Source organism: Cellvibrionales bacterium (assembly GCA_016713115.1).
GTDB lineage: Bacteria > Pseudomonadota > Gammaproteobacteria > Pseudomonadales > UBA7239 > UBA7239.
Genome location: JADJPU010000001.1, coordinates 1,957,630 through 2,015,300, shown reverse-complemented (window position 1 = coordinate 2,015,300; position 57,671 = coordinate 1,957,630). Strand labels below are relative to the sequence as shown.

Sequence of the window (57,671 nt, the reverse complement as noted above, 5' to 3'; positions counted from 1 at the left end):
GAGTTCTATTTCGAGCTTGCGCAAACAACTCTCTATACCCCTGCAAGAAGCACTGACATTAGAACAGGAATGGCAAGAACTGATTGACCAGTGTGATGACGCACAAGCATCACTGAAGAATGATGAAATCTATTTGCAAAGCAATCTGCTCAACAACATCCAACCACCCATCTGGAAAATTGCGCTAGATGACTTTCAAATTGACGATAGTGCAAAACATTCTTTCCAAATACAAACAAAACTACTAAGCCACTACAGCGTTCGCTATTTATTTCATTTGCAGTTTATTGTCGGCGCAGTCTTTGGAATTATCTTCTTTATAAAAAAACTACGCCAGCTCAACAATAAAAACCAAAAGGATCATATTGGCATTGGGCTTAAACTCCCACTTTTGGAAAGCCTATTTCTACGGTCACAGCCTTTGCTATTTTTTCCGCATTATTTATTCTTCCAAATCCACCTCAACCTCTAAAATACATATTACTCCTGCTATTAATCTTTCCAATTTTGCATCTTGGCATACCAAGGCTAGCCACCTCCGTCAAACCAATGGCATGGCTGGTATCGCTGTTTTTTGTTGTAAATAAATTAGGCGAATTGGCTATCGCCATACCCGCGCTGCACAGACTATGGATTTTTGGCTGTGCCATCGTTGGATTTTTTGGCTGCATTTATGTTTTACGACGCACATCATTTGCGCATGAGAAGAAGCGTACGATCTGGCGGGTACTGCAAGCATCTCTTTGGCTATCTTTATTTGCCGTACTGATTGCCATGATTGGCAACATCCTAGGTGCAGTAACGCTATCGCAATTTATTTTAACTGGCATGGCACATGCCACTTACGCCGCACTCTGCCTAGCTGTGCTAGCCGGTATTCTCAATGATATTGCGGTTGCTGCTGTTTATATGCCGGCCAGTGAATTCAGTCATTTAATTAGCAGCAATCGCTCATTACTCATTCGCTATTTCAGCAAATTTATCACCTTTGTTTTTTTACTAACATGGATTCACTTTTCCCTGTCACAATTTGCGCTTTGGGATAGCATCGTTAGTGTCTTTTCTTCTTTTCTTACAAAAAGCTTTACCGCTGGCAGCTTATCTATTTCGGTAGGTGACTTTCTCTCTGTCGCTATTACGATTTGGCTATCCTTCAAATTATCGCAATTGCTGCGCTTTATTTTGACGGAAGATATTGCCCCTAGAACCAACATGGCGCGCGGTGTTCCAGAGGCAATCGGCACACTAATGCAATACTTCATCGTGCTGATTGGTTTTTTCACTGCAATTAGCATGACGGGATTAGATTTATCTAAACTCGCGATCATGGCCGGCGCCTTGGGTGTTGGTATCGGCATTGGCCTGCAAGATGTCGTCAGCAATTTTACTTCCGGTCTCATTCTGCTGTTCGAACAAAACATCAAACAAGCAGACACCGTTCAGTGCGGCACAGTTAACGGGCAAGTCATGCACATAGGCATGCGCTGCAGCATTATTCGCACCTCAGATGGCGCAGAAGTGATTGTGCCTAACGGCAAGCTGACATCAGATCAAGTTATTAACTGGACGCGCTCCAGCCAAGAGCGTCGCATTACCGTGCCACTCTCCACCACACAAAATGTCGACCCCAACAAAGTCATTGAAACGCTACTAACTGTTGCCAAAAATGACAGGGACATTATTGACATGCCGCCCACAGCGGCACTGCTCTTAGGGTTTGGGGCGGGTACGATGAATTTTGAACTGCGCGCTTGGGTGAATAACAGCGAATCGCTTGGTGAAGTGAACAGCAGACTCTGTGCTGCTATTGCTCATGCCTTTGCAGAAGCCGGTATCATCATCCCCTTCCAACAACAGGATGTTTATATCAGACACACCCCTGCCACAATCAAATAAAACTTCAGGGTGCTGATATCAAAACACGGGCTTCAGCTAAGCCAGATTGCTTTTCTTGCTTAACAATTTCTAATTGATTCAGTTTGATATTTTGCTCGTCTAGCACCGCCAACCAGCGCATCAACATATCGAACTCAGCGCCTTCAATCCACAACCGCAGTCCGTTTTCGTCCTGCGGTTGAAAGCGTTTAAATGCAATACCAAAAGGTTTAGCGGATACTGTAGCTTGATTGATCAGTGAAGAACCCTCTTCATCACTGCCTTTTTCTAACAGTTTTTTTCTGGCAGCCGCCAATTCAAGTAATTTAGCCTGATTAGCGTCTACCCAACGACTGTCTTGCTGCGCATACGCATAACGCTTAACTGCCGCCTGTTGATAACCACCCGACAACAATAATGACAAATAAATCACTGCCAAAAAAATAGCAGCCAGCATAATCAGCAGCGCTCGCTGATCACTAGCTGGCATTTGATCAAACTTTTGTCTCAGCGGAGCCATCCAAATTTCCAACATTATCAACTCCTCATTGCGCCTTGTTGATTTGCATACGACCTTCTACGCCACTTCCACCGTCATTGGCCGATGATATTTTTGCCGTGAGCCCAGACTTTCCTAAAACTTGCTTATATTTATCTAGCTGATCAATGCTTTTGGCTTTTACTTCTAATTCCACCTGCCCCTGCTGATCGTCATAGCGCAATTCAATGATTTCAAAACCATCATGATCAGGCATTGCATTGAGCACTTGAATACTGCTGCTAAACAGCATCGCAAAGGATCCTCCTTCTCCATTGCTGGCGCCAGCTAACAACTGCGACTCAATTTGTTTTCGCACACCGCCGACACGCCGCATATCAGGAAACACCTTCCTAAACTGCGCATCCATTTTTTCTTCCATTGCATTGGCAGCGTGATTGAAATACCAGCCACTGGCTAATTGCAATGCGCATTGAGCCAACCAGAAACAGACAGCTATAACAGCTAGCCATTTCCACCAAGACGCTTTTCCATCTGGTTGCCGTACAAAGAACTTGCCCTGTAGCAAGTTAATAGCCGACACATCCACAGCATCCAACAAGACTCCATTCAACACTTGAATTTTTGAGTCCATTTCAACACGCGTTTCACCGAGCGCTGAAAACTCTGTCGCCAACTGCTGTGCGAGCAAATCTTGCCCTTCATCTTCTGCCGAATAGTAGATTTTTACCTCTGCAGGTGTAGCGTCACCCAGAAAAAAATGAATCATTTCAGCGGCATTTTCCCGCTCAAAAGCTGCCATTTCTTTTTCCGTGCGCAACAACACACGATTACCCTGCATAGCTACGGTTAAACCCGCGCTAGCAACAGGCAGCAACTGCGCATCCACATAGACAGCGCGCAATCTCAGCTTGGCTTGCTCACAACATGCCAACAATGCTGACATCAATGCCATATCAATCACGACAACAGACCATAAGCCACTTGATTGGCGAGCTCCAACGGCTATATGCACTTTTTCAATATCTGCAGCCAACTGCTCTTCAACGATAAACGGAAGCGCCTGCATTGCTTGTCGCAAATTTTTGGAAGGCAAACTGACACTCTGTAGCGTGGCCAATTCTGCTGGCAGAACCACATCCACACAGACACCTTCATCAGAAGCCTGTAGTGCCGCTGCTGCATGACATGCTTGCAATAAAGTGGCGCACTCCTGCTCGCTCTTCAGAATATCACCGTACTCACATTGCCAATCAACAGCCGAAAAACCTGGCTGCAACGAGAGCACAGAAATGACAATACTCCGTTTACTTGAATCACTATTTATAGGTTGCTGCATCTTCGTAACCAATTAAGGATCAACTATTATTCACCAATAAAACCAGTGCTTTCTGATTCACTATTTTTCGATTTTTTTGTATCGCTTTTACTGTCTTTTGCTTTCTCACCCAGCAAAAACCTTTGACTCATATCACGAGCCAGCAGGCGTATCTCACCCGTCTGCTCATCACGAAACAGCGTAGTCACCAGCCATTGCTTATTTTTTCCATATTCCGCAATAACTCGAACTTCAAAATATTCACTATTAACGCCCAGCACAGACTTTCCGCTATCACCATTATCGGCGCCGCCCTCATCCTCTGCGTCTTCACCACCGATCACATCTTCACTATCTCCTGCATCTTCACCATCCGTCTCATCGTCGCCACTGTCATCGACATCCAACAAATTGGCAAATACATCTGGCGAGGTATATCCGCCTTCCTGTTGCTGGCGCTGAGCAACAAAACTCTTAACCGATGCCACACTCTGTTCAGAGCCATCCGTCAACGCAAGCAATATCGCCTCAGGAGCCGTGTTGATATTGATGCGCACCGGCACGGGCAATGCCGACAAAAATGGTGATATCCGCCTATATTCCTCCGCACGAAAATCCTTCAATAAACGCAACTCAGAAACACCGCCGAATTGGGTATCTGCAGCGCGATACCCCGTCTTATCTGAATCGTATAAATCACCAGTGTCATTATCATAACTCGCCCAGCGTGTTGCCAAATCGGCATAGCTAGATTGAATACCAAAGAAAGTCATCAAACGCTGCAGCACACCAACTTGCTGCGCCTGAATTTCACCTTCTGCATTAATGAGATTGTTCAAGTTAAACCGCGATTGCACATCGTAGATTTCAACTTCGACAGAGCCACCGACCACCTTCAACTTAGGCAATGGTTGCGCCCATTTTTCATGCAAATGGTCTGATTTCGCCGATGACAACTTATCTTTTTCAAAGTCAGCAGCGAGCATCTCTCGCGCCATCGTTTCACCGCCCAGCGCATACTCCAACGCTTGTTGCGTATTGAGATAATTTTCTGAGCGCTTCATGCTGGCATATACGCGAGAAATCACTTCTGAGCACACTAACACCGCTATTGCCAACGCCAACAATACGGTGATAACGGCAATTCCTTGCTGAGCATGCTTGGACATTACTGCACGCTCTCAACTGGAACTTTTTCTTTCTTTACAATATCCCCCACTTGAAAGACTTGTTCTAGCACACCGTATTGCGCTGTTTTCAATGTCAACTTAATGGCAACTGGCAGTGTGCGCGCATGCTCTTTACCATCGGATTTTTTCTCTGGCCACTCTTTCTTCCAATCTCCTTTAGGATTCATGAACTCTAAACTTGCATCATCTACATCATCGAACAGCACTTGTATGTTTTCTTTCGCACTAGCGCGTCGATCAACCGCTCCCCATGTATGACGCAACAAGCTCTTCCCCTTCCTGCGTTTTTTCTGTATCTGATTAGTGGAGTCATGCGGCGGGGCACCCACTGAATAGGCAACACGCTCCAAATCACTGCGTGTTTCCAGCAGGGGATTGCGCAGACCTTGCCGCGTAAATTGCAACAGATAGTCGTCACTGTCCGATACCAACGCCGGCGAGCGTTTATCGTCCGGCATCCGCACATCGCGCATCACCAACTGATTCATATCCATGGCAATAAACCGCAATGAACGCTGCAATTCACGCAACGCATTGACATGTGTCGTGATGCGATCTTGACTATCGACCATGGTCGATAACACGCGATATACACCAGCAGCCACCACAGCAAACACAGCAATAGCAACCATCACCTCTATCAAGGTAAAGCCCTTGCTGTTTATACGCTTGCCTCTGATCGACATCACGCTCATCAGTGTTTCCCGATAAAGCCTGTCAAAAAATAGCTACCGCCTTTTTTGTTTTTGGTATCCACAACACGAACATCAACCTGTCTCAGATTTTCTATTCCTGTTTCATTGACGGTAGTGCTGACATCCCATTTCTTTCCCGCCATTTCCACGGTGGATTTGCTTGCATATACGGATGACCAATCCTTCTTAATACGCAATTCAGACAACACATTCTCCGCCACTACGCTGGCTAGTGTTTTTTCCTCTAACAGTTGCTGGCTGCGAATATCTCCACCCAACCGCGTCAAAAGAGTGATCGATAGAACGGCAAAGATAACCAAAGCCACCATGATTTCTATCAAGGTAAATCCATTTTGATTACGATGCGATGAACTTCTTTTCATTTGGCATCACTCTTTTTTTTACTGGTTTTCTTTCTCCCTGTCTCGGCATTACTGATACGCACACCAGAAAACCCATCCCCTTCGATAGAGAACACCGTGTCTTTTAGTAGCTTATTGCCTACTTGCAAGCGAAAGGGCGTGTAATGCCCATCTGAAAAGAAAATTAATGAGGGTGTATTTTTACTTCGCTTGGCTGATTTCTTATCACCTGTTGTCAGCCAATTCTCTAAAGGCTCAGACTTTCCTAGTGCGTCTTTGTATATTTTTTTCAAATCAATAGGCGCTCCATCAACATCGAGGTTTACCTGTATACCTTCCGGCAATTTGCGTTGATTAAATGTATCTTTTTCCAAGGCTTGCCACGCCAAAGTCTTTTCATCAAAGTACAAAAAACCGTATGCCTTTTGTTGCTCGTCAATGAAAAACCCAATCTCCTCCCCAGAGAACTCTGCTTCATCCTGCGCCATCACCAACAGCTGCTGCATGCGTGTTGCGTCTTTTTTTAATTCACGGCTCGTATTGCCGCCAACTGTCATGACCACCAAGCCCGCCATGATGCCGACCACAAAAATCACCATCATCAACTCAACCAGTGTAAATCCGGCCTCTCTGCTGACGATGGCATTTTTCATCACAATGACATTGCGCGCTTTTAAAGTTCTAAGCTGCTCAGGTCTTGATCTTCACTTTCACCGCCATCGCGCCCATCTGCACCCAGTGTGCGTATCTCATAAGGCGCACCTTGCGCTGGGCTGATATACAAATACGCCCTGCGCCACGGATCTTCTGGCAGTTTTTTCAAATAACCACTGGGGTTCCAATTGCGCGGCTCTGGGTTGCCTGAAGGCTTCGTCACCAACGCCTCTAAACCTTGATCGGTTGTCGGATATGTCGAGTTATCTAATTTGTACATATCCAAGGCTTGCCCGATAGCCGCTAAATCACTCTTTGCCGCAGCCACGCGTGCATCAGCAGCTTTGTGCAACACATTCGGAACAACCAGCGCACTCAGAATACCGAGAATAACGATAACAACCATGACTTCGATCAGCGTAAAACCGACCTGTCTTTTTGATGTAGCACTACGCATATTTTTTTGATTTGTTTTTAATGTTTCCATTTTCTTGTCACTCACGGTTTTGTTAATCGACAGCATGAACACTCATGCCACTAAGTTATTCATTTGTATGATAGGCAACAAAATTGCCAGCACGATAGTCAGTACAACACCAGCCATCATCACCAACAACAACGGCGGCAGAATGCTGATCGTAATGGCGATAAAAGCCTGCAAGTCTTGCTCTTGACTGGCTGCAACACGGGACAACATCGTATCCAATTCACCCGTTGATTCACCGCTGGCAATCATGTGCAACATCATCGGTGGAAAATAGCCCGCGTGCTGCAAGGCATTGCGCAAACTGGTGCCTTCGCTCACTTTTTGCGTCGCTTCTCTTACTCGCGTTTGCAACCAACGATTGGCCATAACTTCACCGGCGATGTGCATTGCTTCCACCAAGGGCACACCAGAGCTAGTAAGAATACTCAGCGTACTGGCAAAGCGCGAAGTGTTGATATTGCATGCCAGCTTCCCAAACAGCGGCAGTGAAAGAATTTTTTTATGCCATGCCAACGCCATTGCAGGTCTTTGTAATAGCGATTTTACTGCCACCACGAGCACTACAATTAAACAGAGCACTAACCACCACCAGTTGACAAAAAAATCACTGGTTGATATCAACGCTTGCGTGATGCCTGGCAACTCTTGTCCGGTACCGCTAAATACTTCAACAACATTTGGTACAACTTTGATCATCAATAAAGTGACAATCAATACAGAAAACACCACCAGAAAAATTGGATACCCCATTGCACCTTGAATTTTCTGCTTGGTTTCTTTGCTGGTTTCGGTGTAATCCGCCAAGCGATTCAACACTAGATCTAAGTGACCAGAATGCTCCCCCGCCGCCACCGTTGCACGATACAAATCAGGGAAGGCGCGCGGAAATTCGCCCAAACTGTTTGCCAGCGTATAGCCTTCCAATACTTTTGAACGCACCGCCATCATCATGCTTTGTATGCGCGGCTTTTCTGTTTGCTGTGCGACAGCCGTTAACACATCGCCGATTGGCAAGCCCGCCTGCACTAGCGTTGCCATCTGGCGCGTTAACAACGCGAGATCACGCGCACTGATGCTCTGACCAAGCTTAAAACTAAAAGTTAAACTTTTGTGTGTGCCTGATGACTTTGTTGCGGCATCGACTGATAACGGCACCAAACCTTTATCACGCAGAAATTGTCGAACTTGGCGCTGACTATCCCCCTCCAGTACACCCTTGGTTTGCTTGCCGTTAGTATCTAGCGCGACATAATTAAAGGCAGCCATGCGTCACTCTTCCTGCGTCACGCGCAACACTTCTTCTACTGTTGTTTCACCAGCAAGAATACGCGCGCGACCATCGTCGCGAATGCTAGGTCCTTTTGTTCGTGCGTAGGCTGTCAGTTCGGCTTCTGATACACGACTGTGAATCAGTTCGCGCATTTTGTCATCAACTGCGATTAATTCATAAACACCGGTTCGACCCAAATAGCCCAACTGTTTGCAGTGAGCGCAACCAATGGCGTGATAAATGGTAGGTGGATTTTTTTTGTCTACTTGCAACAATTCGCATTCAGCTTCATCAGGTTGGTGCGCTTCTTTGCAATGCGGACACAATACACGCACCAGTCGCTGCGCTAATAAACCAACCAAACTAGATGACAGCAAAAATGGCTCAACACCCATATCCACCAAACGCGTTACCGCACCAATGGCTGTATTGGTATGCAAAGTAGATAACACTAGGTGCCCAGTCAAACTTGCCTGCACTGCAATTTCTGCCGTTTCCAAATCACGAATTTCACCAACCATTACCACATCGGGATCTTGTCGCAGCATGGCTCTCAATCCACGCGCAAATGTCATATCCGCCTTGGTATTGACCTGTGTCTGACCGATACCTTCCAAGTTGTATTCGATAGGGTCTTCCACCGTCAAAATATTTTTGGTGGCATCATTGATGCTGCTAAGACCCGCATACAACGAAGTGGTTTTCCCCGAACCCGTTGGGCCGGTTACCAAAATAATGCCGTGCGGTTTTCTCAACAACTCTGAGAAAAGCGCAAGATCACGCGGCTGCATACCCAACACATTGAGATCCAAGCGTCCAGCGCGTTTATCCAATAAACGCAGTACCACGCGCTCACCATTGCTGGACGGCATAGTAGAAACACGAATATCGACTTCACGCCCTGCCACACGCAGTGAAATACGCCCGTCCTGCGGCACGCGTTTCTCTGCGATATCCAACTTCGCCATAACTTTAATACGAGAAACCAGTAGCGGCGCCAAAGCGCGTTTGGGCTGCACCACTTCGCGCAAAATACCGTCAGTGCGCAAACGCACGATCAAACGCTTTTCAAAGGTTTCAATATGAATATCGGACGCATTTTGTTTCACCGCCTCTGTCAATAAGGCGTTGATCAAGCGAATAATTGGAGCATCATCTTCTTGCTCTAATAAATCGCTGGTATCTGGTACGGAATCCGCAAGACTGGTGAGATCTAACTCGTCACCCAAATCCTCAACCATCTGCATCGCTTCGCCGCTGTTATTTTCGTGTGCGCGTGCGAGTTGGGCGTTAAAGCTTTCTACATCCGTTTTTTGAATGCAACTGGCTGCGCCACCACACGACGCGCCTCCAGCAGTGATTGCATGCTGGCATCTTCGCGATATAACAATTCCACCGGATTGGATGTACCGGGAACAACCAGCACACCAAAACGCTTAGAAAAGCCAAAGGGCAAGCGGCGAACAACAGACTCCGCATCTGACACTTGGTCAGCTGCGTTGTCTTGTGCCACATCATTTTGATCCAAAGTGTCTTGCATACAAACTTACTGCCCCTGTGGCGGCTCTTCGAGCTGACGCGCACCGGTTGTACCTGGGCGTGGCGGCTGCCAAGGCGTCAATTCAGACAAAGTACGATTAATTTTCATCGAATCGTCCATTTCATTTTTATTAAACCGCTTTTGTACGCCGCGAATATTGTTGTAGTAATACCCCGTATCATCAGAAACATCAGCATCGTCATATAAAATCTTAGGATGAATAAAGACCATCAAATTCTTCTTCACCACCTGCTTAGATGTACCTTTAAAAAGCCGGCCAAGGTAAGGGATTTCACTCAGGAATGGCACGCCGTTTTCAGATGCCAAAACCTCATCACGAATCAAACCACCTAAAACCAAAACATTGTTATCTTTCACCAATGCTTTGGTCTTGATTTTGCGCTTGTTGGTAATAATGTCAGCGGCACCAGACTCACCACCCACATTGGCAGACTCATTGATACTTTCTACTTTCTGCTCAACATCCAGCGTTAAAATGCCTTCCTGATTGATACGCGGCGTCACTTTGAGTTCAACACCAATATCTTTGCGTTCGATCTGTACGAAGTCGTTGTTATAAACAGAATCATTGTTGTTGTTATTGTTGTTGCCAACAACCGATGTACTGTTAACGCGTTCCGATCCCGTTTTAAACGGCACACTTTCCCCCACCAAGATAGTCGCCTCTTCGTTATCCAGTGCAATGACCGTTGGTGTAGACAACACATTGGCATTGGTATTTTTTTCCAAGGCACGAATCAAACTCACCAAATCACCGCCAGCGAAAAACCCTAAACTCAAACCACCTAGATTCAAACCTGTTTTGCCAGAGGCGTCATCACTCGTGATGGTGGCATTTCTTGTTCCAAACAAACCCGATGTTTTGACATTGTCGCCATCGCTTGACCAAAAAATACCAATGTCGCGCCCTACATCTTCACTCACTTCCACAATTAAGGCCTCAACCAGCACTTGCTGTCGACGCACATCCAGCTTAGCAATCACGCCTTTCATGGTGTTCATCATCGACGGCGGCGCTGTAATAACCACGGCATTGGTTTGCTCCAAGGCCTGCACATTTACGGAGACCTCTTGTGCGCCGCCACCCTCTTTGCCAGCACCACCTTTGGCGTTATTACCTACACCTTCCAAAATGGGCAACATGTCCTTCGCAGTAATGTAATTGAGATAAACCACTTGTGTATTGCCTTCACCAGACAGCGGCAAATCCAAGCGCTGAATCAATTTACGCATTTGCGAACGCATTACAGGATCGCCCGTCATCAAAATACTGTTAGAGCGTTCATCTGCCGTAATATTCAACTCACGCCCTGGTGCCGCAGCAGCACCAGTTTTTGCAGCACCTGTTTTCTGCACCAAATCCAACACCGTTTTTGCCACATCTTTTGCACTAGCAAACTCTAACTTAATAATTTCAATATCGACTGTTCCCGCTTGATCAATACGATTAATGATATCGACGATTTGAGCGATATTTCCTGCACGATCAGCAATCACTAACGAGTTATTTTCTGGATACGCCGCCAGATGCGCGCTATTAGGAGTCAACGGCTTTAACAAAGAAATCAACTGCTGTGCAGCCAAGTTTTTAACTTTTATAATTCGAACAACAATATCTTCGCCACCCGTTTTTTTCTCGCCATCAACAACAGGCACTTTCTCTGTTTTAGCTTCTGGCTCTGGCAACACTTTCACCGTGTCACCGTTTTCAACCACAGCCAAACCATTCACTTGCAAGGCTGACAGGAACACTTGCCACGCTTCTTCGTGCGTCATGGGCTCGCCCGCCACAATCGTAATTTTCTTACCGGCCACACCAGGGTGCACGATGAGATTTTTAGTGGTGAGATCCGATGCCCAACGAATCACATCTTTCACATCTGCATTATCAAATGCCACTGAAACTTTTTGTTCCTGATCGCCAGCCGCCGGCTGTACAGGTGCGGTAGTTTGCGCATATCCCTGCGTTGAAAATGCCGCCACCAATAAAGCCACCGCCAACGGATTCAAGCGACAAGCCATGTTTTTCTTTTGATAAATTTTGGTCACTAGAAAACCCTTTCTGTTTATTAGCTAAAAATTATGGAGTGTCTATATTCACCGGGCGCACTGGCAACTTGTCCGTAGGAGCAAGATTGGCGCGAGGATTACCGCGTGAAAAACGATCCGCAGGTGTATTCAGTGGACGATTAGTCGGTGCAACGGCTGTCTGAGGTTGGCGCACAAAGCCACGATCCAAACCAGCACTTCTACGCGGCGCGCTCGGTGCGGATTCATCCGCGCGTGGAAATGACAGCGTTTCCAATTTTCCGTTGCGTTTGAGTACCACCGCATCGGCACGCACTTCTTGCAACACCACACCAGTGGCCACACTGTCACCCACAAAAAAACGATTGGTTTGTTTGTCCGTTGCAATTAGCGCGCTGGCTTTCGCCGCATCGCTGTTTGTCATGGCTCCCACCAAAACAAACTTCAAATTCGTTTGAGGTATATCGGTCTGCACCGGCTCAACCACAGGCGCGATATTTTTTCACCGAACAGATGCAACTTGGCTACCTGCTCTAAACCGATACCGCTGCCCGCGCTACCTGCACTGCGTATCGCCAACCTTGCATTGGACACTTCTTCGCCGCGCCAAGTCGCAAACAAACCCACGCCCTGCCACGCAAAAACTGCTGCAATAACAACAGTAGCCACCGCAAAGACCAATTGCGGTGGCAAAGACTGCAAGCGTGCCGCCATGGGTGAATTAAGCACGGACGACTTCCAGCGGTGACTGCATACAGAACACGAAGGGATGACAATTTTTCACAACAATGGACTCAGCCTCAATTCCCATGCGACCAAGGCACAGCGATAAAGTTCATTCAGAAGCGGAAAATTATGAATAAAAACAAGGAAGATGGATAGCCTTTGGCAAGGCGTTACACAGCAAACAGACGGCGGAAATTCTGCCAGACCGCTGCCGCTAGTTGTTCGACAGGTTCTTGCCGCAATTCAGCCAAGTAGTGGTAAACATCCACCACAAAACGCGGTTCGTTGGGCTTACCGCGATGTGGCATAGGCGCCAGCCAAGGAGAATCCGTTTCCACTAGCAGACGATCCAAGGGCAGCTGACGCGCTACTTCGCGCACATTGTCTGCATTTTTGAAAGTCACGATGCCGGAGATGGAAATGCAATAGCCCATATCCATCGCGGCGCTGGCCATATCCCAGTCTTCAGTAAAGCAGTGCAATACGCCTGCGTGCGGGGAATCTGCTGCTTTGATGGCATCCAAAGTCATCTGTTTGGCATTGCGGGTGTGCACGACTACAGGCAACTGCAAAGTTTTTGCCAGCGCCAAATGTGCCTCAAAACTCTGAAGCTGAGCCTGCTGAGCGACAGGCTCTTCATGTCCGTCGTGATAAAAATCCAGCCCGGTTTCACCGATGGCAATGACTTTCGGATGAGCTGCCAAGGCGCGCAAACGCGCTATCACGCCCTGAGTATCGGCCAGTAGCCGTGGATCTGAGCTACGGTATTCCGACTCCACAAACTCACTGGGGTGGATACCTACAGACGCGTAAACATCAGGAAACGCCTCGGCAATTTCGACCACGCGTTCGAGATTGCCCAAGCCTATGCCTATACACAAAAACCGTTGCACCTCGCGCATGCGTGCCGCCGCAATAGCAGAAGCAAGCCCGCCGGCTGCGCCGTCGAGCTTGAGTTTATCGAGGTGACAATGGGAATCGAGAAACAAGGAGCTTACATGGTGTAAGTGGCGCGATCGGATTCCAGTGAACCGGCCAGATAAGTTTCAATTTTGCGCTGCACGGTATTGTCGGGGTCATTGAACTGCACACCAATCCCCGCCGCGCGGTTGCCCTGCGCGCCTTTCGGCGTAATCCAAACTACTTTGCCCGCCACCGGCAACTTCTCCGGTTCATCCATCAGCGCCAGCAACATAAATACATCGTCGCCCAATTTGTACGCTTTGGTGGAGGGAATAAACAAACCACCGCCCTGCAGGAAAGGCATATACGCCGCGTAGAGTACTGCTTTGTCTTTCATGACCGGCGACAAAATGCCGCCACCTACACCCGCCATATACCACCTCTCCGTCAGTTCGTTGTTATCGGCTCAGACTAGCGACCCAATTGGACGCCGTCAAACCTCACAGCGCTGCAAGAATCGCTTCCGCGCTGGTTTTTTCCAAACCCTGCGCGTCAATATTCAACAACTCCACGGTGCCGTTATTGACAATCATGGCAAAACGCTTGCTGCGCGTACCCATACCAAAGCCCGTGCCGTCCAACTCCAAACCCAGCGCGCGCGTCAGGTCCGCATTGCCATCCGCCAGCATCAACAAATGCTCCGCATTTTGGCTTTTGCGCCACGCACCCAGCACGAACGCATCGTTGACCGACATGGACACAACCGTGTCCACGCCTTTCGCTTTGATGGCGTCGACATTGACGACGAAGCCTGGCAAATGTGCATTCGAGCAAGTGGGCGTAAACGCACCCGGTACAGCAAACAACACCACTTTTTTACCGGCAAAAATTTCGTCGGTAGTGATATCCGCAGGCCCTTTTTCTGAAGCGTATTTCAATTTTACGGAAGGGATTTTTTGGCCGACTGCAATGCTCATAATGATTTCCTTTTATCCATGATGATTCAAAAAAAACGCCGAACTGTGTCGGCGTTTATCTTCACTCGTCACACACCGCTGGACAGCAGCATGTTGCGAATATGACCAATGGCGCGTGTTGGATTCAAACCTTTCGGGCAGACATCTACACAGTTCTGGATACCGTGGCAGCGGAACACACTGAACGGATCATCCAATTTTGACAGACGCTCTTCACGCGCAGTGTCGCGACTATCCACCAAGAAACGGTACGCATGAATCAAGCCTGACGGACCGATGAACTTGTCCGGATTCCACCAGAAAGATGGGCAAGCCGTTGAGCAGCAGGCGCACATGATGCACTCGTACAGACCGTCAATTTTTTCGCGATCTTCTGGCGACTGTTTGCGCTCTTTAGCGGGTGGCGGCGTGTTGTTGATCAAGTACGGCTGCACTTTTTCGTACTGACGGTAGAACATGCTCATATCCACAACCAAGTCGCGAATAACAGGCAAACCGGGCAATGGACGAACAATAATTTTTTGCGGCAGGCTGCTCAGGCTCACCAAACACGCCAAACCGTTTTTGCCGTTGATGTTCATGCCGTCCGAACCGCAAATACCTTCACGGCAAGAACGGCGAAAAGTCAGTGATTCATCCAACTTTTTTAGTTTGATCAACGCGTCCAACAACATGCGCTCAGAGCCGTCCAACTCCAGCTCATAGCGCTGCATGTACGGTTCTTTGTCTTTGTCTGGATCGTAACGGTAAACTTCAAAAATTCTCTTGCTGCTCATTTCAATGCTCTCTCGAATTCAGAAATAGGTTGAATATTCGTTAGAACGTACGCGCAACTGGCGGTACAGAATCCACAGACAACGGCTTCAGTTGTACAGGCTTGTACGCTAAACGATTATCTTGTTTGTACCACAAGGTGTGTTTCATCCAGTTCTGATCGTCGCGCGCTGGGTAATCATTGTGTGCGTGAGCACCGCGAGATTCTTTGCGTGCCGCTGCAGAAATAATGGTTGCCTTGGCCACTTCGATGAGATTTTCCAACTCCAAGGCTTCAATGCGCGCGGTGTTAAACACTTGTGATTTGTCATTGAGGTGAATATTCGGAATGCGCTTTTCAATTTCAAGCACTTTCTGTACACCCTCTTCCAACAAAGCCTGCGTGCGGAATACACCGGCGTGAGCCTGCATGTCGCGGCGCAAATCGTTGGCAATATCTTGTGCATACTCGCCAGATTTAGAGTTATTCAAGCGCTCAATACGCGCCACAGTTGCGTCCAGCGCATTATCTGGCAGCGGTTTGTGAGCTGGGGCATTACGCACGGTTTCGATGATGTGATTGCCGGCTGATTTGCCGAAGACAATCAAATCCAACAGTGAGTTGGTACCCAAGCGGTTAGCACCGTGCACAGAAACACAAGCGCATTCGCCGATGGCGTAAAAACCTTTCACCACACTGCGATCGTCGCCATCTTTCGGCACCACAACTTGGCCGTGCATATTGGTGGGAATACCGCCCATTTGATAATGGATGGTTGGCACCACGGGAATCGGTTCTTTGGTGACATCAACATTGGCAAAATTGAGGCCGATTTCGTGCACCGAAGGCAGGCGTTTCATGATGGTGTCCACACCCAAGTGCGTGAGATCCAACACCACATAGTCCTTGTTCGGGCCGCAACCGCGACCTTCTTTAATCTCTTGGTCCATGGAGCGTGAAACGAAATCGCGCGGCGCCAAATCTTTCAGGTTCGGTGCGTAGCGCTCCATGAAACGCTCGCCTGCGGCGTTGCGCAAAATACCGCCTTCACCACGGCAACCTTCGGTCAGCAATACACCGGCACCAGCAACACCAGTTGGGTGGAATTGCCAGAACTCCATGTCTTGCAAAGGAATGCCCGCACGCGCAGCAATACCCAAACCGTCACCGGTATTGATATAGGCGTTGGTAGAAGCGGCGTAAATGCGTCCAGCACCGCCGGTTGCAAACAAGGTGCACTTGGCGTGGAAAACGGAAATTTCACCCGTTTCCAATTCCATCGCGACAACACCCAGCACATCGCCATCGGCATCGCGCACCAAATCCAGCGCAATCCACTCGACAAAAAACTGCGTGTTGGCTTCAAGGTTCTTTTGATACAGCGTGTGCAACAGCGCGTGACCGGTGCGGTCAGCCGCTGCGCAAGCGCGCTGCACGGGTTTTTCGCCGTAGTTCGATGTGTGACCACCGAAAGGACGCTGATAAATAGTGCCATCTGGGTTGCGGTCGAACGGCATGCCCATGTGTTCCAGTTCATACACCACTTTTGGTGCTTCACGACACATGAACTCAATGGCGTCCTGATCACCCAACCAATCCGAACCCTTAACGGTGTCATAAAAATGGTAGTGCCAGTTATCTTCACTCATGTTGCCCAGTGAAGCACCGATGCCACCCTGCGCCGCGACGGTGTGCGAGCGCGTGGGGAATACTTTGGTCAACACCGCAACTTTCAGACCAGCCTGCGCCAGTTGCAAAGAAGCGCGCATACCGGAACCACCGCCGCCGACGATAACGGCGTCGAAAGTCAGCGTACGAATATTGTCGATACGAGAAGCTGCAGCCATCTCTTATACCCTCCACACAATAGCAAGACCCCAGAGGGTATAAGCAACTAGAACGCCAATGGCGATGATTTCGAAAGTCAGGCGCAAAGCGGTCGCCTTTTCACCCAATAAACGCACCGTGACATAGTCCGTCAACACCACCCAAATGCCGATCCAAGCGTGTACAACCACCGACAACAAACTCGCGGTGTTAAAGATTTTCATGCTGGTGAGTTGGTGCAAGCTCAACCATGTGGGGTAATCCACACCCTTGTGCGTCAACAACCAACCGACAATAAAGAAGAAGTACGCGGCAATAACCACGCCTGAAATACGCTGCAGCAGAAAATCCGACAGGCCACTGCGACCAAAACTGGTAACTGTTCTTACCATAACCACACCCCCGCCAACACAACGCCAATAACAGTCACAGCAATCACTGCAGCCGCACTTTTTCTGCCGCCTTCCAGCGATTCACCAAAACCAAACTCCATTACCAAGTGCCGAATACCGGCCATCAAGTGGTAAATAAACGCCGCCAAAACTGCCAGCAGCAGCAGCTTCATCGGCACGGAGTCCAAACAGGCAACGGCAGCGGCAAAATCTTCCGCCGAGCGCAAGGAGTAATCCAGTAGACCCAGTAAAATGGCGATCGCGCCAATCAGAGCCACACCGGAAACACGGTGCAAAATAGAAACCAGAGCGGAAATTGGTAACTTAATCGTGCCTATATCTAGGTTCACGGGACGCTTGTCTATCACAGGAAGTCCTCAAATTTAGGATCTAAAAGGAGGGAGGGGTACCTAAGTACGGCGCGCATTATATGACCACAGCTTTTACATGACAAACCCCCAAAATCTGCGCAAATACGCAGAAATACAGGCCGCACAAGCCTCGGAAAGCTTTTGTAATTTATTGACAAAATGCGGAATCGCCCTATAGTTGCGAGGGTTCTGCACGCACCCTTCCCGCATGCATTTTTTTTGCAGGTCTTTGAGTTTTATATTTCACCTGCCTGTTCTCGCCTAGTTGTACTTCCTACTACAGGAGCCTCTCATGTCTGAAAAGAAAGCCACCCTCACCATCGACGGTCGCGACCCCATCACTCTGCCCATCCACTCTGGCTCTGTCGGTCCTGATGTCATTGATGTACAAGCTATTCTTGCGCAAGGCGGCCACTTCACTTATGACCCAGGTTTCATGGCTACGGCTGCTTGCGAGTCAAAAATCACTTTTATTGATGGCGATAAAGGCATCCTGCTGCACCGCGGCTACCCGATTGAGCAACTGGCTGAAGAATCGGACTATCTTGAAACTTGCTACCTGTTGCTGAAGGGCGAATTGCCCAGCGCACAACAGAAAAAAGATTTTGATGCACGCGTGACGCAACACACGATGGTGCACGACCAAATCCACAAATTCTTTGAAGGCTTTCGCCGCGACGCGCACCCAATGGCCGTTATGTGCGGCGTAGTCGGTGCACTGTCTGCTTTCTACCATGACACACTGGATGTAACCAATGCCGAACACCGTGAGTCTGTTGCGATTCGTTTGATTGCCAAAATGCCAACAATTGCAGCCATGTGCTACAAATACAATGTCGGTCAGCCTTTTGTGTATCCACAAAATGATATGGATTACGCGGCTAACTTTCTCAACATGATGTTCGCCGTGCCGGCGGGCGATTACGAAGTGAATCCAATTCTGGCCAAAGCCATGGATCGCATTTTTATTCTGCACGCCGATCACGAGCAAAATGCTTCCACTTCCACCGTGCGCTTGGCGGGTTCTACGGGCGCCAACCCTTACGCCTGTATCGCTTCCGGCATTGCTGCGCTGTGGGGACCTGCACACGGCGGCGCCAACGAAGCTGTACTGCAAATGTTGGGTGAAATTGGCTCGGTCAAAAATGTAGATAAATACATTGCCAAAGCCAAAGATAAAAACGACAACTTTAAGTTGATGGGTTTTGGTCACCGCGTTTACAAAAACTTTGACCCACGCGCCAAAGTGATGAAAAAAACCTGCGATGAAGTGTTAGCCGCTCTGGGTATCAATGATCCGCAACTGGAACTGGCAATGAAGTTGGAAGAAATCGCCCGCTCCGACAGCTATTTCATTGAGAAAAAACTGTATCCGAATGTCGATTTCTATTCAGGCATTATCCTGAAAGCCATCGGCATTCCCACCAGCATGTTCGCGGTAATTTTTGCCTTGGCGCGCACTGTGGGCTGGATCTCGCATTGGAACGAAATGCTGTGTTCACCGTACAAAATTGGTCGTCCGCGCCAGTTGTATACCGGCAGCCCACAGCGCGATTTTGTTCCCGTCAGCAAGCGTTAATCTCAAAACACCTTCAGCACCAGTGCCGACGGCTCGGCACTGGCTGCCTGACGGCGATGCCCCACGCGCAATAATTCAAAACCATTTTTTTGCCAAAAGCGCAGCACATCCGGTGCCGCACTAAAGCTGCTGCCCACCGCACAAACGCCACACTTTTTCTGCTCCTGCAATATCGCTTGTAACAACTGCGAACCTAAACCCTGTGACTGATATTGCGTGTGTACGGCAATGCGCACTACACGACTCACGCGCTGCTGCAAAAACTGTGGCTGCTGCAAATGCACTGCCAAACTCTGCACCAACAAATGCCCGCGCGGACGACGACGACCTGCTGCTATTTCTTCTGCCATTTCAGCATCCAAGCTACCCTCTTCTATCAACAGCGCAACGGCCAGCGTCTGTGCATGCCGCACCAAGCGATAAAGTGAAACAGTCGGCGCATCCAACAAAAACCGCAAATCATCTGGCGTAGTGCGGTAGTGGGCAGAACGCAATAAACCGTAAATCTCTCTTAATAAAATTTTATTTTGCGACAAGCATTGCTGTGAGACTAATTCAAAAGTCAGCGGGAGATCATTGTCTCGTTCAGCAAACACAGGCTCTTTTGCATCCAATAACAATGTTGCATACAGCCAGTGTGACAGCGGATCGTCTGCCGCCCAACGCATCGGGGCATCCAGCACCAAACGCTGCCACGATAAAAAACGACGATCAAGCTCGCGCAAAAAACGCAGCACAAAACCCTGCCCCGTGCCTTCGTAACCATCGGTCGTGGTCGCCAAAACCACATGCGGAAAGCGCGCTAACAAAGCAAATAACATCGACAGAGGAATAGCCGCCGCCTCGTCGATCAACAACATATCAGCGGTGATCGTTGCATCTGCCAATAAATAATCTGGCGCGCAAAACGGCAAATCACTTTCCGCATAACGAAACACACTGCGTGCAGCAGTGCGCGACGGCGCAACCAGCAATACGGATTTCCCTTTTTTCTTCCACGCTGCTGCAGCAAAACCCAGCGTCGCCGACTTGCCGCAACCACGATCGGCAAATAACACCGAAATACCAGAATGCAGCATCAACTGTTCAAGGCAACGCTGCTGTGCAACCGTTGGCGTATCTGTTTTTTTAACGGCATCCAGTGCAGAAAAATCAAATGCATGCGATAGATGCAACAGCGCGTCATCACGCTCGCAGCCTTGCCGCCAATGAAAAACCACCGTGCTGTTTTCAGAAAACTCAGCCACGGATTTTTTGATGTGCAGCAGAAAATAAGATGACAAACTGCTCACTTCATGTGGATAGCTTGCCAAGCGCACATAATCCAAATCTGGCACCGTCCCCCACTGATCCCAAACCGGCGTTAGCAAAACCAGCACGCCACCAGCAACAACTGTGCCACTCACCGCAGCGAGGCAATCCGGCGACAAGCCTGCGTGCGCATCCAGCACTGCCAACGAATATTCACTTCCTAATACTTGTTTGGCTTTTGCCGCAGAAATGGCATCTATATATTTCGAAGTGTCACCTATCCACACGCGTTGCTTTGCAGCGGCATACCAAGCATCTGCTATTTTTTTGCACCAAACGCGTGATCCAGACAGCACGATCAATATACGGTGATGATTGTGACGCGCTTCACGCAAAGCATCAGAAAAACACGCTGTATTTTTTGATTTCACGCCAATGGTTGCCCCTCTGCCATCGCCGTGCATAATGACCAGATGCCCATCGAGAGACAAGCGCCGTGCTCGACAGAATTCGCACCGGATACCACGCCGCCCGCCGCATCGGCCAAACCAGTTTTGCCCTGCAAAAAAGTGGCTGGCGCTGGTTGCGCCACCGCGACACGCCACTGCCAGAATTGGCGCGCGACACTGCAGAAGCACTCGGCTCTACTTACATCAAACTCGGTCAGTTGATTGCCAGCTCGCCTTCGCTGTTTCCGCACGATTATGTGGAAGCGTTTCAAAGCTGTTTAGATCAAACCACTCCACTGCCTTTTGCAACTATTGAAAAAGTACTCAAACAAGAATTAGGCACGCGACTCTCGCGCCACTTCCGCGATATTGACCCAACGCCGCTGGCCTCCGCTTCTATTGCGCAAGTACACGCGGCGCGTTTAGCCAGCGGCGAAGAGATTGTCATCAAAGTACAAAAACCTGGCGTGGAAGATATTCTCGCCACTGATTTTCAATTCATGCACTTATCAGCTGCGCTCTTGGAAAAACTTAGCAAACACATTCCAGAATCTTCTATCACTGATATGGTGGATGAAATTCGCAACGGCATGTTGGAAGAATGTGATTTCAAACGCGAAGCGGAGAACATTGCGCTATACCGCCGTTTTTTAGACAGCAACAACATCACACAAGTTACCGTGCCTACGGTGTATCCCAGCGCCTCCAGCAAACGCGTATTAAGCATGGAGCGTTTCTACGGCACAGCTTTGTCCAACACCGCGGCCGTGCATCAGCTATCCGCCAATCCGGAACAGGCACTCATTGATGCGCTGAATACTTGGTTTTTAAGTTTGACGCAGTGTCAGATTTATCACGCTGATTTACACGCTGGCAATGTCATGATGCTGAACGACGGTCGCATCGGCTTTATTGATTTTGGCATTGTTGGTCGTATCTCACCCGAAACATGGGCCTCCTTACTCGCTCTGATCGCTTCAGTGCCCGCCAAAGACTTTCATGCCATTGCTACCGCCATGGCTGGCATTGGCGCTACCAATCGCGTTGTCAATATTTCCGCGCTAGCTAAAGACTTGGAACAGCTGTACCAACAATTTGAAAACGACGACAGCAACAACGATTTTTTAAACACCATCACACTGCAAATTTCCAATATCGGTAGAAAATACGGCATCCGTTTTCCGAGAGAGTTCACGCTGCTGCTAAAACAGTTTCTCTATTTTGATCGCTACATCAAATTGTTATCGCCTGATTTAGATATTTTTGATGACGAACGAATTTTCCTGCACAAGACATAACAGCACCATGAAGCAAATACTCAAGAACATAGGCATTAACGCCGTGCTGCTGGTGTTTTTTACCGCGCTCTCCCTGCTCATCCTTGAGCAAGGGTTTCGCTGTTGGCTGTTCGGCTGGAAAGCATTTGACTACCGCGCCATGAAAAATAATGCGCCGATTAGCAATACTGATTTTATGAGGCAATCCCCCTTTGATGATATTTACTGGGCACTAAAACCCAACTTAGATACTTCATTCAAATTGGCGCGCCTCACCACTAACAGCTACGGTTTGGCAGACAAAGAATATTCACTAGAAAAACCTGCCAATAACTATCGTATTGCTGTGCTGGGGGACTCTTATAGCATGGCCTCTGGCGTAGATACCGATAAAAGTTTTCATGCCGTGCTAGAAAACAACTTGAATACAAACAGCACTCAAGCTTACGAACTGATTAATTTTGCGGTGGGCGGTTTTGGTTTAGAGCGTTACAACGCTACGCTAGAACACCTAGTTCCCGCGTGGCAGCCCGATGCTATTTTATTGGGGTTTTGCGCTTTTAACGATCAAGTTGCACTACCCCCAAAAACCGGCAGTGTGCCGCCATTCAATCCTCATATCGTCAACGGCTTTTTCAGCTCCTATGTGCGCGAGTACTACCGACTTCAAAGCGCAGAAAAAAAAGCCTTTCAAATTCGCGCAACAACAACTTATCGCCCCAAAGATATTGCGTTCATCGACCAGCAGCTAGGCGAGATGCGCCGCCTCGCCAACACGATCAAGCCTGATATGCCAATTCTTTTGGCATATCTTGATAACCGCGAACACGCTGCCAGCGACATCAGTAATCTCAGTCATATCACCCAAAAATACGGCATACAATTCGTTGACACGACACAGCCCTTCCACGGCACCAATATCGACGACTACAGCATTTATTTATTGGATAGTCATCCCAATGCCACGGCGCATGCAATGTTTGCCCAGAGTTTGTTTACTGCTATTCAGCGCGACCATGTTTTTGGTTTCGGTGCCGGAATAACCACGCCGTGAACCCCTTATCGCGCCGCCGATTTTTGCAAGCTTCCTTGGCAACAATGGCCGCTGGCATTTCTATAAAAGGCATTGGCAACACTGCCACGAAACCGCCTAATATTTTGTTTATCGCCTTTGATGATTTGAATGACTGGGTCGGCTGCTTGGGCGGCTACCCAGGAAAAGTGCATACACCCAATATCGATGCACTCGCCGCCAGCGGCACCCTGTTTACCAATGCACACTGTGCCGTACCATTGTGCAACGCGTCGCGCACCAGCACGCTCACCGGCTTATCACCACTGCGAACCGGTGCGTTTTACAACAACACCCAATGGCGCGAACTACCGCAAACTAAAAATGCTGTGCCTATTCCACAGTTATTTCGCAATCACGGTTATCGCGCAGTAGGCTCCGGAAAAATTTTCCACTTTCACGACCCACAATCTTGGGATTATTTTTGGCCGAATAATTCTCATGGCGAGCCTGAAGATCCCATTAAGCCGAGCTACGAAACTCCACGCAAAGGCGCGCCCTATTCCTACAAAACAGATTTGCAATTTGATTGGGGCGTCGTCGATACCGCGCTAGAAAATACGCCTGACTACCAAACTGCCAATCAAATTATTCAACAGATTCAGACTCCACAAAAACAACCGTTATTTCTCGGCTTAGGCATCGGCAAACCGCACTTACCTTGGTACTTACCCCAAGCGTATTTCGATCGCTACCCGCTGGATAAAGTGCAACTACCCGCTGTACTGCAAAGTGATCTCGATGACATCCCTGCCGCGGGGCGTGAGATGATCAACGGATATCTACACTCAGACATCATCCGCGATGGCTTGTGGAAAAAGGCCATACAGGCTTATCTCGCTTCTATCACCTACGCTGACGAACAACTGGGGCGTGTGCTGCAAACACTGCGCGCTTCACCCCTAGCTGACAACACCATCATTGTGCTGTGGTCTGATCACGGCTGGCACCTCGGTGAAAAAATGCAGTGGCGCAAACTCACGCTGTGGCAAGAAGCAACGCATATTCCGCTGATATTTAGCGGCCTAGGCATTGCTGCCGGAAAGCGCTGTCATGCACCGGTCAGCCTGCTCGATATTTACCCAACGCTGGCCGACCTTATCCACCAACCATTACCCTACCCTGTAGACGGCCACAGCCTCAGCCCTCTGTTGCGCAATACCAATGCCGCATGGCCGTATAAAGCCTTTACTGTTTGGCAAATGCACAACAAGGATCATGTCGCTGTAGTCGATCAGCGCTTTCGCCTGATACGCTATGCGGACGGAACAGAAGAACTCTACGACCATGAACAGGACCCTCATGAATGGCACAACCAAGTCGACCAAGAGTCATACCAAACCGTACGCAAAAATCTTTCGGCGGCTATTAATGATTACTTGCGAAAAACAGCACCAAGCACCTAAACACACACCACAACGCAGTCAAACCATGCCTGTGTTGCTATATTTATCGGCGCTTTTGTTCACAGTGCTAATAAATACAACATTGAGCCAATCAGTTTTTGCTGAAAGCGCCGCTGCTCAACAAAACACACCTAAAGCGTTACAACTCAGCAGCCTCACGGCCGGACAGCTATTTCCAAAACCATTCACAACCTTTTACGACCCTGGCGCGCAAAACCCCACCATCTCAGATGTCATTCACATGCCCGATCAACATTGGGCAGCGCTCTCAACCAGAACAGCGTCTATCGTGCTGCACCCAAGACATGAGGTGTGGTATCGCATCCCCATTCACAACAACCTTAGCGAAGATCAAGTGCTGTATCTACGCGACAACAGCCCAGTAACCGACGATGTATCAAGTTATCTTTGCTTACGAGAAAACGATGCCAGCTCCTGCACAAAAAACACCGACCTAACTCACAACAAAAACATTCAGCAAATAGACTTGGCAGCCGGACAATCAGCCACACTGATCATAAAATCTAAAGGTTTTCACTCGTATATTTACACCATATCGATTCAAACACCAACAGCCTTTTCTGCGCAGCAATACAAAACCCGCATCTGGTTTGGCATTCTCAATGGAATACTGTCTGGCCTTGGCATCTACGCTCTATTGATCGCGGCATACACCAAACAAAAGTCTTATTTTTTCTACTACATTTTTACTTTTTTTCTTGTTGCAACATTTTTCTTCCATCAAGATTTTTTTCGTATATTTTCAGGTATTGCACCAAAAACATTACTCACAAACTTCTCAATAATACTACCTTTGTTTGACAGCGCATCCCTCGCTTGCTTTTTGGCATACTTCACATTCAACGAAACACCACCAACCAGAGTAAAAACCACGCTAAAAATATATTTAGCAGCATTGTGTTATGTCGCTATAGCCTTCACGCTCAACGCACCGACAGTTTTTTTATTTCCAATTTACGGCATGGCAACACTAGCCGTATTCATATACTTCTTTTATCTGTACTTAATAGACAAAAAGATTCCCACGACCAGCAAACTGTTACTACTTCTTGGCACCGCACTGCCATTTTATAACTTCTCCTCAACCCTGCTGGCAGCCATGGGCATCGTTAACGCCCCCAATAGTTTTTTACTGATATCACAAAGCTTAGAAACCCTCTCCATCTTCCTGCTCTCCGTAGTGACTTTATTGAGTATTAAACGACTGCAACTTGAAAATATAGAGCATGCTAGAGCAGCCTCCCAAGCCAATATCACCAGCGATGCCCACAATCAGCTACTGTCTCACCTAAATCATGAGCTGAGAACACCACTCAACGGTATTCTTGGCGCGGCAGAAATCCTTATGCACAAATCGCACCTGCCGAAAGATCGCCGCGTATTTAGCATGATTTATCACACCGCCTTGCCGCTAAAGTATCTGATTGAAGACATTGTCAACATCAAGTCCATCACCAAAAATCAGAAAGACCTACAGAACACCCGCCTTGATTTGCACAGCCTTCTGCAAGAGTGTGTTGATATATTCTTATTAACGGCACATGACAAAAAAATTCGCCTGTATTTCCAGATAGACAATAATGTGACAAGCGATATCACGACCGACATCAATCGCCTGCGACAAATACTCATCAATCTCTTAGGCAATGCCTGTAAGTTTACTAGCGACGGTATTGTCGGCTTGCATGTCAGCCAAGAATCTACACCTGCCGCCAATCAGCATCTCTACTGCTTTGAAGTAATTGATAGCGGGATTGGCGTTAAGGAAGAAGACGAGAAAAAGTTATTTACCTTTTTTGAGTCCATGAATCCAGAAGTAAACCCCAAAGGTACAGGAGTCGGTCTAAGCGTAGTACGAGAACTGAGCCAGATGATGGGGGGGCACTGCGGATATAGAAAAAATCCAAGCGGAGGAAGCACATTCTGGTTCAGCATAAAAGTCACAACACACCACAACACAACCCGAAAAACACACTGTGCTTTTGATGGCTTAAATCTTTTGCTAGCGGACAAAGACACCTATTTAGTGAACAGCATTTATGAAAAAATCTCAGATGCCGTGAATACACTCATCACCACCAATACAGAACAACAAATTATTGATGCACTAAGAGAAACAACGCCAAATGAAAATAATCACGGAACGACCGTTATCGATGCAGCCCTTATTTACAGCGAGCTAGCCAACGAGAAAACCATTAACGCCATTCTGACAACAGGAATACCACTATTTGTTTACAAGGACTACGATGAGATCACTAGCTCTGAAGAAATTATGGGAAACGAAAAAGGTTATGAAGTCATCCTTAGAAAACCCTCTGTAGAGACTTTCTCACTAAACATTGCTGAAGCCATTCTCAGAAAAAACAGCATTATTCACAAAGTGTCGCCAAAAGTTGATAGGCCACATAAGTCTGTATTGATTGTCGATGACATTCCAACAAACCAACTGATCATAGAAGAAATTATCACTTCCATTGGCCTAAAACCCATTACCAGCTGCAATGGCAAACAAGCCTTTGAGGCATTCATCCAACACCATAAGGATGGCTCTGCATTCAAAGTCATTATCATGGATTGCGAGATGCCCATAATGGATGGCTTCGAATCAACAGAAATGATCCGCGAGTATGAAAAATCACACGGACTTAAACCGGCACTAATCATTGCGCTATCCGCCCATGCCGAGCAGGAATATCGTTTGCGCAGCAAACAAGCAGGCATGGATATCTATCTCACCAAACCTGTTCATACGGCCACTCTGATACAACACATAGAAAATCAATACAGGAGTCTGGCATGAAACATTACCAGACCATGCTGCACTATTTCCTGCAAACATTAATATTGCTAATGTTGACAGGAATATCTTCTCTATCACTAGCAACAGCAGAAAACTGCCAAACCACTTATATATCCAATAAAAACAGCACACTCTTCAGCACAAAGCTAAAAACAGAGAACGAATCGCTGCGTAATTTATTGGAGGCAACTGACACCCCATACGAACATCAAGGCCAAGCGTGTATCACTATTGTCAACCAAGACGCCACCGCTAAATCCATTAGTATTTACTTAGAAAACACACGCGTCCGACACATAGAAGTTTTAAACATCACCAACGACACCCATCAACTGATTGGCATTAGCGGCATGGAGTATCCGTTAGCAAACTGGGAGAACCTAGGCTCAGAAATTATTTTTGACATTAAAATCCCACCCAATACAAGCGAAACACTCCGTATAAATGCAGGGTCTATTTTCCCCTACCACAGCGTCGTCTTGATCCGTGATACCGAGCGGATGCTTCACCTCCTTACTCTACAGCAATCTGTTGCCGGGCTACTGATAGGCTTTGTACTCTCACTGATTTTGTATTCACTACTCATTGGCCTCGCCACCAAAGAAAAAGCTTATCTACTGCTCTTTGGCTCAACTTTTTGTGTGACGCTTCTTCAAATAAATGACATTGGGCTACTTTATCTATTTTGGCCGAGCGCTTCCTATTGGAACAATATCAGTTCAGGGGTGTTTGCCATCGCTAGCACAATTTTTGGAATTGCCCTAGCACGAAACTATTTGCTCACCAAGGAAAATGCCCCTCGATCTGATATGTGGCTGCGTTTTCTTTTTTGGTACACACTTATTGTCGCACTACCACTACCACTCATTCAAAACGACCCTGTGTTTTTTGCGCTGTATGCACTTCCAACAACAATTATCACGCTACCTTCTTTAGTAATAATTTCCATCGTACGCATTCGACAAGGCTACCCTTTAGCCAAGTTCTACCTGATGGCACTGGCAGCGCCAGTCGTTGCCGGCATGATGATTTTTCTGATGTATGCAGGCTTCATCCCCTCCTCACAAATAACGCGCGCACTACCCCTGATAGGCACCACGGTGCAATTAATTTTATTTGGCTTTGCTATCGGCAAGCGCATCAGCTGGTTGAACAACCAGAAAGATCAAGCAGTCAATGCCGTTCTGCACGCCAAAGCCGAGACAGAAGCAAAAAAGAATTTTCTCACCCATGTCTCACACGAATTGAGAACACCATTAGCCGGCATTATTGGCCTATCAGAAATTGCAAGAAAAAATCCAATTTACAAAGAAAACAAGCAGCTAGTTGAAGGAATTCTGGAATCCGCAGAAACGCTATTATCATCCGTCAACATGCTACTCGACTATGCGCGTGTTAACTCAGGAAAATGGAAAACCAGCAATACCGTCTTTAATGTTCGTCTATTACTTGATGGCATTGCCAGTAATTTAGAGAAACAACTTGCAAAAAAAGACATCACCTTGAATTACCAAATTGAAAAAAACACCCCAACCATGGTAGAGGGAGAAAAAAATATCACAGAGAAAATCCTAGGCTGCGTACTAGAATATTCTATTAACAACATGAACAAAGGACATATTCTTCTCAAAGTAGAGCCGGAGAGCTACAACAACCAATACGCCATCCGCTTTGACATCATAGACACTGGTGCTGGCATTGCCGAAGACCACAAACCAGAAATTTTTGAAATCTTTGAGCAACCTGACAAATCTACAACCCGCACCCAACGCGGCATCGGCATCAGTCTATCGCTCAGTAAAAAACTGTGTCTCTTATTGGGTGGCGATATCAATTTTGAATCCAACCCTCTGCACGGCACGGCATTCTGGTGTCACATCCCCTGCCGCCCCGTAGCCGATACTGACAATCCTCTTCTTGCAAATACCGTCACCGTGCAACCCACTGCACCCAACAGCTCTGCAGCCAACAATGCAATGCGAGGCGCCATCTTGGTTGCCGAGGACGATGAAACACTGCAACTTGTAGTTGCTTCGCAACTTGAAAAGCTAGAAAAAGCTTTTCGCATCTACCCCAATGGCAAGCCGCTGGTAGAAGACTACATCAAAAATCACGATACAATCTCTGCAGTTCTTTTGGACTGGAATATGCCAATATGCAATGCCAGCGCTGCAACGCTATTGATACGAGATTTTGAGAAAAAAATGAAACTACCGCCCATTCCTATCGTCATAATGACAGCACACGACAAAGCCAGTACCAATGAACTTGGTCTACCACACGGCATTCATGTACTGCACAAACCCGTCACCATCTCTGACCTAGAGCAGCTATTCATATCCCTGCAAAAACCATGAACCCCCACTTTTACAACATCCAAGCACTGCGTGGCATCGCGGTGTTATTGGTAATTTTCTATCATCTGGCTGGCGTGCAAAGCAAATCCAGCACGGCGTATGCACTGCCAGATGTCTTACATTTTGGCGCCGTCGGCGTAGATATTTTTTTCCTCATCAGCGGATTTCTGATGATGGCGATTACACGAGGCATGCAAGCTAGCTTTAGCACGGCATTGCAATTTATGAAACGCCGCCTGCTGCGCATCTATCCGATTTATTGGCTGGTGAGCATTCCAATCACTTATCTATTGTTTTTTAGCAGTCGCGATTTACTCAACAACCTCAATCTCAACCCAGATGCCGCTCGATACATCCCTGATCTATCAATTTATTTACTAAAATCTGCCCTGTTATTTCCGCAAGTAAACCTGCCGCCACTCACGATTAGCTGGACTTTAATCCATGAAGTGTATTTTTACTGCGTATTTGGCTTATTGCTGTTATTGCCACAACGCACACACGGCTGGCTGCTGCTGGCGTGGTCTGCTGTAACGCTGGTTTTCTGGTGGATACTCAAACCCACGCAATACCAACCTATCAGCTATTTATTGTGCAATCCATTAACACTGGAATTCACCGTTGGCTGCTGGTTAGCGATGTTTTTAACCAAGAAAAAACATATCACTAAACCATATATCTTTCTTTTGTTGGGTTGCGCTGCGTTTGCCGTTAGCTGGCTGGCATGGGTCGCAAATAACGGTTATGAATTTCCGATTGCTGATGATCGCGTGCTGTATTTACTACTGCCCTGCGCCTTAATCTTGGCAGCCGTAGCGTCCATGGAGCAGCAAAAACAATACTTGTCGCAACTACTCCAAAAAATTGGCGATGCTTCGTATTCTCTCTACCTTACGCATATTATTTTTCTTTCTATCGGCAGAAAAATATGGAAGCTACAAGGTTTTGAAGACTCGCTATTCAATAACCTGTGGTTTTGGCCGAGCTTGTTTGCTGTAACATTAGTTGCCGGCACGCTGTGTTATCAACTGCTGGAAAAACCTCTGCTGCGCGCCGGCAAGAAATATTTGGCGTAAGCAATTAACGACGCGGTCTGTGTGACGAGGAACGCCCGCCACCTTTATTGGCAGAAGCTGCACGACGCTCACGGCGACTTTCTCGTTCTGCTTTTTCTGCTCGGAACTGCATATCTTCCGACAGTTTTTTCATCAATTCGACAGGGGCCATTGCACACTGCAATTTCTGCCCTAGTAATTGCTCAATAGCCGGCAACAAAAAGCTGTCATCTTCGCTGGCAAAACTAATAGAAACGCCTTTTGCTCCCGCACGACCGGTACGCCCAATGCGATGCACATAATCGTCTGCCACTTCCGGCAGCGTGTAGTTAATGACATGGCTAATGCCATCCACATGGATACCTCGACCCGCCACATCGGTTGCCACCAACACTTTGGTTTGACCGCTGCGGAACTTTTCCAGCGTGCGGATGCGTTTATCTTGATCCACTTCGCCACTCAAAATACCGCAAGAGACATTGCAGGCACGCAGTTTTTCAAACAGGTCGCGGCAAATATCACGGCGATTGGCAAATACGATCAAACTTTGAACATCATCACCCTGCAGCAAGTTCATCAACACGGTGAACTTTTCATCGCTGCTCATCATATATACGCGCTGCTCAACATTATCCGTAGCGGCGCGTTCCGGCTGTATTTCGATATGAATAGGGTTGCAAGTCCACTGCTTCGCTAAGTTGAGTACATCTTGATTAAAAGTTGCGCTGAACAATAAAGTTTGACGATTTTCTTTAGGCGGCGTGGAGCGCACAATGCGCTTAACCTGCGGAATAAATCCCATATCTAACATGCGATCCGCTTCGTCTATAACCAAGCATTCCACTTCGTCCAGATGCACATCACGACTTTCCAGAAAGTCGATCAAACGCCCTGGCGTGACAACCAGAATATCCACCAACTTGCTGTGCAAATGATTTTTCTGTTTTTGATAATCCATGCCGCCGACTAACACCTGCACAGACAAATCGCTGTACTTACACAAAGCCTCCGCATCTTTGCCAATTTGTATCGCCAGCTCACGCGTGGGTGCTAATACGATTGCTCTCGCCTCGCCAGCATAGCGTTCATGCTCGGGTGGATTTTTTAACAAATCATTAATCACCGAAATTAAAAACGCCGCAGTTTTTCCTGTGCCGGTTTGTGCTTTACCAACAATATCGCCACCGCGCAAAGTGTAAGGCAGGGATTGCGCCTGAATCGGCGAGCAATAACTAAATCCGAGATCCGCAATGGCGTGCATCAATTGTTCAGGCAAATCAAAGTCGTGGAAGCGCGTTTTCCCTTCAACTGCTTCCACTACAAATTGTCCAATATCCCAAGACGGCACTGTGGTTTTTGTATTGCCCTGCTTCTCTTGATTTTGGCCTCGGCCACCACGCCCCCTGCGTTTTTTAGATGATCTGTGTACATCAGACTTTTCAACATCCTGCCCTACATGCGCCGCGTTGTTATGCGATGCAGCCGTTGTATGCGCTGGTGCTGGAGAGCGAAAAGGAAGCTTGGAGAGAATTTTAGACAGCAATGCGATATCCGCCGATGAGGTAAGAAAAAGAGAAAATAAGGGCAGCGGTCAGCATAACAAAAAAGCTTCTCGCCCGTGGAACGGCGCTAGTGCGCAGCGTGTTCTGCTAGCAGAGCTAACAACTGCGCCTCGTCCCATACCGGAACGCCCAACTGCTCTGCCTTGGTCAGTTTAGAGCCCGCCTCTGCACCAGCAACCACCACATCCGTTTTAGCGGATACCGAACCCGCCACTTTTGCACCCAAAGCCTGCAATCGATCTTTTGCGGTGTTGCGATCCAAACTGGATAAAGTACCTGTCAACACAAAAGTTTTACCGGCCAATGGGCTCGTGGTTTCAGCAGCTACAGCCATATCCTGCCAATGCACGCCCGCACCGCGCAGCGCATTCACCACCGCTGTATTGCGCGCATCTGCAAAGAACTCGGCGAGATAGTGCGCCACTACCGGCCCCACATCCGGGACTTGCTGCAGCGCTGCTGCATCCGCTGCCGCCAAGGCTTCTAATGAGCCGAAATGCCGTGCCAGCGTTTGCGCAGTCGCCTCACCCACTTCGCGTATCCCCAAGGCGTACAAAAATCGTGGCAGCGTTGTGGTTTTTGAAGTCGCAATTGCTTCACATAAATTGATGGCAGATTTTTCACCCATGCGCTCTAAATTGGCAAGCACAGGAGCGGTCAATGCATAAATATCAGCGGGTGAATACACGATATCGCCATCCACCAGTTGCTCCACCAGTTTATCGCCCAAGCCATCAATATCCATTGCCCTGCGCTGTGCAAAATGTTTAATCGCTTCTTTGCGCTGTGCGGCACAAATCAAACCACCACTGCAGCGCGCTACCGCTTCGCTCTCTGATTTTTCCACGGGCGATGCACACACAGGGCACACACGGGGCAAATAAACCGGCTTTGCATGCTCAGGTCGCCGCTGAGGCAACACTTGCACAATTTGCGGGATCACATCACCCGCTCGCCGCACGATGACTGTATCGCCAACGCACAAATCCAAGCGCGCCACTTCATCCATATTGTGCAACGAGGCATTACTTACCGTCACACCACCGACAAACACTGGCTCTAAGCGCGCAACTGGCGTGATAGCGCCTGTGCGACCGACTTGAAAATCCACTTCCAACACGCGCGTCATTTCTTCTTGCGCTGGAAATTTTCTCGCCGTTGCCCAGCGCGGTGCGCGCGCAACAAAACCTAAAGTTTTCTGCAAAACAAGATCATTAACTTTATAAACGATACCGTCAATATCGTAATTTAATGCCGTGCGTTTCTGCGATAACTGTTGATAGTAATCCACACAACCTTCAACACCTGTCACCACACGCAATTCAGGATTAACAGGAAAACCCATTGCACCTAAGCACAACAAAATATCAGCGTGCTTCTCTGGCAACGCACCACCTTCTACTTTTCCAACGCCATAGAGATAAAAATTCAACGGGCGCTGTGCCGTGATACGAGAATCCAACTGTCGCAAACTACCCGCAGCGGCATTGCGTGGATTTACAAAAGTTTTTTCTCCAGCGGCCATTGCCGCCGCGTTCATTTTTTCAAAACCTTGCAACGGCATAAACACTTCACCGCGCGCCTCCAATACAGCAGGAATGTTTTCTCCCTGTAACCGCAAAGGAATAGCGCCGATAGTGCGCAAATTGGCCGTGATGTCTTCACCACTGCTACCATCACCGCGTGTGGCACCGCGCACAAACACTCCATTGTGATACAACAGCGAAACCGCTAAGCCATCCAACTTCGGCTCGCAGCAATACTCAATCACATCGGTTGTTTTCAAGCGGTCGTGAATGCGGCGATCAAAGGCAATCACATCGTCATCAGAAAATGCATTATCCAGAGACAACATCGGCACTTCGTGCTGCACGCTGGCAAATTGTGATAACGGCGCAGCACCCACGCGCTGACTGGGAGAGTCCGGCGTTATCCATGCGGGGTTTTCAGCTTCGATATGCAGCAATTGCTGCATCAAACGATCATATTCTGCGTCGGGAATTTCCGGCGCATCCAACACATAGTAGCGATGGCTGTGATGGTGGAGCTGGTCTTTGAGTGCGCGATATTGTTGGCGTAACTCAGCGGATGACATGCACTACTTCCTGCATATCAACGCGCGCGCATACGGCTTTGCATCTCGAATTGACGAATTCGCTGGCGATTATGTTCGATGGTTTGATTGGTCAACACGCTGCGCTGGTCGTCACGCAACTCACCATTCAATCGCGTGGCAATCGCGCGCGCAGTGTCCAACATCAAATCAAACACTTCCATCGCGTTGCCGTGCAGAGAAGTCATAGAGAGAAACATCGTGATGCCTGGCGTTTGAAAATTATCCATCTGGTTATAGTCAAACGAGCCTGGGTTAAAAATATTTGCCACACTGAACAACGATTCTTTTTCTGTCTGCTCACCTGTGTAGTAATGAAACAATCCATGGTGACCAAAACGCAAACCGCGCTCTAAAAAAAGATCTAACAGTGCTGTTCCGCTAAATCCGTTGCGATCGCGCGCCATCACACCAACGATAATCAAATCATCCAGTGGCAATTGTTGATTTTTCGGTTCTGCTGCTGCTTTTTCAGCACGACTGCGTTCTTCACGCGCCTCCAAAACCGACTTGCTAGGCTTTTGCACGGTCGGCTCTCGGCGCGGCGCAGGTTTATCTGCCGGTCTTTCGTAAATGCGCGGTTCACTCACCACTTCTGATTCACCCAAACCTAAAGGCTGGGTAGCGGTATCAAAAACAGGAGAAGCATTGCGCACACCACGCGCGGGAGGAACTGTCGTTTCCTCTAACGACTTCTCTTCATCTGCTGTCGGTGTTTCTGCAGTAAGTGCATCTTCTCCGTCATCAATATCACACCCACCATCGAAGTTTTCTTCAAAATCGTCTAACCCTAATTCGGGCTCAATACGCACCGGACGCTCATCTTTTACATCCAACAAAATGGGAGCAACTTGCGCCAAATCGGCTTTGCTGTGTTTAGTCGTTACTGGGGAAGTTTCATCTACTTCCTCATCGCGCGGTGCAACAACACGCGCAGCACCGTTGGGGAAATCATTGCCAAAATCATCCAAGTTGCGATCCATGCCTTGATGCATTTTGTCCATCATGTGCAGCGAATCACGACGCGCATTGCGTGCACGGCGCACGCCATCCAGCAAAATTGCCGCAACGACAAGAATTCCTAAAGCAATCAGCGATTCAGGCATGCCAACAGAGTCCTATCCCTATTCAAAACTGGTGCCATTTTACACAGGAGAGCAGCACTGAACAGTGAAGCCTTCGACAACTTGAAATGGCGCGCCCGGAGGGATTCGAACCCCCGACCATCCGCTTAGAAGGCGGATGCTCTATCCGACTGAGCTACGGGCGCAGAAGCAGGGGAAAGGTGGCGGGAAGTTGGTCGGGGTAGAGAGATTCGAACTCCCGACATCCTGCTCCCAAAGCAGGCGCGCTACCAGACTGCGCTATACCCCGATGCGGTAAGTGTTGGCTGAAGCCTTCACTGAGGGGCGGCATTCTACTGACAGCCTCGGTGAGCGTCAATCTGAAACCGAAGCTGTTTTTCGCATCTGCTAGACTGTGCACCCTAGCAAAAAACACGGCAAAAACACGATGTCCAAGAGCACGATCACCGATCCACTGGCGCCGCATCTGAGCAATATTCGTATCGTTCTGATCAACACCCAACACCCTGGCAATATCGGCGCTGCAGCGCGCGCGATGAAAAACATGGGCTTGTCGCAACTGTATCTGGTGGACCCGCAAGACTACCCCGCTGACAAAGCCGTGTGGCGCGCTGGCAATGCCACGGATGTCTTGGAGCAAGCTGTCGTCGTGAATACGCTAGATGAAGCCATCGCCGACTGCGGTTTGGTATTGGGCACCAGCGCCCGCGAGCGCAGCATTCCGTGGATGCTGCACACCGTGCGCGAGGCCGGCACCAGTGCTGTACGCGAAGCGAGCCAGCATCCGGTGGCAATTTTGTTCGGGCGCGAAGACCGCGGACTGACCAACGAAGAACTGCACCGCTGCACCGCGCACTTACATATCCCTACCAACCCCATTTACAGCGCGCTGAATATCGCCGCCGCCGTGCAAGTGGTGTGTTACGAGATACGCATGGCGGCGCACGCGCAAGCCGAAGTGCCAGAAATGCCAGGCTGGGCTGATTGGGATATTGCACCAGCCACCGCGAAAGAGCTGGATTACTACATAGAACATTTAGAACAAACGCTGGTGGATATTGGTTTTCACAAGCGCGACAACCCGCGCCAAACCATGCCGCGTTTGCGGCGCTTATTTTCGCGCATCCGCCCCGATCAAATGGAGTTGAGCATCCTGCACGGCATCCTCACCGGCACACAACATATCGTGCAAAAAAATCGTCAACTGTTAGACAAAGAAAGCCGTTAATTTTTTAGGCTTGGCCATCGCGCAATTCGCGCCGCAGGATTTTTCCGACATTGGATTTCGGCAAACTGCTGCGAAACTCTACAATATCTGGTGTTTTGTAACCCGTTAAATGTTCGCGTGCAAAATCTTCCAAATCTTGTGCGGTTAAGGCAGGATTGCGCGACACCACAAATAACTTCACCGCCTCGCCTGTTTTTTCTGAAGGCACGCCCACCACGGCGCACTCCACCACATCGGGATGCGCGCTCATTACATTTTCTATTTCATTGGGATACACATTAAAGCCGGATACATTGATCATGTCTTTCTTGCGATCCACAATGCGGATATAGCCATCGGGATCAACTATCGCAATATCACCCGTGTGCAACCAACCGTTGATAATCGTTTTTTGCGTTTCGTCATCGCGCTGCCAATAGCCTTTCATCACTTGCGGCCCTTGCGCGCACAATTCACCCGCCGAGCCAACAGGCTGCAACACATCATTGTCATCAACAACTTTAATTTTCGTATCTGCCACCGGAATACCAATCGTGCCTAAACGCATATGGCCAGCCGGATTGATACTCAACACCGGCGAAGACTCGGTGAGGCCGTAACCTTCCAACACAGCGCAGCCTGTGGTCTGCTGCCAGCGGGTAGCAGCGGTTTCCGTCAATGCCATACCGCCAGAAAAAGTTAATTTCAGTGCAGAAAAATCCAGTTTCTTGAATGCCTTATTGTTTGCCAGCGCTACAAATAATGTGTTGATGCCGACAAAAAATGAACAGGGATATTTTTTCCATGCCGCAACCACCGTATCGAGATCACGCGGATTGGGAATCAACACCGAATGACTGCCAGACTCCGCCAACAACACTAAGTGCAGCATAAACGCATAAATGTGATACAGAGGCAGTGGCGCCAGCGCCACTTCACCACCATTTTTCACGCCCGCTTTTTCCATAAAAATACGGCACTGACGCATATTCGCCAATAAATTGCCGTGCGTGAGCATCACACCTTTTGCCACACCGGTAGTGCCACCCGTGTATTGCAGTGCCGCAATAGCATCTGTTTGCAACACTGCGGGCTGATACGATTTTTCACGCCCCAATGCCAAAGCAGCGCGCCAAGAAACTGCATTCGACAAATGGTAAGGCGGCACCATTTTTTTTACATAGCGCACCATGCTATTGATAACCAAACGCTGCGGGAATGGGTGCAAATCAGCAAGCTCGGTCACCACCACATGCCGCACCGCTGTGCGCGACAAAATGTCCTCCAACTTATGTGCCATGTTCGCCAAAATTACAATCGCAGCCGCACCAGAATCTGACAACTGATGCTGCATTTCATCGGGCGTATACAGCGGGTTGACATTCACCACCACCATACCCGCGCGCAGCGCGCCAAACACTGCCACCGGATACTGCAATACATTGGGCAACTGTATCGCCACGCGATCGCCAGCTTTCAAACTGGTGTGATTTTGTAAATACGATGCAAATTGTTGCGACAGACGATCAACATCTACGTATGACAAAGTTTGCCCCATGCAACTGTAGGCCGGTCTTGCAGGATATTTTTTCACGGCTTGCGCGAGAATATCGGGCAGCGTTTGCAAAGTATCTGCTTGCAGATCCAACTCCGGTGGATAGCCCAAGGCCAACTGCGCAGCGCGTATGCAAGAAGCCGTGTCTTGTGCTGGATTCAATTCAGTGTTTGACATACATCACCTGCGCTTGGCGTTCCCTGATGGGCTGATTATAGTGACGGCTTCGCCCACAAACCAAGGCTGCGCGCGTGCTGGCTCACCACAACACTAACAACGATGCTTACATGCTGCGCCTACTCTTACTGGGCATACTCATCCCCGCTCTGCTGGGCATTTTCACCTATGTCGGGTTCTTCACCAATTACACCACGGCCGTGTTTTCACAAGCAGGGTTTGAACAGCAGTATTTGCACAGCAGCATCTACCGTTTTCGTGTCCTTGGCAGTCATTTGCTGCTATGGGTGTATGAACACATCAAAAATTTGCCATTGAGTGATTACGCGCCTTACGGCTTGAAGTCTGTCGATAAAAATGGCTATGCCAACTTTTATTGCGCCTATTTCCTCGTCAACACGGCGTTTTTAATCGCCACTTGCAGTACGCTGCTTATTGCACTACTGCGCTACGCTGACAAAAAGGATTTTCTGCATATTGATCTGCCCGTATTATTTCTTGCTTTGATAATGAGCTTCGCACAATTTGTTATCACCCCTTACGACACCCTCTCTTATTTTTTTCTAGCGCTGTCTTTTTTACCGTGCATGAAATCTAAACCCACATGGCGCGATGATTTGTTGCTAGGCATCACGCTCATACTGGCAACCCTCACACGGGAAACTGCCGCCTTAACACTCGCCTTTTATTTCACTCTACACAGCAAGCGAATTTTCGCCAAAAAAACCACACCAGAAGCCATACGCCTGCTGTGTTTAACGCTACTGTTTTTGTTGACTTACTGGCTGCTGCGTTGGCAACTGGGCATGGAAGATGCCACGCACCGCAGTTTTCGCCTGCTGCGCAATTTCAGCAATGACCCACTGCCGATTATAGGTGCTCTATTTTTCCCTGCCGTACTCGCGCTATTTTTTACTGACAGTAGTGGCAAGCCTTATCTAAAAGTTTTTCTCTGGGCTTCCCTGCCATATTGGCTGGCAATGTTTTGCGTGGCCTACCCGTGGGAAATTCGCCTATGGGTGCCTATTTTTATCGTGATGACATTTATTAAATTAACGCACCAACAAATTCCCAGCGCGCAAATAATCAACAGGAACACAGCCGCATGAGCACTCTGCAAAATATTCCCTACACCGACATCACTATTGGCATGCAGCGCCAATACAGCAAAACACTCACCGAGCGCGACATCCAACTGTTTGCCGAAACCTCTGGCGATTACAACCCTGTACACATGGATGCCAGCTACGCCGCCACTACCGCGTTTGGTGAACGCATCGCACACGGCATGTGGAGCGGCGCATTAATTTCTGCCGCTATCGCCACCACCCTGCCAGGCCCCGGCGCTGTATATCGCAGTCAAACACTGAAGTTTTCCAAACCCGTCAAACTCGGCGACACCATCACCATCACACTCACTGTCACCGACAAAAAAGATCGCGTGAAATTACTGACGATTGAATGTGAAGGCAAAAACCAACACGGCGAAACCGTGGTGAAGGGAGAGGCCGAGGTGATTGCATCGGCAGAAAAATTAATCTTTGCAACAAAAGATTAAAGTTTCATAAACCCCGGCACATTGTGCGTCCAGGATTTTTGCTCGGTGCGTTTGGCGATGCGCCAACCGTCTGGGGTTTTGATGTATTCGTCGTGATACCACAAGCCGAGAAAAAAGGTTGGGATGGCGGGCTTGTCGCCGGTTTCCAACTCCATGGGGTTGAAGCCCATGATTTTGCCCGTGGCTTTATCGCCATCGAGTCGGATTTCAAAATTGCTAATGAAATGCTGCGTGTTGCGAAAACTTTTCAGTGATTTCGCGAGAAAGGCTTTCACTTCAGGATAGCTACCTTTGGCACCACCCACAGCGGAATAATCGATCAAAGCATCTGGCGTAAAAATAGCATCGAGTTTATCAATATCACCGCTGTCAACTGCGGCGGCGTAATCGGTGATTAAATCTTCGATTTCTAAACGGTCAAGCACCATGTCCATTGTGTAGCGCATAACTTTTCCTTTTGTATTTTTGGGATATTAGCCCATCGACATGTATTCGCCGCCGTTGATATCCAAGGCAGCGCCGGTAATCACTTTGGCGTAATCCGACACGAGGAACATGCAACCTTTTGCGCATTCCGCATCCGTTGGCATTTCACCCATTGGAATATCTTTTTCAATGCCTTTTTTCACCGCAGCAGGATCCGCACCCGTTTGCGCCGCCACGCCATCGACATAGCCCTTCACACTCGCGCCCCACATCCAGCCCATAAAACAACTGTTGACGCGGATGCCGAGTGGCGCCAATTCCATTGCCAGCGCTTTAGTCGCCGTTGCCAATGCGGCTTTTGATGTGGCGTAACCGGCCTGTGCGCCGACAATTTTTTTGGTGGACATGGAGTTCACCATTACAATGGCGCCGCGCTCTGGCTGACTTTTCATGACTTTCGCCGCTTCGCGCGACAACATCAAAGAGCCGTAGAGATTTACATCCATCGCCTTGCGCCAATCGTCAAAATCCCAACGCTCCCAAGTGCCAAATTTTCCTGGAATGTAGGCGCTATTGATCAAGGCATCTACGCGACCAAAAGCGACCACGGTTTTTTCAATCAAGTTTTTGCAATCTTCCGCTTTGGAAATATCGGTCACCACTTCCAGCGTTTTCGTACTGAGATTGAGCGCAGCAATTTGTTGTGCCGCATCGCTGAGTTTGGCTGCCGTGCGCGCCGCCAACACTACGGCTTGCGCACCTTCTTTGGCTGCCAACAACGCCAATTCCACTCCCAAACCAGGGCCGATACCTGAAACGATCACCACTTTATTTTTCATCAGCATAAAAAACGCCTATTTATTTAGCAACATTCAACACGCCGAGTTTTTCCAGCTCCGACAGCAAAATATTCACTTCTTCTTCCAGAGACATTTTGTCGGAATGCAAATGCACTTCGGGTTTGTTCGGCGCTTCATACGGATCATCAATACCAGTAAAGCCTTTGATTTCACCGGCACGCGCTTTTTTGTACAGACCTTTCGGGTCGCGTTTTTCCGCTTCGCTCAGTGCGCAATCGACAAACACTTCCACAAAATTCATATCAGCCGATTCGTGCAGAGCGCGCACGGTGTCGCGGTCTTCACGATACGGACTGATAAAGCTGGACAACACAATCACACCGGTATCGACAAACAGTTTTGCCACTTCACCGATGCGACGAATATTTTCTTTGCGATCATCGGCAGAAAAACCTAAATTTTTATTGATGCCGAGACGCACATTATCGCCATCCAAGCGATAACACAGTTTTCCTTGTGCGGTTAACGCCTGTTCCAAAGCCACGGCCACGGTGCTTTTGCCGCTGCCCGACAAACCCGTAAACCACAGGGTCGCACCTTTGTGCCCCAATAATTGATGACGGTCTTCGCGTGTGACTTCACCGTGATGCCAATGCACATTGGTGGCTTTTTGTTCGACCATGTTCTGCTCCTCAATAAATGAATAGACTAAAAATACAAATAAAAAATGCTTATTGCTGTGTGATGTGGGCACCGGCGCGTCTACCGGAGAATACGCAATCCGCCAGTGACAAACCACTCACATACGAATGTGAAGCCACACCCACGGCGGTGCGACCTGCCGCGTATAAATTAGGCATCACACTGCCGTCTTCGCGCTTCACTTGCCCTGTGCTTTCATCCACCAACAAACCACCGAGGGTAATGGTTGGGCAGACAAAAATTTTATTGCCGACCGAAACATCCATCGCGTAGTAAGGACCGTTATCGAGTGCGCGCAAATAATCGGTAGATTTATAAAAATCTTCGTCACTTTGTTGCGCCACAAAACCATTGTAACGATCAATCGTGGCACGCAAAGCTGACGCAGGTAATCCAGTTTTCTCTGCCAAAGCTTCTACCGTTGCTGCGCGTTTGGTGTTGAGCAACAAACTCAACAATGCTGGTGCAGTTTGCAACATCAGCCACACTTTGCCTGGCATCAACTGCAACAACACATCTTTCAACATGGCCTGCGTAAAAATCAGCGTGGCTTTGCCATCGTGTCTCTCTGCCATCGCCTCACCGATGCGCGCACCGTAACTACCTTCGTTCACAATGCGCTCACCCGCGCGATTGACAATAATGCCTTCCACCCACGATTTCGGCGGATTGATAAAACGCCAACTGGAACCACGCCCCATATTGCCGGTAGCGCCGCCCACACTTTCTCCCAAACGAATGCCGTTGCCATTGCAGCCCGGCGAACCCAGCGGCGCACCCGGCGCGTATTTCGGCGCGTGGTGTTTAATCATCGGACGATTGAACACAAAACCACCGGCTGACAGCACCACACCTTTTTTAGCGCGCACTAAGCGTGTGACTGTGTGCTCCTGCTCGATGAGGTTCATCTCTTTGCGCAGCCAGTTAGCCAGCTGCGGCACATACATACGAATTTTAGTGAATAAATTGTAGTAAAGTGCAAAGCGTTTTCTCGCGGAAGATTCCGGCTCAATGCGCAGAATTTTTGCGCCGAGAATGCGCCCACTGCTGTCTTGAATCAATTGCGTGACGCGACTCTCCATCATCGTATCTACGCCGTAATCTTCGCAGCTTTTCAGCAAAGCCTGCATCAAGCCCGCTCCAGAAAAACCATTCCACTTCACACGATGACCACGCGGTGCCGATTCCGCCACATCTTTGTATTCTTTTACCAGTTCGTTTCCGGAGTAATACAAAAAGTATTTATTGATTGGATAAAAAGTTTTCACGGGGCTCATGCTGGCTTCAAAACGCACGCCGTGCTGTTCCAGCCAATCCAAATTTTGCACGCTCTCGTCACAGAATTTTTTTAGCGTGCTATCGCTAACAACACCGCAAGTTTCCAACTTCAAATAGTTGTACATGTTTTCTGGCGTATCGTTATAACCTGCTTGTTTTTGATACTTCGTGCCGCCGCCGTAGTACATGATGCCGCCGCTCAAACCCGAAGCACCACCGCCGACAAAACGATCCACCAACAGCACTTTGGCGCCATTCGCTTTCGCTTCAACGCCGTGCTGGCACCGGCACAACCTGCGCCCACTACCAACACATCGGTTTCCAGATCCCATTGAATAGCGTCCGCAGAGGCCAGTACCGCCACGGATTCGATATCAGAGTGCCAATTGGGGTCTTGTGGTTTCATGGCTGCAGCACCTCGGCATTTAAGAGACGCGGGACTATGGGCAAATTGCCCAGAAGCGTCAACCGCAAGATACCCACTATTCATAGAACAAAAACTACGCTACAGCACGGCAAACCCAGACTGGCAATAGCCTCCACCCTGGCTTTCCGCTAGCATGCCGGCACCGCCACTGACCCTCTGACTATGCGCTCGTTGACTCTAACTCGCCCCGACGATTGGCACATCCACCTGCGTGATGGCGCCCACCTGCCCCGCACCGTGGCCGATGCTGCCCAACAGTTTCATCGCGCCATTGTGATGCCCAATCTCGTGCCGCCCGTTGGCGATACCGAGTCAGCGCGCCACTACCGTGACCGCATCCTCGCCGCGCGCCCAGCCGGCTCCGACTTCAATCCTTTGATGACGCTCTACCTCACCGACAACACCACGCCCGCCATCATTACTGAAGCCAAAGCCAGCGGCTTGGTACACGCCTGCAAGCTGTATCCCGCTGGTGCCACCACCAACTCTCACTCGGGCGTGACGGACATCCAAAAAATTTACCCTGTCATCGCAGCAATGGAAAAAGCAGGCATGCCCCTGTTGTTGCACGGCGAAGTGACCGATAACCACATCGATATTTTTGATCGAGAAGCGGTATTTATTAATCGCACACTACAGGCACTGGTGCGCGACTTTCCCGCACTAAAAATTGTGTTGGAACACATCACCACCAAAGACGCCGCCGATTTTGTCAGCAGTGCGCCCAATAATGTCGCAGCCACCATCACCGCCCACCACTTGCTGCTTAACCGCAATGACATGTTGGCTGGCGGTATCCGTCCACATTTTTATTGCCTGCCAATACTGAAACGCAATACGCATCAACAAGCATTACTGCAAGCAGCGACCAGCGGCAGTGCAAAATTTTTTCTCGGCACCGATTCCGCGCCGCACGCACAACACAAAAAAGAAACCGCTTGCGGCTGCGCTGGTTGTTACACCGCACTGCATGCACTGGAGCTGTATGCCGAGGCGTTTGATCACGCTGGACAACTGGAAAAACTGGAAGGATTTGCCAGTTTTTTCGGCGCTGATTTTTACGGTTTGGCGCGCAATACCGAACAAGTCACGCTCATCGAAAAATCACAGACCATTCCCGCTACGCTGTCATTTGGTGACGAAACCCTAATTCCCTTACTGGCTGGCAGCACACTGCGCTGGTCGCTACAAGACCGCACGGCATCATGAGTAACAACCAAAAAGATTTTTCCTCGTTTGCTGAGGCTTTTGCTAATGTCACGCCGTTCCCAACATTAGGGACACGCTTTCGCGGCTTTTTGCCGGTGGTAATTGATGTAGAAACCACAGGCTTTAACAACAATACCGATGGCATTTTGGAAATCGCCGCCGTATTTCTCGCCTACGACGACAATGGCAAACTACAACGAGAACGCACTATTTTTCACGCGATTCAGCCTTTTCCCGGCGCGAATATCGAGCAGTCTGCGCTGGATTTCACAGGGATAGATCCCGATGATCCAAGCCGCAATGCCATCAGTGAAGCCGAAGCCCTGAGCGATATTTTTTCGCACATCAAAAAAGCAGTGAAGCAACACGACTGCACACGCGCCATCATGGTCGCGCACAACGCACACTTTGATTTGGGCTTCTTAAATGCCGCCACACTGCGTTGCGAGTTGACCAAGAAAAATCCTTTTCATCAGTTTTCCTGTTTAGACACCGTATCTCTCGCAGGCTTAGCCTACGGCCAAACGGTACTCGCACGCGCCTGCCAAGCAGCCAATATTCCGTTCGACAACAAAGCGGCGCACCATGCAGATTACGATGCTGAAAAAACAGCGGATTTGTTTTGTAATATCGTCAATCAGTGGCGCGAATACGCCGGTTAATCTGCGTCACGAATAAAAATGCGTGTTTTCTGCAACCGTCGCGCGCGGTGTGCGACAACGATTTGCCGCCGCCGTTTCGTCAACATAGCCAAAAGAAATACCGAACAATAATTTTTGACTGGCATCAATGCTCAACACTTCGCGCACGGTATCCGCATGAAAGCCCAAGGAAGTTTGCGGGCAACTGCCGAGACCTAAAGCTGTCAGCGACAACATCAACGACTGCGCATACATCCCCACATCCATCGCCTCGCGCAAACCATGCTCCTGCGGCATAAACAAAAATGCCACATGCGGCGCATCAAAAAAAGTGAAGTTGCGCATAAAAGCATCGTTGCGTCTCGCCTTCTCTTCACGGGCAATATCCATTGCCTCAAACAAAATACGCGCCGCCTCTTTCTGGCGCTCTTTGTAAACACCGTGGTATTGACCGTCGTAAGGAAAATCCATAGAAGTAATCACCTGCTGCATCAGCGGCGGGATAGTTTTGCGTAGTGTTTCCAGTGCGGCACCGCTGGCCACATGCACAGACCACGGCTGCGTATTGCAGTTAGAGGGCGCACAGTTGGCCAGTGCAAACACCTCATTCAAAACAGCCTGCGGCACAGGCTCAGGGCGAAACGCTCGCACGGAATAGCGGCTTTTGATTACATCGGCGAAAGCGGGTGTGGTTGTCATATAGCGCACCTAACAAAAAGTTGGGGCAGCATGCCGCAACCACCGCATGTATGCCAGCCGAGCAAACCGAAAGAATGGCACGATACGGTAGAATGTGAGCCTAGTTACACGCCAATCTGCGGAAAATAGCTTTATGTCAATTACCTATAAAACACCGGAACAAATCGCCGAGATGCGCGAAGCAGGCCGTCTCGCCGCCGAAGTGCTGGACATGATCGGTGAGCATGTGAAACCCGGTATCAGCACCGCTGAGATTGATCGTCTGTGCCATGAACACATCGTCAATGTGCAAAAGCTATCCCCGCCTGCTTAGGCTATCGCGGTTTTCCGAAATCCGTGTGCACATCGGTTAACCAAGTCATTTGTCACGGCATCCCTTCTGAGAAAAAAATTCTGAAAGAAGGCGACATTATTAACATCGATGTCACCGTGATTAAAAACGGCTGGCACGGTGACACCAGCCGCATGTATTTTGTCGGCACACCCGCACCACACGCCAAACGCTTGGTCGATATCACGCGACAATGTTTGGAAGCAGCAATCGCTTTAGTCAGACCCGGCTGCAAATTGGGCGATATCGGCCATGTGATTCAAACACTGGCTGAAAAAAATCATTACAGCGTGGTGCGTGAATACTGCGGCCACGGCATCGGCAAAGTCTTTCACGAAGAGCCGCAAATTTTGCACTACGGCAGACCGAATACCGGCTTAGAACTTAAAGCAGGCATGGTGTTTACTATTGAACCCATGATTAATGCAGGCAAACCACACTCCAAACTAAAATCTGACGGCTGGACAGTGGAAACCAAAGACGGTCGCCTCTCCGCACAGTGGGAGCACACCATGGCCGTTACCGCTAACGGCGTAGAAATTTTAACCGCCAGCCCTGCAGGATTGTTCTAATGAGCGCACTGCTTTTTTTTGATGCGCAGCGTTTTGAAAAAGCATTAATTGATCACAAGCTGCTCGACAACAAACCACCACACGACAAGCCGATCACGATATTTCGTGATGCCATCCAAGCTGCCAACACACACTTCGACAATCGCTTTTATGAAGGCGAAGATGTGCGCGCACTCATCAATGAACGCGCGCGATTCATTGATATTCTTCTGTATTTCGCATGGCAATATTTTGGCGTGGGTGATGTGGGCTCACTTATCGCCGTGGGCGGCTACGGCCGCATGGAGTTGCACCCTACTCAGACATTGATGTGCTGATACTGCTGCCCGCGGAGCCCGATGAAGAAACACGCAGCAGACTTGAGAGTTTTATTACCTTCCTGTGGGATATTAACCTCCATGTCGGCCATAGCGTGCGCACCTTTGATGAGTGCATAGATGTGGCCGCTGCTGACATTACGATTGCCACAAATTTGTTGGAATCACGCACACTGGCGGGCAACCCTGATCAACGAAAAACATTACGAAAAACACTGGACACAAAAAACATCTGGCCAAGCCGCGAGTTTTTTTACGCCAAATGGCAAGAACAGCGCGAGCGGCATGAAAAACACAACAACACCGAGTACAACCTAGAACCCAATATCAAAAATGCACCCGGCGGCCTGCGCGACATTCAAACAATACTTTGGGTTGCCAAACGACACTTTGCCGTCGAAAAAGTTATCGATCTCGTCAAAGTTGGCTTCTTAACGGAAAGTGAATTCGCCATTTTACGCAAAGGTGAAGATTCGCTGTGGCGCATCCGCTATGGCCTGCATTTATTAGCTGGCCGACCAGAAGAGCGTCTATCTTTCGACTACCAACGGGCACTTGCCGAGAGCTTTGGCTTTCACGACAGCGAAAAAAGCCTAGCAGTCGAACAATTCATGAAGAAATACTATCGCGCCGCCACAGCCTTGCGCGAACTAAATGATGTGCTGCTTAACTTTCTTGATGAGTCACTTTCTGATGATGACAACATAGCTGATATCGTCGATATCAATCGACGCTTTCGCACATATAACGATTACATCGAAGTAAAGTCAGATACCGTTTTTCAACAGTCTCCTCCTGCGTTACTTGAAATATTTGTTTTGATGGGGCAACACTCACATATCAAGGGTGTTCGTGCCGCAACGATACGCATGATCCGAGAAAACAGACATTTAATAGACGAAAGCTTCCGCACAGATATCAGAAACACCTCGCTCTTTATGGAGCTACTACGCACTTCTAGCAACTTGGTAACGCAGCTATTGCGTATGAAGCGTTACGGCATACTCGGCCGCTACCTACCAGAGTTTGGTGAAATTGTCGGGCAAATGCAGTACGACCTTTTCCACATTTACACTGTCGACGCGCACACATTAGCCTGCGTAAAAAATATGCGTCGTTTCTGGCGTGCTGATGCAGAAGAAAAATTTCCACTCATCGCACAACTGATTAAAAAATTACCGAAAATTGAACTTCTCTATATTGCCGGCCTGTACCATGACATCGGCAAAGGACGCGGCGGCGATCACTCACAGTTGGGCGCAGTCGATGCTAGAGCCTTCTGCGAACGCCACCATCTCAGCAAACGCGACACTAACCTCGTTGCTTGGCTGGTAGAAAACCATCTAGTAATGTCTAGCATCATTCAACGGCAAGATATTTCTGACCCAGACATTATTCGAGAGTTTGCGTTAAAAGTTGGCGACCTCGTTCACCTTGACTATTTATTAATGCTCACTGTAGCCGATGTCAACGCCACCAACCCCACACTGTGGACTAGCTGGAAAGCACAACTGATGCGTCAGCTTTACACCGAAACCAAACGCATGTTGCGACGCGGCTTGGAAAATCCAGTCGATAAAAATGAATGGATTGAGGAAACACAGCAACAAGCATTACAAAAACTTGAGCAAAAAGGGTTTGCAGAAAAAGAAGTGAGAAAACTATGGGAAGGTCGCACTGAAGACTATTTTCTACGCGAGAGCGTCACCGATATTGAGTGGCACACCGAAGCAATTGCACACCACGCCAACCCTGATGAACCATTGATTCTAATTCGCGACCCGCAACAAAGCGCCTTTGAAGGCGCAACCCAAATCTTCGTTCGCATGCGCGCACACAATCACGCTTTTGCTGCCGTGGTGACGCTGCTCGATCAACTCAACCTCAACATTCAAGATGCACGCCTCTACAGTTCCAGTGGTGAATTTACCAACGACACCTATTATGTATTGAACGAAAACTTAGAGCCGATAGGCAATGACGATGAGCGCCGCACGCAAATCTGGCAAACACTGCACGATGAGTTAGCACATAACATCGACAATTTTCCTTCGATTGCCCAACGGCGCACAGCGCGTGAATTAAAGCATTTCACCATGCCGACGCGCACCAGTATGGCAAACGATATTCGCAGCGGCTCAACAATGTTAGAAGTCATCTCGCCAGATAGACCTGGGCTCCTAGCGCGTATTGCACGCGTGTTTATTGAGTTTGGCATTCGCCTGAATAACGCCAGAATTGCCACATTGGGCGAGCGCGTAGAAGACATATTTTTTATAACGGATCAGGAAGGAAACGCATTATCCGATTTAGATTTTTGTGAAACACTACAAGCAACTTTGCGCGAGCAACTCGACATGCAAGTCGCAAAAACCTCTGCACCCGCTATGTAATGGTTTTAAAAATGAATTCACTGCTCGACACACTGCAACCTTACCCCTTTGAGAAATTAGCGCAGCTAAAATCCGGCATTACACCGCCAACAGCATTGCCTCACATTGCGCTCTCCATTGGTGAGCCTCAACACCCTGCACCACCGCATGTAGTGCAAACGCTGCTAGCGCACATGGATGGGCTCAGCCGCTATCCCACCACCAAAGGCATACCCGCATTGCGCGAAGCCATGGCACAGTGGTGCACACAAAGGTTTTCACTCTCCACACCACTAAATCCAGAAACACAAATCCTTCCCGTCAATGGCACGCGCGAGGCACTGTTCTCTTTTGCACAAGCTGTTATCGATAGCAAAAGTAAGCCACTGGTTATCTCGCCCAATCCGTTTTATCAAATTTATGAAGGTGCAACTTTACTCGCTGGCGCGGAGCCTCATTTTTTAGCTTGCACTGCTGATAAAAATTTTATTCCTGATTTTTCTGCTGTGCCTGTCGCAATTTGGCAGCGCTGTCAGTTGCTGTTTATCTGCTCACCCGGCAACCCCACCGGCAGCGTAATGCAACTTGAGCAACTGCAAACACTGATCAAACTGGCCGAACAATACGATTTTATTATCGCTAGCGACGAATGTTATTCTGAACTCTACTACGACGAGCTCAATCCTCCTGCTGGCTTATTGCAAGCCGCTAGTGCAATGGGCTTACATAACTTCAATCGTTGTGTCGTGTTTCATTCGCTTTCCAAACGCTCCAATCTCCCCGGCCTGCGTTCAGGCTTTGTTGCCGGTGATGCCACCATCATTGAAAAATTTCTGCTGTATCGCACCTATCACGGCTGCGCCATGCCTCTTCAACACCAATACGCCAGCATTTCTGCATGGAACGATGAGGCGCATGTGAAAGAAAACCGTCTCGCCTATGCTGAAAAATTTTCTACTGTGCTAGGCATATTGGCAGATGCGATCGCAGATGGGAAAATTACAGCTACACGGCCTGACGCCAGTTTTTATCTCTGGGTCGATGTCAAAGGCAGTGACACAGAATTTGCACGCAATCTATTTTCCAAGAAAAACATCACCGTTTTACCTGGCAGCTATTTGTCGCGCGAAGTTGACAGCTACAATCCTGGCGTTGGCTTTGTGCGTATGGCGTTAGTGGCAACGCTAGAAGAATGTGTAGAAGCAGCAAAACGCATTCACGATTTTCTGAACGAGCACTAACACAATGCTAAAGAAAGAACGCGCCGCGTGGATTGCTGACAAATTAGCCGAGCTGTATCCCAACCCACCCATTCCGCTCGCCCACACCGATGCCTACACTTTATTGATAGCTGTTTTGCTGTCGGCACAATGCACCGATGAGCGCGTTAACAAAGTTACGCCTGCACTATGGGAACTAGCAAATAACCCACGCGACATGTCGAAGAAATCCGTTGCTGACATAGAAAAAATCATCAAACCCTGTGGCTTATCACCACAAAAAGCCAAAGCAATACGAGGGCTATCTGAAATACTGGTCAACGAACATCACGGACAAGTGCCTAATACTTTTGAAGAGTTAGAAAAATTGCCCGGCGTGGGCCATAAAACCGCGAGCGTGGTGATGTCACAAGCATTCAAGGTGCCGGCTTTTCCCGTAGACACACACATACACCGCCTCGCACAGCGCTGGAAACTCACCGACGGGCGCAGCGTAGCGCAAACGGAAACAGATCTTAAAAAACTGCTCCCTAGAGAGCACTGGAATGCCCTGCATCTGCAAATTATCTACTACGGTCGCGAGCATTGCTCTGCGCGTGGCTGCGATGGCACACGCTGTTTAATCTGTCGCCACTGTTTTCCTGATCGTAAAAAACCCGTGACCACCTTGAAAGCATAAGGCAGAACGATGGGCAGCACTCTCAACACACTGCGCAAATACTTTATGCCATGGCCAATAGTAGCCATGGGATTACTGCTGGCCCAATGTGTATTGCTGTATGGCAACACAACACGCGACGATGCCTTTTTTACTTACTGGTCCGCCTATTCTCTTGCTGAACACGGCAGCATTCTCAACTACAACGGCGAACCGGTAGAACAATCCTCCACACTGTTCTACACCATACTTTTAGCAGCGCTATATAAATTGCTGCCTTTTATTTCTATTCCAACTTTATCGTGTGCGCTTTCTATATTGTCCGGCGTATTAGCACTGGGAGCTTTTGCAGCGATCCTTAAAGACCGCAATACCAACACTCACGCAACGCTACTATTAGCCAGCGCCAGCCCAATGGTTTTTTGGTCCAGTAGTGGCATGGAAACACTGACAGCTGCTTTTCTATTTACTGCCATTCTTTTTTTGTGTTTAAAAGAAAAAATAACGAAATACCAATACGCATTGCTAACGCTGTGTTGCATCGGCGCTGTCTTAAACAGGCCGGAAGCGTTTGCTGTTCTGCTGTGCTTTGCACTTGCCACATGGCCTCTACAGTGTCTGCTGCGCTGGTCTTTCAAAACAGTTAACCACCGTGCATGGCTAACACTACTGCTCGCCACTGCATTTTCTGCAGCAACTGTCAGCGCATGGCGATACTTTTATTTTGATGACTGGTTTCCGCAACCCGTTACCGCCAAACACAATGACAATTTCATCACCAATATTTTCAATGGCATAAACTATTTAATAGAAGGCGGCCAGTCTATTGTCGCCTTGGCAGTGATGATGGCCGGCCTGAGTTGTGGCGCTTTAGCGCTACTTTTATGGAAACACAGAAACCGCACACAAATTCTTACTTGCTGCATGCTGGCTATAGCACAAATAGCATTTATTATCGCAACAGGTGGCGACTGGATGGATGCCAGTCGATTTTTACTGCCCGTCTTACCAGCCCTATTGCTCAGCGCCATACTGTTTTTTACGCCGTGGCCGCGCGTCCTGTTAGCACTCCTTCTACCAACCATTATTTTTTCCCTCCAAAACAGCTGGCAATTTGCAAAAACAAAATCAACCGGCTTTGCTGTGCATGAGCTCGATTCCATATGGCAAAGCAAAGACGCACTGCGTGATATGCCACAACTAGAGCAACTCAACACACTTATTAGCAAACTGCAAAATCACCCACAAAAACTCAATATCACCTCCATCCAAATGGGATTTATCCCATACCACTTAGCTATCAATTTTCCAAATAAATTGCGTTTTTTAGATCTGCGCGCATTGAGCACTCGTGAGTTAACCGATTGCCCATTACTCAAACCGTTCAAACGCACTAGCAACGGTCTCATCATCAGCTACGAGCAATTTTTCGCGCTGTTACCTGTATTAGGTAGACAGTGTGGCATTCAAAAAACCCGATGTTTTATACGATCTGGGTTATGGCATGCGAAAACAAGCGCTGGAAGACAATGGTTACATCATCATCTATCGCGAAGTTCGACATATCCAAGGCAAATTTTCTCAGCGTTCGATTGGCTCTGAGTTATTTATTGCTGTTCGCAAAGAATTAGCGGCGCAATACGGCATTGCAGATATTAATGGCAACACGCCAGCCCTTACCTCATCTAAAAACAGCACGCACCCCAACATTGTTTTTGTACTTGCCGATGATGTGAGTTATGACAATTTTGGCTTTATGGGCAACAAAGCGGTGCGCACCCCCACGCTAGATCATCTCGCACAACAAGGCACGGTATTTACTACGGCTTATGTGCCAACAGCATTTTGTCGTCCGTCACTTGCCACGCTGCTAACCGGACAGTGGCCACATCAAAATCGCCTGCATGCCAACAATGGTGTCCCTGTGTTACCGTTAGGTTCGGCAACGCTAGCTACGCGCTTACAGCAGCAGGGGTATGTGACATTTGCTGGCGGAAAATTTTGGGAAGATGAGCCAGACCTGCGCGGCTTTGATTACTACGACAATCGCAAAGAGGAATTTGCCCGACAAGACCAAGATAAACTTTGGCAATTTCTCGATAATTTCTCTGGAAAACAACCGATGTTTATTTGGTGGGCGCCGATGATTCCGCACCAACCATATAACTCGCCACAACAATATGTAGACACTGTAGACAGCAGCGCCATCAATTTACGCAATATCCCTGCCGACAAACAACAGGAGTTTATTGAGAAAGAAAAACAACTATTAGGAAATACCGCTTGGTTTGATGCTGAATTTAAAAAGCTCTACGACAATTTGTCTAACAAAAAACAGCTAGAAAATACCCTATTTATCTTCATGGCTGACAACGGCTTTAGCAACCGCGGCGCATCCAAAAGCACACCGTATGAATTGGGAATCCGGACGCCTCTTGTTTTCTATTGGCCTAAGCATTTTCCTGCACAGCGCATTGATGCAGGCGTCGATACCGTCAACTTATATCGCACCGTACTAGAGCTGGCTGGCGCACCACAACCATCTAATAGCACGCTGCCAGGCCACAGCTTACTGCCTGTTATCGAGCAGAAAACCGCGCCAGCTGCTGAAAAATTATTCGGCGCCAACTACCCAGCCTACACACTAAAAACAGACCCGCTCCCTAGACCAGAGCGTGACATCTTTGCCCTACATGTGCGCGACGGCGATTGGAAATACATCTTCTTTCTGCGCGATCTTCGTGAAAAAGATAATGCCGATCTCACCATCCAAAAAGGTGTGATGCCATTCCCTGAGCGTGAAGGTGGCGATGAAGAATTATTTTATTTGCCCGATGATCCTTACGAAAGAAATAATCTTGTCAACGATACCGAGCAACAAGCACGCATCGCACAATATCGCCGCGAAGTTTTGCAGTGGTGGTTCAGCACAGGCGGAAAACCACTGGATGTCGCACACCACTGCCCAGAACAGCCCGCTGTGTTGTGTAGAAAATTAACCGCAGCGGCTTATCAAGATTTAATACGCACCACCAAACAGTCGCACTGAATCACATGCACGATGGCGTTAGCGGTTGAGCCCAGTAATGCGCGCCAGCCGCGCCGACCATGCGAACCCACCACCAACAAATCAGCGTTAAGCTGTTCAGATAAATGCGCCACCATGCTAGAAGGCTGGCCTAATAATGTGTGCGTGTGTGCCGCGTCTATTCCATATTTTTCTACAAATTTTTGTACCGAATTAGTCATTTCTTGCAACATTGAGTCATCACTCACCACTGAAAAACCAACCACGGGGTCAAACCCCGTCAACGGCCAATCCAACACATGCACCACATCTAACGCAGCGTTGTACTCCTTGGCCAATGCAGTGGCTTTCTCTAAAACAAGATTGGATTCGTCACTCAGGTCAATTGCCACGAGAATTTGTTGGTACATAACAGCTCTCCTTATGGTTTTTTTGATATAAGAGCCACTGTACCACCCATCCATCATGGTTTGCATGCCCTGTGTCAAGGAGCTGAAAATGTTATGCTAACTAGCTGTTTTTAGAGGACTGAATAAATGACTTTTGCAATCGGTATCGGTATCGGCACACGCAATAATCATGGCGAATGGTTGGAAGTTTTTTATCCTTCCCCCCTCTTACACCCGACGGAGGATTTAGCACGCACCGTGGCGACAACACTGCATCACACAGGTGGCAACGCGGCGATTGAAGTCAGTACCGAACAGATGTGGCAATTGGATGTCGCTCTGCAAAAAAACGGTCACACCCTACCTTGGCTCGCCACGCTGAGCAGCAGTCAACAGCCCTTGGTTGTCACGCTATTGGAAACCGATGCGCAATCCACTTCCGTGCCAGAGGTGTATTTAAAACTGCATTTGCTTTCGCACCGTTTGGTGAAACCGCACAGCATCAATCTCGCGGGCATTTTTGGTTTATTGCCCAATGTGGCGTGGACGAATGAAGGCGCCATTGATATTCGCGAATTACCTGAAAGACAACTCGCCGCGCGCATTGCCGGTCGCACACTGGAAGTTTCTTCTGTCGATAAATTCCCCAAAATGGCAAATTATGTTGTGCCAACCGGCGTGCGTGTGGCTCACACTGCACGCGTGCGACTCGGCGCCTATTTGGGCGAAGGCACCACCATCATGCACGAAGGTTTCGTCAACTTTAATGCCGGCACGGAAGGGCCTGGCATGGTGGAAGGTCGCATTTCTGCCGGTGTTTTTGTCGGCAAAGGCTCAGATATTGGCGGCGGTGCTTCAACGATGGGCACATTGTCTGGCGGCAATAATGTGGTGATTTCTCTCGGCGAAGGCTGCTTGCTCGGCGCAAATGCTGGCGTAGGCATTCCACTCGGCGATCGCTGCACGGTGGAAGCTGGCTTGTATCTCACCACTGGTTCTGTCATCACATTGATTGATAACGCAGGCAATAGCGCTGGCACCTGCAAAGCGCGCGAGTTGGCAGGAAAATCTGATTTATTATTTCGCCGCAACTCTAAAAACGGCGCGATGGAATGTTTGACCAATAAAAGCGCGATTGAATTAAACGAAGCATTGCACAAACACAACTAAATAAAATAAAAGAAACGACACATGACCGCCATGACACCTACACTCGCACTCACCTGCCAACTGATCGAGCAGCCATCGGTAACGCCGCACGACGCCGATTGTCAGCAGATCATGATGCAGCGTTTGTCTGCTCTTGGTTTTGTGTGTCGTGAAATGCCCTTTGGTGATGTAAAAAACTTTTGGGCTGTGCGCGGCTCGGAAGGTGCACTGTTTTGTTTTGCCGGTCACACCGATGTGGTACCTAGCGGCGATGAAAATCACTGGCACAGCGCCCCATTCAAAGCGACGATAAAAGACGGTTATTTATACGGACGCGGCGCAGCCGATATGAAAGGCAGCTTGGCCGCGATGGTAACGGCCTGCGAGCGTTTTGTTACAGCACATCCAAACCACAAAGGCCGCATTGCGTTTTTAATCACTAGCGATGAAGAAGGTGTTGCGGTAGACGGCACAGTAAAAGTAGTTGCGCAATTGCAACAAGAAAACACTTTGATTGACTGGTGCTTGGTGGGTGAACCTTCCAGCACCAAAACAACGGGCGATGTGATTAAAAACGGACGGCGCGGCTCACTGGGCGCAAAACTGCTGGTAAAAGGCGTGCAAGGACATGTCGCCTACCCGCACTTAGCGCGCAACCCTATTCACGATGCTGCACCGGCACTAGCAGAATTGGCGAATGAAATATGGGACAACGGCAATGATTTCTTCCCTGCTACCAGTTTCCAAATTTCAAACATCCATGCAGGAACCGGCACTACCAATGTCATCCCAGGCACTTTAGAAGTCTTATTTAATTTTCGTTTTTCGACAGAAGTGACGGAACAACAATTGCGTGAACGCACCGAAAAAATCCTGCAAAAACACAATCTGCAATACAGTTTGGATTGGAGTTTAAGTGGCCAACCTTTTCTCACTTCACGCGGCGCACTGGTTGATGCCGCCGTTGCCGCTATACATGCAGTGACAGGCATAGCCACAGAACTCTCTACCGCAGGCGGCACATCAGACGGGCGTTT

The 57,671-nt window shown here is 48.6% G+C and carries 50 protein-coding genes, 2 tRNA genes and 2 pseudogenes (2 of these 54 only partly in view); 21 read left to right on the top strand and 33 right to left on the bottom strand.

Features of this window, described 5'->3' with window-relative positions; genetic code table 11:
• Window positions 1-472: the final stretch of a hypothetical protein gene (locus IPK30_09925; protein ID MBK8103567.1), read on the top strand. Its footprint begins 527 nt before the window's first position; only the last 472 of its 999 coding nucleotides appear in the window; its start codon lies beyond the left edge, outside the window; it ends in the stop codon at window positions 470-472.
• Window positions 473-549: 77 nt separating this feature from the next.
• On the top strand, window positions 550-1,896 hold the full coding sequence (locus IPK30_09920; GenBank protein ID MBK8103566.1) for a mechanosensitive ion channel: 1,347 nt from the start codon (window positions 550-552) through the stop codon (window positions 1,894-1,896).
• Window positions 1,897-1,900: 4 nt separating this feature from the next.
• On the opposite strand, the gene IPK30_09915 is transcribed toward IPK30_09920, so the two are convergent.
• The 20 genes from IPK30_09915 to sdhC all read right to left on the bottom strand — a co-directional run bounded on the left by IPK30_09915 (window position 1,901) and on the right by sdhC (window position 17,886).
• On the bottom strand, window positions 1,901-2,395 hold the full coding sequence (locus IPK30_09915; protein ID MBK8103565.1) for a type II secretion system protein M: 495 nt from the start codon (window positions 2,393-2,395) through the stop codon (window positions 1,901-1,903).
• A gap of 25 nt (window positions 2,396-2,420) precedes the next feature.
• Complete coding sequence (locus IPK30_09910; GenBank protein MBK8103564.1) at window positions 2,421-3,713, bottom strand: hypothetical protein; 1,293 nt, start codon at window positions 3,711-3,713, stop codon at window positions 2,421-2,423.
• 26 nt (window positions 3,714-3,739) lie between these two features.
• Window positions 3,740-4,861, bottom strand: a complete 1,122-nt coding sequence (gspK, locus tag IPK30_09905; GenBank protein ID MBK8103563.1) for a type II secretion system minor pseudopilin GspK — start codon at window positions 4,859-4,861, stop codon at window positions 3,740-3,742.
• Window positions 4,861-5,577 (bottom strand): type II secretion system minor pseudopilin GspJ, encoded by a 717-nt coding sequence (gene gspJ, locus IPK30_09900; GenBank protein MBK8103562.1) that lies wholly within the window; start codon window positions 5,575-5,577, stop codon window positions 4,861-4,863. Before gspJ ends, gspK begins: the two co-directional genes overlap by 1 nt.
• Complete coding sequence (gene gspI / locus IPK30_09895) at window positions 5,577-5,960, bottom strand: type II secretion system minor pseudopilin GspI (GenBank protein MBK8103561.1); 384 nt, start codon at window positions 5,958-5,960, stop codon at window positions 5,577-5,579. The genes gspJ and gspI overlap by 1 nt, the downstream gene beginning before the upstream one ends.
• Window positions 5,957-6,592 carry a type II secretion system minor pseudopilin GspH gene (gene gspH, locus IPK30_09890; GenBank protein MBK8103560.1) on the bottom strand — a complete coding sequence of 212 codons (636 nt, stop codon included), beginning with the start codon at window positions 6,590-6,592 and terminating at the stop codon, window positions 5,957-5,959. Before gspH ends, gspI begins: the two co-directional genes overlap by 4 nt.
• Before the next feature lie 20 nt (window positions 6,593-6,612).
• Entirely contained in the window at window positions 6,613-7,050 is a 438-nt protein-coding gene (gspG, locus tag IPK30_09885) for a type II secretion system major pseudopilin GspG (GenBank protein MBK8103559.1), read from the bottom strand.
• Window positions 7,051-7,122: 72 nt separating this feature from the next.
• The gene (gene gspF, locus IPK30_09880; protein ID MBK8103558.1) at window positions 7,123-8,346 is read right to left on the bottom strand and encodes a type II secretion system inner membrane protein GspF; all 1,224 of its coding nucleotides are present in this window, start codon (window positions 8,344-8,346) and stop codon (window positions 7,123-7,125) included.
• Between the two features lie 3 nt (window positions 8,347-8,349).
• Window positions 8,350-9,756 carry a type II secretion system ATPase GspE gene (gene gspE / locus IPK30_09875; protein MBK8103557.1) on the bottom strand — a complete coding sequence of 469 codons (1,407 nt, stop codon included), beginning with the start codon at window positions 9,754-9,756 and terminating at the stop codon, window positions 8,350-8,352.
• A complete protein-coding gene (locus tag IPK30_09870; GenBank protein MBK8103556.1) occupies window positions 9,651-9,890 on the bottom strand; it encodes a hypothetical protein in 240 nt (79 codons plus the stop codon). The genes gspE and IPK30_09870 overlap by 106 nt, the downstream gene beginning before the upstream one ends.
• Window positions 9,891-9,896: 6 nt before the next feature.
• A complete protein-coding gene (gene gspD, locus IPK30_09865; GenBank protein ID MBK8103555.1) occupies window positions 9,897-11,960 on the bottom strand; it encodes a type II secretion system secretin GspD in 2,064 nt (687 codons plus the stop codon).
• A gap of 31 nt (window positions 11,961-11,991) precedes the next feature.
• Complete coding sequence (locus tag IPK30_09860; protein ID MBK8103554.1) at window positions 11,992-12,387, bottom strand: hypothetical protein; 396 nt, start codon at window positions 12,385-12,387, stop codon at window positions 11,992-11,994.
• Complete coding sequence (locus IPK30_09855; GenBank protein MBK8103553.1) at window positions 12,384-12,668, bottom strand: hypothetical protein; 285 nt, start codon at window positions 12,666-12,668, stop codon at window positions 12,384-12,386. Before IPK30_09855 ends, IPK30_09860 begins: the two co-directional genes overlap by 4 nt.
• A gap of 167 nt (window positions 12,669-12,835) precedes the next feature.
• Entirely contained in the window at window positions 12,836-13,654 is an 819-nt protein-coding gene (locus tag IPK30_09850) for a TatD family hydrolase (protein ID MBK8103552.1), read from the bottom strand.
• A 5-nt stretch (window positions 13,655-13,659) separates the two neighbouring features.
• Window positions 13,660-14,001, bottom strand: coding sequence for a PilZ domain-containing protein (locus IPK30_09845; GenBank protein MBK8103551.1), 342 nt, complete (start codon window positions 13,999-14,001; stop codon window positions 13,660-13,662).
• Between the two features lie 67 nt (window positions 14,002-14,068).
• On the bottom strand, window positions 14,069-14,545 hold the full coding sequence (locus tag IPK30_09840; GenBank protein MBK8103550.1) for a peroxiredoxin: 477 nt from the start codon (window positions 14,543-14,545) through the stop codon (window positions 14,069-14,071).
• 68 nt (window positions 14,546-14,613) lie between these two features.
• Window positions 14,614-15,321, bottom strand: a complete 708-nt coding sequence (locus IPK30_09835; protein ID MBK8103549.1) for a succinate dehydrogenase iron-sulfur subunit — start codon at window positions 15,319-15,321, stop codon at window positions 14,614-14,616.
• A 40-nt stretch (window positions 15,322-15,361) separates the two neighbouring features.
• A complete protein-coding gene (locus IPK30_09830; GenBank protein MBK8103548.1) occupies window positions 15,362-17,146 on the bottom strand; it encodes a succinate dehydrogenase flavoprotein subunit in 1,785 nt (594 codons plus the stop codon).
• A 3-nt stretch (window positions 17,147-17,149) separates the two neighbouring features.
• Window positions 17,150-17,518 carry a succinate dehydrogenase, hydrophobic membrane anchor protein gene (sdhD, locus tag IPK30_09825; protein MBK8103547.1) on the bottom strand — a complete coding sequence of 123 codons (369 nt, stop codon included), beginning with the start codon at window positions 17,516-17,518 and terminating at the stop codon, window positions 17,150-17,152.
• Window positions 17,512-17,886, bottom strand: coding sequence for a succinate dehydrogenase, cytochrome b556 subunit (gene sdhC / locus IPK30_09820; protein ID MBK8103546.1), 375 nt, complete (start codon window positions 17,884-17,886; stop codon window positions 17,512-17,514). Before sdhC ends, sdhD begins: the two co-directional genes overlap by 7 nt.
• 295 nt (window positions 17,887-18,181) lie before the next feature.
• On the opposite strand from sdhC, the gene gltA reads away from it, so the two are divergent.
• Window positions 18,182-19,468: a citrate (Si)-synthase gene (gltA, locus tag IPK30_09815; protein MBK8103545.1), complete on the top strand. Its 1,287-nt coding sequence runs from the start codon at window positions 18,182-18,184 to the stop codon at window positions 19,466-19,468.
• Window positions 19,469-19,470: 2 nt separating this feature from the next.
• Here gltA and IPK30_09810 read toward each other — a convergent pair whose 3' ends face one another.
• On the bottom strand, window positions 19,471-21,210 hold the full coding sequence (locus IPK30_09810) for a tRNA(Met) cytidine acetyltransferase (protein MBK8103544.1): 1,740 nt from the start codon (window positions 21,208-21,210) through the stop codon (window positions 19,471-19,473).
• A gap of 5 nt (window positions 21,211-21,215) precedes the next feature.
• Between IPK30_09810 and IPK30_09805 the strand changes: the two genes are divergently transcribed.
• The 6 genes from IPK30_09805 to IPK30_09780 are packed head-to-tail and all read left to right on the top strand — an operon-like array spanning window position 21,216 to window position 31,180.
• The gene (locus tag IPK30_09805; GenBank protein ID MBK8103543.1) at window positions 21,216-22,466 is read left to right on the top strand and encodes an AarF/ABC1/UbiB kinase family protein; all 1,251 of its coding nucleotides are present in this window, start codon (window positions 21,216-21,218) and stop codon (window positions 22,464-22,466) included.
• A 7-nt stretch (window positions 22,467-22,473) separates the two neighbouring features.
• Window positions 22,474-23,499 carry an SGNH/GDSL hydrolase family protein gene (locus tag IPK30_09800; protein MBK8103542.1) on the top strand — a complete coding sequence of 342 codons (1,026 nt, stop codon included), beginning with the start codon at window positions 22,474-22,476 and terminating at the stop codon, window positions 23,497-23,499.
• On the top strand, window positions 23,496-24,923 hold the full coding sequence (locus IPK30_09795; GenBank protein ID MBK8103541.1) for a sulfatase: 1,428 nt from the start codon (window positions 23,496-23,498) through the stop codon (window positions 24,921-24,923). The genes IPK30_09800 and IPK30_09795 overlap by 4 nt, the downstream gene beginning before the upstream one ends.
• Entirely contained in the window at window positions 24,889-27,747 is a 2,859-nt protein-coding gene (locus IPK30_09790) for a response regulator (protein MBK8103540.1), read from the top strand. Before IPK30_09795 ends, IPK30_09790 begins: the two co-directional genes overlap by 35 nt.
• The gene (locus IPK30_09785) at window positions 27,744-30,104 is read left to right on the top strand and encodes a response regulator (GenBank protein ID MBK8103539.1); all 2,361 of its coding nucleotides are present in this window, start codon (window positions 27,744-27,746) and stop codon (window positions 30,102-30,104) included. Before IPK30_09790 ends, IPK30_09785 begins: the two co-directional genes overlap by 4 nt.
• Window positions 30,101-31,180: an acyltransferase gene (locus IPK30_09780; GenBank protein ID MBK8103538.1), complete on the top strand. Its 1,080-nt coding sequence runs from the start codon at window positions 30,101-30,103 to the stop codon at window positions 31,178-31,180. The genes IPK30_09785 and IPK30_09780 overlap by 4 nt, the downstream gene beginning before the upstream one ends.
• A 4-nt stretch (window positions 31,181-31,184) precedes the next feature.
• On the opposite strand, the gene rhlB is transcribed toward IPK30_09780, so the two are convergent.
• From rhlB to IPK30_09755, 5 genes are all read right to left on the bottom strand, one after another.
• Window positions 31,185-32,708 (bottom strand): ATP-dependent RNA helicase RhlB, encoded by a 1,524-nt coding sequence (gene rhlB, locus IPK30_09775; GenBank protein ID MBK8103537.1) that lies wholly within the window; start codon window positions 32,706-32,708, stop codon window positions 31,185-31,187.
• A gap of 80 nt (window positions 32,709-32,788) precedes the next feature.
• Entirely contained in the window at window positions 32,789-34,816 is a 2,028-nt protein-coding gene (gene ligA / locus IPK30_09770) for an NAD-dependent DNA ligase LigA (protein ID MBK8103536.1), read from the bottom strand.
• Window positions 34,817-34,833: 17 nt separating this feature from the next.
• Window positions 34,834-35,940, bottom strand: a complete 1,107-nt coding sequence (zipA, locus tag IPK30_09765) for a cell division protein ZipA (protein ID MBK8103535.1) — start codon at window positions 35,938-35,940, stop codon at window positions 34,834-34,836.
• A gap of 87 nt (window positions 35,941-36,027) precedes the next feature.
• Window positions 36,028-36,104: transfer RNA gene (locus IPK30_09760), tRNA-Arg, on the bottom strand.
• 27 nt (window positions 36,105-36,131) lie between these two features.
• Window positions 36,132-36,208: transfer RNA gene (locus IPK30_09755), tRNA-Pro, on the bottom strand.
• Window positions 36,209-36,346: 138 nt separating this feature from the next.
• On the opposite strand from IPK30_09755, the gene IPK30_09750 reads away from it, so the two are divergent.
• A complete protein-coding gene (locus IPK30_09750) occupies window positions 36,347-37,147 on the top strand; it encodes an RNA methyltransferase (protein MBK8103534.1) in 801 nt (266 codons plus the stop codon).
• 4 nt (window positions 37,148-37,151) lie between these two features.
• Here IPK30_09750 and IPK30_09745 read toward each other — a convergent pair whose 3' ends face one another.
• Window positions 37,152-38,858: an AMP-binding protein gene (locus tag IPK30_09745; protein MBK8103533.1), complete on the bottom strand. Its 1,707-nt coding sequence runs from the start codon at window positions 38,856-38,858 to the stop codon at window positions 37,152-37,154.
• A gap of 110 nt (window positions 38,859-38,968) precedes the next feature.
• On the opposite strand from IPK30_09745, the gene IPK30_09740 reads away from it, so the two are divergent.
• Together IPK30_09740 and IPK30_09735 are read left to right on the top strand one after the other, a co-directional pair.
• The gene (locus IPK30_09740) at window positions 38,969-39,967 is read left to right on the top strand and encodes a hypothetical protein (GenBank protein MBK8103532.1); all 999 of its coding nucleotides are present in this window, start codon (window positions 38,969-38,971) and stop codon (window positions 39,965-39,967) included.
• A complete protein-coding gene (locus IPK30_09735; protein ID MBK8103531.1) occupies window positions 39,964-40,416 on the top strand; it encodes a MaoC family dehydratase in 453 nt (150 codons plus the stop codon). The genes IPK30_09740 and IPK30_09735 overlap by 4 nt, the downstream gene beginning before the upstream one ends.
• Here IPK30_09735 and IPK30_09730 read toward each other — a convergent pair.
• Genes IPK30_09730 through IPK30_09715 form a run of 4 tightly spaced genes read right to left on the bottom strand, consistent with a single transcriptional unit; the run spans window position 40,413 to window position 43,954 of the window.
• Window positions 40,413-40,850: a nuclear transport factor 2 family protein gene (locus tag IPK30_09730; GenBank protein ID MBK8103530.1), complete on the bottom strand. Its 438-nt coding sequence runs from the start codon at window positions 40,848-40,850 to the stop codon at window positions 40,413-40,415. The genes IPK30_09735 and IPK30_09730 overlap by 4 nt on opposite strands.
• 39 nt (window positions 40,851-40,889) lie before the next feature.
• Window positions 40,890-41,687, bottom strand: coding sequence for an SDR family oxidoreductase (locus IPK30_09725; GenBank protein MBK8103529.1), 798 nt, complete (start codon window positions 41,685-41,687; stop codon window positions 40,890-40,892).
• 13 nt (window positions 41,688-41,700) lie between these two features.
• The gene (gene cysC, locus IPK30_09720) at window positions 41,701-42,324 is read right to left on the bottom strand and encodes an adenylyl-sulfate kinase (protein MBK8103528.1); all 624 of its coding nucleotides are present in this window, start codon (window positions 42,322-42,324) and stop codon (window positions 41,701-41,703) included.
• Window positions 42,325-42,373: 49 nt separating this feature from the next.
• Window positions 42,374-43,954: an FAD-binding protein gene (locus tag IPK30_09715; protein ID MBK8103527.1), complete on the bottom strand. Its 1,581-nt coding sequence runs from the start codon at window positions 43,952-43,954 to the stop codon at window positions 42,374-42,376.
• Between the two features lie 257 nt (window positions 43,955-44,211).
• Between IPK30_09715 and pyrC the strand changes: the two genes are divergently transcribed.
• Window positions 44,212-45,258, top strand: coding sequence for a dihydroorotase (pyrC, locus tag IPK30_09710; protein MBK8103526.1), 1,047 nt, complete (start codon window positions 44,212-44,214; stop codon window positions 45,256-45,258).
• A complete protein-coding gene (gene rnt / locus IPK30_09705; protein MBK8103525.1) occupies window positions 45,255-45,920 on the top strand; it encodes a ribonuclease T in 666 nt (221 codons plus the stop codon). The genes pyrC and rnt overlap by 4 nt, the downstream gene beginning before the upstream one ends.
• 6 nt (window positions 45,921-45,926) lie before the next feature.
• Here rnt and IPK30_09700 read toward each other — a convergent pair whose 3' ends face one another.
• Window positions 45,927-46,598: a nitroreductase gene (locus tag IPK30_09700; GenBank protein MBK8103524.1), complete on the bottom strand. Its 672-nt coding sequence runs from the start codon at window positions 46,596-46,598 to the stop codon at window positions 45,927-45,929.
• 133 nt (window positions 46,599-46,731) lie between these two features.
• Between IPK30_09700 and map the strand changes: the two are divergent.
• From map to IPK30_09675, 5 genes and pseudogenes are all read left to right on the top strand, one after another.
• Window positions 46,732-47,501 (top strand): annotated as a pseudogene (gene map, locus IPK30_09695) (type I methionyl aminopeptidase).
• Window positions 47,501-50,211: pseudogene (locus IPK30_09690) on the top strand ([protein-PII] uridylyltransferase). The pseudogenes map and IPK30_09690 overlap by 1 nt, the downstream one beginning before the upstream one ends.
• An 11-nt stretch (window positions 50,212-50,222) precedes the next feature.
• A complete protein-coding gene (dapC, locus tag IPK30_09685) occupies window positions 50,223-51,431 on the top strand; it encodes a succinyldiaminopimelate transaminase (GenBank protein MBK8103523.1) in 1,209 nt (402 codons plus the stop codon).
• A gap of 4 nt (window positions 51,432-51,435) precedes the next feature.
• A complete protein-coding gene (gene nth / locus IPK30_09680; protein ID MBK8103522.1) occupies window positions 51,436-52,089 on the top strand; it encodes an endonuclease III in 654 nt (217 codons plus the stop codon).
• A gap of 1,438 nt (window positions 52,090-53,527) precedes the next feature.
• Window positions 53,528-55,117 (top strand): sulfatase-like hydrolase/transferase, encoded by a 1,590-nt coding sequence (locus tag IPK30_09675; GenBank protein MBK8103521.1) that lies wholly within the window; start codon window positions 53,528-53,530, stop codon window positions 55,115-55,117.
• Here IPK30_09675 and IPK30_09670 read toward each other — a convergent pair.
• Window positions 55,081-55,506, bottom strand: coding sequence for a universal stress protein (locus IPK30_09670; GenBank protein ID MBK8103520.1), 426 nt, complete (start codon window positions 55,504-55,506; stop codon window positions 55,081-55,083). The two genes, IPK30_09675 and IPK30_09670, sit on opposite strands and share 37 nt — an antisense overlap.
• 126 nt (window positions 55,507-55,632) lie before the next feature.
• Here IPK30_09670 and dapD point away from each other — a divergent pair, with 126 nt between their 5' ends.
• Together dapD and dapE are read left to right on the top strand one after the other, a co-directional pair.
• A complete protein-coding gene (gene dapD, locus IPK30_09665) occupies window positions 55,633-56,655 on the top strand; it encodes a 2,3,4,5-tetrahydropyridine-2,6-dicarboxylate N-succinyltransferase (GenBank protein ID MBK8103519.1) in 1,023 nt (340 codons plus the stop codon).
• Between the two features lie 30 nt (window positions 56,656-56,685).
• Window positions 56,686-57,671: the 5' portion of a succinyl-diaminopimelate desuccinylase gene (gene dapE / locus IPK30_09660; GenBank protein ID MBK8103518.1), read on the top strand. The gene runs 142 nt beyond the window's last position; the window shows 986 of its 1,128 coding nt (coding positions 1-986); the start codon lies at window positions 56,686-56,688; its stop codon lies beyond the right edge, outside the window.

What these genes read in the sequence shown, in the direction of transcription:
- IPK30_09920 (MBK8103566.1), top strand. Translation starts at nt 550, where the DNA reads ATGGCATGGCTGGTATCGCTGTTTTTTGTTGTAAATAAATTAGGCGAA.
- IPK30_09915 (MBK8103565.1), bottom strand. Translation starts at nt 2,395, where the DNA reads ATGGCTCCGCTGAGACAAAAGTTTGATCAAATGCCAGCTAGTGATCAG.
- IPK30_09910 (MBK8103564.1), bottom strand. Translation starts at nt 3,713, where the DNA reads ATGCAGCAACCTATAAATAGTGATTCAAGTAAACGGAGTATTGTCATT.
- gspK (MBK8103563.1), bottom strand. Translation starts at nt 4,861, where the DNA reads ATGTCCAAGCATGCTCAGCAAGGAATTGCCGTTATCACCGTATTGTTG.
- gspJ (MBK8103562.1), bottom strand. Translation starts at nt 5,577, where the DNA reads ATGAGCGTGATGTCGATCAGAGGCAAGCGTATAAACAGCAAGGGCTTT.
- gspI (MBK8103561.1), bottom strand. Translation starts at nt 5,960, where the DNA reads ATGAAAAGAAGTTCATCGCATCGTAATCAAAATGGATTTACCTTGATA.
- gspH (MBK8103560.1), bottom strand. Translation starts at nt 6,592, where the DNA reads ATGAAAAATGCCATCGTCAGCAGAGAGGCCGGATTTACACTGGTTGAG.
- gspG (MBK8103559.1), bottom strand. Translation starts at nt 7,050, where the DNA reads ATGCGTAGTGCTACATCAAAAAGACAGGTCGGTTTTACGCTGATCGAA.
- gspF (MBK8103558.1), bottom strand. Translation starts at nt 8,346, where the DNA reads ATGGCTGCCTTTAATTATGTCGCGCTAGATACTAACGGCAAGCAAACC.
- IPK30_09870 (MBK8103556.1), bottom strand. Translation starts at nt 9,890, where the DNA reads ATGCAAGACACTTTGGATCAAAATGATGTGGCACAAGACAACGCAGCT.
- IPK30_09845 (MBK8103551.1), bottom strand. Translation starts at nt 14,001, where the DNA reads ATGGCGGGTGTAGGTGGCGGCATTTTGTCGCCGGTCATGAAAGACAAA.
- IPK30_09840 (MBK8103550.1), bottom strand. Translation starts at nt 14,545, where the DNA reads ATGAGCATTGCAGTCGGCCAAAAAATCCCTTCCGTAAAATTGAAATAC.
- IPK30_09835 (MBK8103549.1), bottom strand. Translation starts at nt 15,321, where the DNA reads ATGAGCAGCAAGAGAATTTTTGAAGTTTACCGTTACGATCCAGACAAA.
- IPK30_09830 (MBK8103548.1), bottom strand. Translation starts at nt 17,146, where the DNA reads ATGGCTGCAGCTTCTCGTATCGACAATATTCGTACGCTGACTTTCGAC.
- sdhD (MBK8103547.1), bottom strand. Translation starts at nt 17,518, where the DNA reads ATGGTAAGAACAGTTACCAGTTTTGGTCGCAGTGGCCTGTCGGATTTT.
- gltA (MBK8103545.1), top strand. Translation starts at nt 18,182, where the DNA reads ATGTCTGAAAAGAAAGCCACCCTCACCATCGACGGTCGCGACCCCATC.
- IPK30_09800 (MBK8103542.1), top strand. Translation starts at nt 22,474, where the DNA reads ATGAAGCAAATACTCAAGAACATAGGCATTAACGCCGTGCTGCTGGTG.
- IPK30_09790 (MBK8103540.1), top strand. Translation starts at nt 24,889, where the DNA reads ATGATTACTTGCGAAAAACAGCACCAAGCACCTAAACACACACCACAA.
- IPK30_09785 (MBK8103539.1), top strand. Translation starts at nt 27,744, where the DNA reads ATGAAACATTACCAGACCATGCTGCACTATTTCCTGCAAACATTAATA.
- IPK30_09780 (MBK8103538.1), top strand. Translation starts at nt 30,101, where the DNA reads ATGAACCCCCACTTTTACAACATCCAAGCACTGCGTGGCATCGCGGTG.
- ligA (MBK8103536.1), bottom strand. Translation starts at nt 34,816, where the DNA reads ATGTCATCCGCTGAGTTACGCCAACAATATCGCGCACTCAAAGACCAG.
- zipA (MBK8103535.1), bottom strand. Translation starts at nt 35,940, where the DNA reads ATGCCTGAATCGCTGATTGCTTTAGGAATTCTTGTCGTTGCGGCAATT.
- IPK30_09750 (MBK8103534.1), top strand. Translation starts at nt 36,347, where the DNA reads ATGTCCAAGAGCACGATCACCGATCCACTGGCGCCGCATCTGAGCAAT.
- IPK30_09745 (MBK8103533.1), bottom strand. Translation starts at nt 38,858, where the DNA reads ATGTCAAACACTGAATTGAATCCAGCACAAGACACGGCTTCTTGCATA.
- IPK30_09740 (MBK8103532.1), top strand. Translation starts at nt 38,969, where the DNA reads ATGCTGCGCCTACTCTTACTGGGCATACTCATCCCCGCTCTGCTGGGC.
- IPK30_09735 (MBK8103531.1), top strand. Translation starts at nt 39,964, where the DNA reads ATGAGCACTCTGCAAAATATTCCCTACACCGACATCACTATTGGCATG.
- IPK30_09730 (MBK8103530.1), bottom strand. Translation starts at nt 40,850, where the DNA reads ATGGACATGGTGCTTGACCGTTTAGAAATCGAAGATTTAATCACCGAT.
- IPK30_09725 (MBK8103529.1), bottom strand. Translation starts at nt 41,687, where the DNA reads ATGCTGATGAAAAATAAAGTGGTGATCGTTTCAGGTATCGGCCCTGGT.
- cysC (MBK8103528.1), bottom strand. Translation starts at nt 42,324, where the DNA reads ATGGTCGAACAAAAAGCCACCAATGTGCATTGGCATCACGGTGAAGTC.
- IPK30_09715 (MBK8103527.1), bottom strand. Translation starts at nt 43,954, where the DNA reads ATGGGATCTGGAAACCGATGTGTTGGTAGTGGGCGCAGGTTGTGCCGG.
- pyrC (MBK8103526.1), top strand. Translation starts at nt 44,212, where the DNA reads ATGCGCTCGTTGACTCTAACTCGCCCCGACGATTGGCACATCCACCTG.
- rnt (MBK8103525.1), top strand. Translation starts at nt 45,255, where the DNA reads ATGAGTAACAACCAAAAAGATTTTTCCTCGTTTGCTGAGGCTTTTGCT.
- IPK30_09700 (MBK8103524.1), bottom strand. Translation starts at nt 46,598, where the DNA reads ATGACAACCACACCCGCTTTCGCCGATGTAATCAAAAGCCGCTATTCC.
- dapC (MBK8103523.1), top strand. Translation starts at nt 50,223, where the DNA reads ATGAATTCACTGCTCGACACACTGCAACCTTACCCCTTTGAGAAATTA.
- nth (MBK8103522.1), top strand. Translation starts at nt 51,436, where the DNA reads ATGCTAAAGAAAGAACGCGCCGCGTGGATTGCTGACAAATTAGCCGAG.
- IPK30_09670 (MBK8103520.1), bottom strand. Translation starts at nt 55,506, where the DNA reads ATGTACCAACAAATTCTCGTGGCAATTGACCTGAGTGACGAATCCAAT.
- dapD (MBK8103519.1), top strand. Translation starts at nt 55,633, where the DNA reads ATGACTTTTGCAATCGGTATCGGTATCGGCACACGCAATAATCATGGC.